The 57,671-nt window shown below is 52.8% G+C and carries 51 protein-coding genes and 3 tRNA genes (1 of these 54 running past the window's edge); 37 read left to right on the forward strand and 17 right to left on the reverse strand.

What is annotated here, in order from left to right:
- Window positions 1-4 precede the first annotated feature (4 nt).
- The 3 genes from ACLJTG_RS17615 (at window position 5) to ACLJTG_RS17625 (ending at window position 2,579) form a co-directional block, all read left to right on the forward strand.
- Window positions 5-80, forward strand: a tRNA-Ala gene (locus tag ACLJTG_RS17615).
- A gap of 42 nt (window positions 81-122) precedes the next feature.
- Window positions 123-198: transfer RNA gene (locus tag ACLJTG_RS17620), tRNA-Ala, on the forward strand.
- 191 nt (window positions 199-389) lie between these two features.
- Window positions 390-2,579, forward strand: coding sequence for a sensor domain-containing phosphodiesterase (locus tag ACLJTG_RS17625; protein WP_001112941.1), 2,190 nt, complete (start codon window positions 390-392; stop codon window positions 2,577-2,579).
- A 52-nt stretch (window positions 2,580-2,631) separates the two neighbouring features.
- Here the strand turns inward: ACLJTG_RS17625 and nupC are convergent, their stop codons facing one another.
- Window positions 2,632-3,834 carry a nucleoside permease NupC gene (nupC, locus tag ACLJTG_RS17630; protein ID WP_000376347.1) on the reverse strand — a complete coding sequence of 401 codons (1,203 nt, stop codon included), beginning with the start codon at window positions 3,832-3,834 and terminating at the stop codon, window positions 2,632-2,634.
- Window positions 3,835-4,176: 342 nt separating this feature from the next.
- Between nupC and ACLJTG_RS17635 the strand changes: the two genes are divergently transcribed.
- On the forward strand, window positions 4,177-5,418 hold the full coding sequence (locus ACLJTG_RS17635) for an Nramp family divalent metal transporter (RefSeq protein ID WP_079834492.1): 1,242 nt from the start codon (window positions 4,177-4,179) through the stop codon (window positions 5,416-5,418).
- Between the two features lie 60 nt (window positions 5,419-5,478).
- Here ACLJTG_RS17635 and ypeC read toward each other — a convergent pair whose 3' ends face one another.
- Window positions 5,479-5,805, reverse strand: a complete 327-nt coding sequence (ypeC, locus tag ACLJTG_RS17640; RefSeq protein WP_000490091.1) for a DUF2502 domain-containing protein YpeC — start codon at window positions 5,803-5,805, stop codon at window positions 5,479-5,481.
- A 113-nt stretch (window positions 5,806-5,918) separates the two neighbouring features.
- Window positions 5,919-6,917: an L-glyceraldehyde 3-phosphate reductase gene (gene mgrA / locus ACLJTG_RS17645; RefSeq protein WP_023218453.1), complete on the reverse strand. Its 999-nt coding sequence runs from the start codon at window positions 6,915-6,917 to the stop codon at window positions 5,919-5,921.
- Between the two features lie 179 nt (window positions 6,918-7,096).
- Between mgrA and ACLJTG_RS17650 the strand changes: the two genes are divergently transcribed.
- Window positions 7,097-8,749, forward strand: a complete 1,653-nt coding sequence (locus tag ACLJTG_RS17650) for a thiamine pyrophosphate-binding protein (RefSeq protein WP_198898340.1) — start codon at window positions 7,097-7,099, stop codon at window positions 8,747-8,749.
- Window positions 8,750-8,768: 19 nt separating this feature from the next.
- Here ACLJTG_RS17650 and ACLJTG_RS17655 read toward each other — a convergent pair whose 3' ends face one another.
- Complete coding sequence (locus ACLJTG_RS17655; protein ID WP_000468920.1) at window positions 8,769-10,004, reverse strand: ion channel protein; 1,236 nt, start codon at window positions 10,002-10,004, stop codon at window positions 8,769-8,771.
- Between the two features lie 203 nt (window positions 10,005-10,207).
- On the opposite strand from ACLJTG_RS17655, the gene glk reads away from it, so the two are divergent.
- Window positions 10,208-11,173, forward strand: coding sequence for a glucokinase (glk, locus tag ACLJTG_RS17660; protein WP_000170376.1), 966 nt, complete (start codon window positions 10,208-10,210; stop codon window positions 11,171-11,173).
- 722 nt (window positions 11,174-11,895) lie between these two features.
- On the forward strand, window positions 11,896-13,134 hold the full coding sequence (gene alaC, locus ACLJTG_RS17665; protein WP_000763118.1) for an alanine transaminase: 1,239 nt from the start codon (window positions 11,896-11,898) through the stop codon (window positions 13,132-13,134).
- A 49-nt stretch (window positions 13,135-13,183) separates the two neighbouring features.
- Here alaC and ypdK read toward each other — a convergent pair whose 3' ends face one another.
- Window positions 13,184-13,255, reverse strand: coding sequence for a membrane protein YpdK (gene ypdK, locus ACLJTG_RS17670; RefSeq protein WP_010723117.1), 72 nt, complete (start codon window positions 13,253-13,255; stop codon window positions 13,184-13,186).
- 402 nt (window positions 13,256-13,657) lie between these two features.
- Entirely contained in the window at window positions 13,658-14,578 is a 921-nt protein-coding gene (gene lpxP / locus ACLJTG_RS17675; protein WP_000484428.1) for a kdo(2)-lipid IV(A) palmitoleoyltransferase, read from the reverse strand.
- Between the two features lie 521 nt (window positions 14,579-15,099).
- Here lpxP and ACLJTG_RS17680 point away from each other — a divergent pair.
- Window positions 15,100-15,342, forward strand: coding sequence for a YfdY family protein (locus ACLJTG_RS17680; protein WP_000639889.1), 243 nt, complete (start codon window positions 15,100-15,102; stop codon window positions 15,340-15,342).
- 274 nt (window positions 15,343-15,616) lie between these two features.
- Here ACLJTG_RS17680 and pgtP read toward each other — a convergent pair whose 3' ends face one another.
- Complete coding sequence (gene pgtP / locus ACLJTG_RS17685) at window positions 15,617-17,008, reverse strand: phosphoglycerate transporter PgtP (RefSeq protein ID WP_000955739.1); 1,392 nt, start codon at window positions 17,006-17,008, stop codon at window positions 15,617-15,619.
- A gap of 435 nt (window positions 17,009-17,443) precedes the next feature.
- Here pgtP and pgtC point away from each other — a divergent pair, with 435 nt between their 5' ends.
- From pgtC to pgtE, 4 genes are all read left to right on the forward strand, one after another.
- Window positions 17,444-18,637 carry a phosphoglycerate transport regulator PgtC gene (pgtC, locus tag ACLJTG_RS17690; protein WP_000467983.1) on the forward strand — a complete coding sequence of 398 codons (1,194 nt, stop codon included), beginning with the start codon at window positions 17,444-17,446 and terminating at the stop codon, window positions 18,635-18,637.
- Window positions 18,634-20,640 carry a two-component system sensor histidine kinase PgtB gene (gene pgtB, locus ACLJTG_RS17695; RefSeq protein WP_023220897.1) on the forward strand — a complete coding sequence of 669 codons (2,007 nt, stop codon included), beginning with the start codon at window positions 18,634-18,636 and terminating at the stop codon, window positions 20,638-20,640. Before pgtC ends, pgtB begins: the two co-directional genes overlap by 4 nt.
- Window positions 20,630-21,877: a two-component system response regulator PgtA gene (gene pgtA / locus ACLJTG_RS17700; RefSeq protein WP_000930842.1), complete on the forward strand. Its 1,248-nt coding sequence runs from the start codon at window positions 20,630-20,632 to the stop codon at window positions 21,875-21,877. Before pgtB ends, pgtA begins: the two co-directional genes overlap by 11 nt.
- A gap of 267 nt (window positions 21,878-22,144) precedes the next feature.
- Window positions 22,145-23,083, forward strand: a complete 939-nt coding sequence (gene pgtE / locus ACLJTG_RS17705) for an omptin family outer membrane protease PgtE (RefSeq protein WP_000716009.1) — start codon at window positions 22,145-22,147, stop codon at window positions 23,081-23,083.
- 156 nt (window positions 23,084-23,239) lie between these two features.
- On the opposite strand, the gene ACLJTG_RS17710 is transcribed toward pgtE, so the two are convergent.
- Window positions 23,240-23,314 (reverse strand) — tRNA-Arg (locus ACLJTG_RS17710).
- Window positions 23,315-23,389: 75 nt separating this feature from the next.
- The gene (locus ACLJTG_RS17715) at window positions 23,390-24,331 is read right to left on the reverse strand and encodes a formate/nitrite transporter family protein (protein WP_064047219.1); all 942 of its coding nucleotides are present in this window, start codon (window positions 24,329-24,331) and stop codon (window positions 23,390-23,392) included.
- Between the two features lie 288 nt (window positions 24,332-24,619).
- On the opposite strand from ACLJTG_RS17715, the gene mlaA reads away from it, so the two are divergent.
- Complete coding sequence (gene mlaA / locus ACLJTG_RS17720) at window positions 24,620-25,375, forward strand: phospholipid-binding lipoprotein MlaA (RefSeq protein WP_000776787.1); 756 nt, start codon at window positions 24,620-24,622, stop codon at window positions 25,373-25,375.
- A gap of 60 nt (window positions 25,376-25,435) precedes the next feature.
- On the opposite strand, the gene fadL is transcribed toward mlaA, so the two are convergent.
- Complete coding sequence (gene fadL, locus ACLJTG_RS17725; RefSeq protein ID WP_001533060.1) at window positions 25,436-26,743, reverse strand: long-chain fatty acid transporter FadL; 1,308 nt, start codon at window positions 26,741-26,743, stop codon at window positions 25,436-25,438.
- A gap of 370 nt (window positions 26,744-27,113) precedes the next feature.
- On the opposite strand from fadL, the gene ACLJTG_RS17730 reads away from it, so the two are divergent.
- From ACLJTG_RS17730 to sixA, 4 genes are all read left to right on the forward strand, one after another.
- On the forward strand, window positions 27,114-27,398 hold the full coding sequence (locus ACLJTG_RS17730; protein WP_000030904.1) for a YfcZ/YiiS family protein: 285 nt from the start codon (window positions 27,114-27,116) through the stop codon (window positions 27,396-27,398).
- Window positions 27,399-27,575: 177 nt separating this feature from the next.
- The gene (gene fadI, locus ACLJTG_RS17735; RefSeq protein WP_001248130.1) at window positions 27,576-28,886 is read left to right on the forward strand and encodes an acetyl-CoA C-acyltransferase FadI; all 1,311 of its coding nucleotides are present in this window, start codon (window positions 27,576-27,578) and stop codon (window positions 28,884-28,886) included.
- On the forward strand, window positions 28,886-31,033 hold the full coding sequence (gene fadJ / locus ACLJTG_RS17740) for a fatty acid oxidation complex subunit alpha FadJ (RefSeq protein WP_000214154.1): 2,148 nt from the start codon (window positions 28,886-28,888) through the stop codon (window positions 31,031-31,033). The genes fadI and fadJ overlap by 1 nt, the downstream gene beginning before the upstream one ends.
- A gap of 208 nt (window positions 31,034-31,241) precedes the next feature.
- Window positions 31,242-31,727, forward strand: a complete 486-nt coding sequence (sixA, locus tag ACLJTG_RS17745; protein ID WP_017465508.1) for a phosphohistidine phosphatase SixA — start codon at window positions 31,242-31,244, stop codon at window positions 31,725-31,727.
- A 99-nt stretch (window positions 31,728-31,826) separates the two neighbouring features.
- On the opposite strand, the gene smrB is transcribed toward sixA, so the two are convergent.
- Window positions 31,827-32,378, reverse strand: coding sequence for an endonuclease SmrB (smrB, locus tag ACLJTG_RS17750; RefSeq protein ID WP_000730794.1), 552 nt, complete (start codon window positions 32,376-32,378; stop codon window positions 31,827-31,829).
- A 165-nt stretch (window positions 32,379-32,543) separates the two neighbouring features.
- On the opposite strand from smrB, the gene prmB reads away from it, so the two are divergent.
- Genes prmB through ACLJTG_RS17780 form a run of 6 tightly spaced genes read left to right on the forward strand, consistent with a single transcriptional unit; the run spans window position 32,544 to window position 37,090 of the window.
- Entirely contained in the window at window positions 32,544-33,476 is a 933-nt protein-coding gene (gene prmB / locus ACLJTG_RS17755) for a 50S ribosomal protein L3 N(5)-glutamine methyltransferase (RefSeq protein WP_001542329.1), read from the forward strand.
- A gap of 35 nt (window positions 33,477-33,511) precedes the next feature.
- A complete protein-coding gene (gene aroC / locus ACLJTG_RS17760; protein ID WP_000918456.1) occupies window positions 33,512-34,597 on the forward strand; it encodes a chorismate synthase in 1,086 nt (361 codons plus the stop codon).
- A gap of 3 nt (window positions 34,598-34,600) precedes the next feature.
- Entirely contained in the window at window positions 34,601-35,425 is an 825-nt protein-coding gene (mepA, locus tag ACLJTG_RS17765; RefSeq protein ID WP_023229932.1) for a penicillin-insensitive murein endopeptidase, read from the forward strand.
- Window positions 35,425-36,234, forward strand: coding sequence for a sulfite exporter TauE/SafE family protein (locus ACLJTG_RS17770; protein WP_000368599.1), 810 nt, complete (start codon window positions 35,425-35,427; stop codon window positions 36,232-36,234). The genes mepA and ACLJTG_RS17770 overlap by 1 nt, the downstream gene beginning before the upstream one ends.
- Complete coding sequence (locus ACLJTG_RS17775; protein WP_001066345.1) at window positions 36,234-36,782, forward strand: elongation factor P hydroxylase; 549 nt, start codon at window positions 36,234-36,236, stop codon at window positions 36,780-36,782. Before ACLJTG_RS17770 ends, ACLJTG_RS17775 begins: the two co-directional genes overlap by 1 nt.
- A gap of 32 nt (window positions 36,783-36,814) precedes the next feature.
- A complete protein-coding gene (locus ACLJTG_RS17780; protein ID WP_000559749.1) occupies window positions 36,815-37,090 on the forward strand; it encodes a YfcL family protein in 276 nt (91 codons plus the stop codon).
- 51 nt (window positions 37,091-37,141) lie between these two features.
- On the opposite strand, the gene mnmC is transcribed toward ACLJTG_RS17780, so the two are convergent.
- Window positions 37,142-39,142: a bifunctional tRNA (5-methylaminomethyl-2-thiouridine)(34)-methyltransferase MnmD/FAD-dependent 5-carboxymethylaminomethyl-2-thiouridine(34) oxidoreductase MnmC gene (mnmC, locus tag ACLJTG_RS17785; RefSeq protein ID WP_023261648.1), complete on the reverse strand. Its 2,001-nt coding sequence runs from the start codon at window positions 39,140-39,142 to the stop codon at window positions 37,142-37,144.
- A 159-nt stretch (window positions 39,143-39,301) separates the two neighbouring features.
- On the opposite strand from mnmC, the gene fabB reads away from it, so the two are divergent.
- Window positions 39,302-40,516, forward strand: a complete 1,215-nt coding sequence (fabB, locus tag ACLJTG_RS17790) for a beta-ketoacyl-ACP synthase I (protein ID WP_000817161.1) — start codon at window positions 39,302-39,304, stop codon at window positions 40,514-40,516.
- Window positions 40,517-40,613: 97 nt separating this feature from the next.
- Window positions 40,614-41,270 carry a CPBP family intramembrane glutamic endopeptidase gene (locus tag ACLJTG_RS17795; RefSeq protein ID WP_001142900.1) on the forward strand — a complete coding sequence of 219 codons (657 nt, stop codon included), beginning with the start codon at window positions 40,614-40,616 and terminating at the stop codon, window positions 41,268-41,270.
- A 66-nt stretch (window positions 41,271-41,336) separates the two neighbouring features.
- On the opposite strand, the gene ACLJTG_RS17800 is transcribed toward ACLJTG_RS17795, so the two are convergent.
- From ACLJTG_RS17800 to ACLJTG_RS17810, 3 genes are all read right to left on the reverse strand, one after another.
- The gene (locus ACLJTG_RS17800; protein ID WP_000847535.1) at window positions 41,337-41,855 is read right to left on the reverse strand and encodes a YbjP/YqhG family protein; all 519 of its coding nucleotides are present in this window, start codon (window positions 41,853-41,855) and stop codon (window positions 41,337-41,339) included.
- On the reverse strand, window positions 41,855-42,223 hold the full coding sequence (locus tag ACLJTG_RS17805) for an NlpC/P60 family protein (protein ID WP_000118258.1): 369 nt from the start codon (window positions 42,221-42,223) through the stop codon (window positions 41,855-41,857). Before ACLJTG_RS17805 ends, ACLJTG_RS17800 begins: the two co-directional genes overlap by 1 nt.
- Before the next feature lie 168 nt (window positions 42,224-42,391).
- Complete coding sequence (locus ACLJTG_RS17810) at window positions 42,392-42,640, reverse strand: transcriptional regulator (RefSeq protein ID WP_000433425.1); 249 nt, start codon at window positions 42,638-42,640, stop codon at window positions 42,392-42,394.
- Window positions 42,641-42,812: 172 nt separating this feature from the next.
- Between ACLJTG_RS17810 and ACLJTG_RS17815 the strand changes: the two genes are divergently transcribed.
- Complete coding sequence (locus ACLJTG_RS17815; RefSeq protein WP_001051261.1) at window positions 42,813-43,187, forward strand: hypothetical protein; 375 nt, start codon at window positions 42,813-42,815, stop codon at window positions 43,185-43,187.
- Between the two features lie 179 nt (window positions 43,188-43,366).
- Window positions 43,367-44,545, forward strand: a complete 1,179-nt coding sequence (locus ACLJTG_RS17820) for an MFS transporter (protein ID WP_000127720.1) — start codon at window positions 43,367-43,369, stop codon at window positions 44,543-44,545.
- On the opposite strand, the gene flk is transcribed toward ACLJTG_RS17820, so the two are convergent.
- Window positions 44,542-45,543 (reverse strand): flagella biosynthesis regulator Flk, encoded by a 1,002-nt coding sequence (gene flk / locus ACLJTG_RS17825; protein WP_000553397.1) that lies wholly within the window; start codon window positions 45,541-45,543, stop codon window positions 44,542-44,544. The two genes, ACLJTG_RS17820 and flk, sit on opposite strands and share 4 nt — an antisense overlap.
- Window positions 45,544-45,646: 103 nt before the next feature.
- Here flk and pdxB point away from each other — a divergent pair, with 103 nt between their 5' ends.
- The 9 genes from pdxB to purF all read left to right on the forward strand — a co-directional run bounded on the left by pdxB (window position 45,647) and on the right by purF (window position 54,803).
- On the forward strand, window positions 45,647-46,783 hold the full coding sequence (gene pdxB, locus ACLJTG_RS17830; protein ID WP_198898341.1) for a 4-phosphoerythronate dehydrogenase PdxB: 1,137 nt from the start codon (window positions 45,647-45,649) through the stop codon (window positions 46,781-46,783).
- A 67-nt stretch (window positions 46,784-46,850) separates the two neighbouring features.
- Window positions 46,851-47,864: an aspartate-semialdehyde dehydrogenase gene (locus ACLJTG_RS17835; RefSeq protein ID WP_001289141.1), complete on the forward strand. Its 1,014-nt coding sequence runs from the start codon at window positions 46,851-46,853 to the stop codon at window positions 47,862-47,864.
- A complete protein-coding gene (gene truA / locus ACLJTG_RS17840; protein ID WP_000016631.1) occupies window positions 47,864-48,676 on the forward strand; it encodes a tRNA pseudouridine(38-40) synthase TruA in 813 nt (270 codons plus the stop codon). Before ACLJTG_RS17835 ends, truA begins: the two co-directional genes overlap by 1 nt.
- 48 nt (window positions 48,677-48,724) lie before the next feature.
- Complete coding sequence (locus tag ACLJTG_RS17845) at window positions 48,725-49,384, forward strand: DedA family protein (protein WP_000364318.1); 660 nt, start codon at window positions 48,725-48,727, stop codon at window positions 49,382-49,384.
- Between the two features lie 149 nt (window positions 49,385-49,533).
- Complete coding sequence (accD, locus tag ACLJTG_RS17850) at window positions 49,534-50,448, forward strand: acetyl-CoA carboxylase, carboxyltransferase subunit beta (RefSeq protein WP_000118383.1); 915 nt, start codon at window positions 49,534-49,536, stop codon at window positions 50,446-50,448.
- 67 nt (window positions 50,449-50,515) lie between these two features.
- Window positions 50,516-51,784, forward strand: a complete 1,269-nt coding sequence (folC, locus tag ACLJTG_RS17855) for a bifunctional tetrahydrofolate synthase/dihydrofolate synthase (RefSeq protein WP_000792275.1) — start codon at window positions 50,516-50,518, stop codon at window positions 51,782-51,784.
- A complete protein-coding gene (dedD, locus tag ACLJTG_RS17860; protein ID WP_000157036.1) occupies window positions 51,774-52,448 on the forward strand; it encodes a cell division protein DedD in 675 nt (224 codons plus the stop codon). Before folC ends, dedD begins: the two co-directional genes overlap by 11 nt.
- 311 nt (window positions 52,449-52,759) lie before the next feature.
- Window positions 52,760-53,248, forward strand: a complete 489-nt coding sequence (gene cvpA / locus ACLJTG_RS17865; protein ID WP_000262102.1) for a colicin V production protein — start codon at window positions 52,760-52,762, stop codon at window positions 53,246-53,248.
- 37 nt (window positions 53,249-53,285) lie between these two features.
- The gene (purF, locus tag ACLJTG_RS17870; RefSeq protein ID WP_000334205.1) at window positions 53,286-54,803 is read left to right on the forward strand and encodes an amidophosphoribosyltransferase; all 1,518 of its coding nucleotides are present in this window, start codon (window positions 53,286-53,288) and stop codon (window positions 54,801-54,803) included.
- A 35-nt stretch (window positions 54,804-54,838) separates the two neighbouring features.
- Here purF and ACLJTG_RS17875 read toward each other — a convergent pair whose 3' ends face one another.
- Window positions 54,839-56,266 (reverse strand): sigma-54 interaction domain-containing protein, encoded by a 1,428-nt coding sequence (locus ACLJTG_RS17875; protein ID WP_000168923.1) that lies wholly within the window; start codon window positions 56,264-56,266, stop codon window positions 54,839-54,841.
- 210 nt (window positions 56,267-56,476) lie between these two features.
- On the opposite strand from ACLJTG_RS17875, the gene ACLJTG_RS17880 reads away from it, so the two are divergent.
- Window positions 56,477-57,671, forward strand: the 5' portion of a protein-coding gene (locus ACLJTG_RS17880) for a diaminopimelate decarboxylase family protein (RefSeq protein ID WP_000132306.1). Its footprint extends 203 nt past the window's final position; 1,195 of the gene's 1,398 nt are visible here — the first part of the coding sequence; it begins with the start codon at window positions 56,477-56,479; the stop codon falls past the right edge of the window.

Genomic DNA, 57,671 nt, shown 5'->3' on the forward strand with positions numbered 1-57,671 from the left:
AGTTGGGGCTATAGCTCAGCTGGGAGAGCGCTTGCATGGCATGCAAGAGGTCAGCGGTTCGATCCCGCTTAGCTCCACCAAATTTACTCCCGATAAATTTGGCGTATACGTAAAAGCACTATGGGGCTATAGCTCAGCTGGGAGAGCGCTTGCATGGCATGCAAGAGGTCAGCGGTTCGATCCCGCTTAGCTCCACCAACATTCAAACCCTCGCTGAAAAAGCGGGGGTTTTTGCTTTTTGTCACAAAATTTATGGCCTCTGATCTGCTCTTCAGGTGCGTTTGTTTGCCGCTGCTTTTGCGGTCAATATGAGCTTTTGTTAGATTGCTTCATAATGCGAATATACTTATTATTCATGCGCCTTATATAATGATGTGAGCATTAAAGCAATGCCGGATAAGTGTAACGTATTAAAAAATATAAAAATATTCTTACTGGCCTTCTGCCTGACCGTTCCGGCTATTCTGCTATCTCGTCTCATTTCTCCCCGCGCCACAATTGATTCCAGCTATATCTTTCTGGCCTGGCTACCGCTCTGCGTCATGTTTTCCGTGCTGTTCTTATTTGGCCGCCGTGGCGTCGCGCCGATGGTAGGCGGAATGATGTTGACTAATGAATGGAATTTTCATTTACCTCTGCCACAGGCGATGGTGCTGCTATTTTGCCAGACGTTTCCCGTGTTGCTGGTTTGCGCTATCGTACGCTGGCAGCTGGGCGCGCGCTGGCGCTACGGAATACCCAACCAAGGCATCTGGCTACGCGTTTTCTGGTTAGGGTTAATGACGCCGTTTGGCATAAAAATCAGTATGCATCTGGCGGGGCACTACCTGGCTTTCCCGGTGACCATCTCTACCTTCTTTGGCACCGGCACCGCTATTTTCTCGATTGTTGATTTATTGAGTCTGATTTCTGCCGCGCTTATTTTTACCCTCTTTTTCTATTATCCGCTGCGGATGATAGTCAGCCCGCACTATATTCGTATTTTCTGGCGGAGGGATGTCGCTCCTTATCTCGCCAAAGAAAAACGCCTGTTTACGCTTCTCTGGTTTGCCACTCTGGCGACGCTATTAGCGGTGCTGTGTACGCCTTTCGAGACAAAGTATATTGCTGGCTATCTGGTGCCAGTTCTGTTCATTGGATTTACCATCGGCGTGGGGAAAATCAGTTATCCGCTATTGAATTTTAGTTGGGCTCTCACTGCGCTATTTCTGCTTAGCTATAACCGCAATTTTCTGCAGGGCGTGGGCTCAGAATATTCGCTGGCATTTATCCTTTCAGTTCTCATTTCTTTTAGTATTTGTTTGTTGTACATGGCGCGGATTAATCAGCGTAGCGAATGGTTGAATCGACAGTGGCACTCGCAGGCATTGACCGATCCGTTGACGCAACTGCCTAACCTGCGTGCGCTGGAGCAGTTTCTTTTACAGGATGCCGGGCAAAGCGTGTGTTATTTACGCATGGAAAACCTGGAATTTCTGAGCCGTCATTACGGTATGCAGATGCGCGTGCATTGCGAACGCGAGGTGTTTCGCGTGTTGCAGCCGCTGCTGCTGGAAAAGGAGAAAATTTTCCATCTGCCGGGCAGTGAATTATTGCTGGTATTGACGGGACCGGAGACGGAAGCCCGCCTGCAATATATGCTCAATGTGCTTAATAACCGCAAAATTTACTGGAACAATACCGGTCTGGACATGGAATACGGCGCATCGTGGGGAACATTCGATGGTCGCCAGGAAACCTTGCAACCGCTGTTGGGGCAATTAAGCTGGCTGGCGGAGCAATCCTGCTCGCATCGTCGGGTGCTTGCACTGACCCAGAGTATTGAAGCCGCTTCCGGGCAGACGACGGAACGGGTGCTGCGGTTGCAGAAAATCCGTCAGGCGCTGGAGCGCGGCGCGCTGGTTTTGTATGCGCAACCCATTCGCGACGCGCAGGGAAAAGGGTATGACGAGATTCTGACGCGGCTTCGGTGCGACGACGGTATCATGATGCCGAATCAGTTCATTCCGCTTATCGCCCAGTTTAACCTGAGCGTACGGTTTGATATGCAGGTGATGGAAGCGCTCCTGCAATGGTTGTCCGCGCATCCTTCGGCGGAGCAGGGGGCGCGTTTCTCGGTTAATTTGATGCCGCTGACGCTGCTGCAAAAAGAGACGGCGTCGCGCATTATGCAGCTTTTTAAACGCTATGGCGTCCCGCCTGCTTCGGTCATCATCGAAATTACTGAAGAACAGGCCTTCTCTCATTCCGAAATCAGTATGCACAATATCAACCAGCTGCGTAAGTTTGGCCTAAAAATCGCCATTGATGATTTCGGCACCGGCTATGCAAACTATGAACGGCTAAAACGCCTCAAGGCGGACATCATTAAAATCGACGGTTGTTTCGTAAAAGATATTCTGACGGACTCCCTGGATGCGATGATCGTGAAATCCATCACTGATTTAGCGAAAGCGAAATCGTTGAGCGTCGTGGCTGAGTTTGTTGAAACGCCTGCGCAGCGCGATCTGCTATTGCAGCTTGGCGTACACAGTTTGCAGGGATATCTGATTGGCCGCCCGCGCCCGTTAGGCAAATAAGCGGCATAAAAAAACCGGGGATAGCTCCCCGGTTTCTACATTAAACGCAGACTTACAGTACCAGCGCCGCGATAGAGGCGGACAGTACGCTCACCAGCGTAGAACCGTAAACCAGTTTCAGACCAAAACGGGAAACCACGTTGCCTTGCTCTTCGTTCAGGCCTTTAATCGCGCCCGCAATAATACCGATGGAAGAGAAGTTCGCGAAGGACACCAGGAAGACGGAGATAATGCCTTCAGCGCGTGGAGAGAGGGTAGAGGCGATTTTCTGCAGATCCATCATCGCCACGAATTCGTTGGAAACCAGTTTGGTCGCCATGATACTTCCTACCTGCAGCGCTTCACTGGACGGTACGCCCATTACCCATGCGACCGGGTAGAAGATGTAACCCAGAATGCCCTGGAAGGAGATGCTGTAGCCGAACCAACCGGTAACCGTTGCGAACAGCGCGTTCAGCGCCGCGATCAGCGCGATGAAGCCGATCAGCATCGCCGCGACGATAATCGCCACTTTAAAACCTGCCAGAATGTACTCGCCCAGCATTTCGAAGAAACTTTGGCCTTCATGCAGGTTCGACATCTGAATATTTTCTTCGCTGGCATCAACGACATAGGGGTTGATCAGCGACAGAACGATAAAGGTGCTGAACATGTTCAGAACCAGCGCTGCGACCACATATTTAGGGTCCAGCATGGTCATATACGCGCCCACGATAGACATGGAAACGGTAGACATTGCGGTCGCCGCCATGGTGTACATGCGGTTACGGGACATTTTGCCGAGGATATCTTTATAAGCGATAAAGTTCTCAGACTGGCCGAGGATCAGCGAGCTGACGGCGTTAAAAGACTCCAGTTTGCCCATACCGTTTACTTTGGACAACAGGAAACCAATAGCGCGGATGACCACTGGCAGAACGCGGATATGCTGAAGAATACCGATCAACGCGGAAATAAAGACGATCGGGCACAATACTTTCAGGAAGAAGAACGCCAAACCTTGATCGTTCATACTGCCAAAGACGAAGTTTGTCCCTTCGTTGGCAAATCCGAGCAGTTTTTCAAACATCTCGGAGAAACCTTTTACGAAGCCAAGGCCAACATCCGAGTTCAGGAAGAACCAGGCCAGTAATACTTCGATAACAAGTAACTGAATGACGTAACGAATGCGAATTTTTTTACGGTCGCTGCTAACCAGCAGTGCGAGTACCGCAACAACGGCAAGCGCCAGGACAAAATGAAGGACGCGGTCCATATTTGCTCCAAATATGAGGCAGGTTTAATTTTCGTGCACATTCTATGCAACAGCCGTAAAGAAAACGAGATCCAACACACACTATAATAAGGACCTGTGACGAGATTCAAAATTAGTGATCTGTAATACACTTTTACTGTACTGAATATGAAAATGAAAAGTTATATCAGTGTGCTAATCTTGTAATGTTAAGCCAAACTGTTCTGATACAGGTCGTCATCGTATCGGTCTATCGTTTCACACTATCAAAGTAATCACCCGTACCCATTGAAATGCACTTGATAATCATTATCAATAAACATAGCATGAAACATAGCAAAGGCTATGTTTTTGAGGCAAAAGATGACTGACAATCGCGTAGAGAATAGCAGCGGACGGGCGGCGCGCAAGCTAAGGCTCGCATTAATGGGACCTGCGTTCATTGCCGCGATTGGTTATATCGATCCCGGTAACTTCGCGACCAATATTCAGGCCGGCGCCAGCTTTGGCTACCAGCTACTCTGGGTGGTGGTCTGGGCGAACCTGATGGCGATGCTGATTCAAATCCTCTCGGCAAAACTCGGAATCGCCACGGGCAAGAACCTGGCGGAGCAAATTCGCGACCATTATCCGCGCCCGGTAGTCTGGTTTTACTGGGTACAGGCGGAAATCATCGCGATGGCCACCGATTTAGCTGAATTTATCGGCGCGGCAATAGGTTTTAAGCTGATCCTGGGCGTCTCTTTATTACAGGGCGCGGTATTGACCGGTATCGCGACGTTTCTGATTTTAATGTTACAGCGCCGCGGTCAAAAACCGCTTGAAAAAGCCATCGGCGGTTTACTGCTTTTTGTCGCCGCTGCTTACATTGTGGAGCTGTTTTTCTCTCAGCCTGATATGGCGCAGCTCGGCAAAGGAATGGTTATCCCGGCGCTACCGAACCCGGAAGCCGTATTCTTAGCCGCCGGCGTGCTTGGCGCGACGATTATGCCGCACGTGATTTATCTGCACTCGTCATTAACACAGCATCTGCACGGCGGAACGCGGCAACAACGGTACTCAGCAACGAAATGGGATGTCGCTATTGCTATGACGATTGCCGGTTTTGTCAATCTTGCAATGATGGCGACCGCCGCGGCGGCGTTTCATTTTAGCGGCCACACCGGCATCGCCGACCTCGATCAGGCATACCTGACGCTGGAACCGTTACTAAGCCATGCGGCGGCAACGGTGTTTGGTCTTAGTCTGGTAGCTGCAGGGCTTTCCTCCACTGTGGTAGGGACTCTGGCGGGGCAGGTGGTGATGCAAGGGTTTGTCCGTTTTCACATTCCGCTGTGGGTACGGCGCACCATTACCATGCTGCCCTCATTTATTGTGATTTTGATGGGGCTGGACCCTACCCGAATTCTGGTGATGAGTCAGGTGCTGCTGAGTTTTGGTATTGCGCTGGCGCTGGTGCCGCTCCTGATTTTCACCAGTAACGCTACGCTAATGGGCGAGCTGGTGAACACGCGGCGAGTAAAACAGATTGGCTGGATAATTGTCGTGCTGGTCGTCGCCCTGAATATTTGGTTGCTGGTTGGAACGGTGATGGGGTTGTCATAAAGACAGAAAGATAGCAGGCCCGATGCGTGAACGTCATCGGGCTGTTATTCAGCAGGAGGCTTAGTGATGATGTTTGTGACCCCGGCCTCGCCCGCGATGATCGTCGCGATCGCGCCAGCCTTCCCGATAACCGCGTTCATACGCTTTACGCTTATCCCAGCCGCGATGATAGCCGTTGTCATGGCGCCACCAGCGATTTTTACGCCATTCATAATGATTGTGCCAGTAATCACGGTCGCGCCAGCGACCACCGTCCCAGTAGTTACCGTAATCATCGCGATCGCCAATCTGTAATTTTATTGAGGGCAACAGGGTGATTTCGCCCGCATTCGCGGCAAGCGGTGTAAAAGCCAGCAAGGCTGCCGCCAGAATCAGTGACCTGAACATACTTTCTCTCCTTCACGATCGAGCCGTCGCCGGCCTGTTAATGCAATATTACAAAGCAGTAAAGATTTGTTTCATCGCCTTAACTCTTAAATCATGAAGGAGAGCATTTTTTGCTAAAACCGGCCCTCCAGAATAGCGTCAATTTCTGCACATTCCGCCGCCGAAAAACGGCGATTGGCCAGCATTCCTACGGCGTCTTCGATTTGCGACGGTTTGCTGGCGCCAATCAGTACCGAGGTAACGTTATCGTTACGCAGCACCCAGGCGAGCGCCATCTGAGACAATTTTTGGCCCCGTTGCGCGGCCAGTTCATTCAACCGGCGAACTTTTTCCAGTTTGTCGGCGGTAATCTGTTCTGGTTTAAGGAAACGGCTTCCGCTCGCCGCGCGGGAATCTTCCGGAATGCCATTCAAATAACGGTCAGTGAGCTGCCCGCCCGCCAGCGGCGAGAAGGCAATACTACCGACGCCCTTTTCCTGCAACAGCGCCAGCAGCCCGTCCTCTACCCAACGCTCAAAAAGCGAATATTTAGGCTGATGAATCAGGCAAGGCGTGCCGAGATCCTCCAGAATATCGATAGCTTGTCTGGCCAGATCGGCAGGATAGTTAGAGATCCCTACGTACAACGCTTTGCCCTGGCGCACAAGGTGATCTAACGCTTTCATCGTCTCTTTAAGCGGCGTTTCGGGATCGGGACGATGGTGATAAAAGATATCGACATACTCCAGCCCCATACGTTTCAGGCTTTGATCGAGGCTGGCGATAAGGTATTTCCGTGAACCCCAGTCGCCATAAGGGCCATCCCACATGGTGTAGCCCGCTTTGGTGGAGATGATCAATTCATCACGCCACGGTAAAAAATCTTCCTGCAGAATGCGGCCAAAATTGCATTCTGCGGAGCCCGGCGGCGGCCCATAATTATTGGCGAGATCAAAGTGGGTAATGCCCAGATCGAACGCGCGTTGCAGCAGCGCCCGGCTATTTTCTACCCGTGTCGTATCGCCGAAGTTGTGCCATAACCCCAGCGAAATAGCGGGAAGTTTGACGCCGCTGCGTCCGCAGCGACGATACTCCATTGTGTGATAACGATTCTCATCGGGCTGATAAATCATGACCTTTCCCCCTGTGGCGTGAATAAATAATGTATACGGTTACACTCGCCAGGCGGTATCCGGCTTTTACTGTTTGCCGCTGTAAACATTGTTTTCCAGGCTTTCATCCCCACCGTGCTGGACAGCCATCGGCATTCCTTAATACTCAACATAATATCAACGTCAGAAGGAAAGCTGTCATGCAAAACCCCTATACCGTGGCCGACTATTTGCTGGACAGACTGGCAGGATGCGGCATTGGCCATCTTTTTGGCGTACCGGGCGATTATAACTTGCAGTTTCTTGACCATGTGATTGACCACCCGACCCTGCGTTGGGTGGGATGCGCCAATGAGCTGAACGCCGCTTATGCCGCGGACGGCTATGCGCGCATGTCGGGCGCTGGAGCGCTACTCACCACCTTTGGCGTGGGAGAACTTAGCGCTATTAACGGTATCGCGGGCAGTTACGCGGAATATGTCCCGGTCTTGCATATCGTCGGCGCGCCCTGTAGCGCTGCGCAGCAGCGTGGCGAATTGATGCACCATACCCTCGGTGACGGCGATTTTCGTCATTTTTATCGCATGAGTCAGGCGATATCCGCTGCCAGCGCAATATTAGATGAACAGAACGCCTGTTTCGAGATTGACCGCGTGTTGGGTGAAATGCTTGCCGCACGCAGGCCAGGATACATCATGTTGCCCGCCGATGTGGCGAAAAAAACGGCCATCCCGCCTACGCAGGCGCTGGCGTTGCCCGTGCATGAAGTGCAAAGCGGCATGGAGACGGCCTTTCGTTATCACGCCCGTCAGTGCCTGATGAACAGTCGGCGCATTGCGCTATTGGCCGACTTTCTTGCCGGGCGTTTTGGTTTACGACCACTGTTGCAGCGCTGGATGGCGGAAACGCCCATCGCTCATGCGACACTACTGATGGGGAAGGGGCTTTTTGATGAACAGCACCCGAACTTCGTTGGCACCTATAGCGCTGGCGCCAGCAGCAAAGAAGTGCGTCAGGCCATAGAGGACGCCGATAGGGTTATCTGCGTCGGCACCCGTTTTGTCGATACCCTTACGGCCGGATTTACCCAACAATTACCGGCGGAACGCACGCTGGAGATTCAGCCTTACGCGTCGCGCATCGGCGAAACCTGGTTCAACCTCCCGATGGCGCAGGCGGTGTCTACGCTGCGCGAACTGTGCCTGGAATGCGCTTTTGCGCCGCCGCCGACGCGTTCCGCCGGACAGCCAGTGCGGATTGATAAAGGAGAACTGACCCAGGAAAGCTTCTGGCAAACCTTACAGCAGTATCTCAAACCCGGCGATATTATCCTTGTCGACCAGGGGACTGCAGCTTTTGGCGCTGCCGCGCTGTCGCTTCCTGACGGCGCGGAAGTTGTGGTACAGCCGCTGTGGGGGTCTATCGGCTATTCCTTGCCCGCCGCGTTTGGCGCGCAAACCGCCTGTCCCGATCGGCGGGTGATTCTGATTATCGGCGATGGCGCGGCGCAGCTCACGATTCAGGAGATGGGCTCGATGTTACGCGACGGGCAGGCGCCGGTCATCCTGCTGCTCAACAATGACGGCTATACCGTAGAGCGCGCCATTCACGGCGCGGCCCAGCGGTATAACGACATCGCGAGCTGGAACTGGACGCAGATACCACCGGCGCTAAACGCGGCGCAACAGGCGGAGTGCTGGCGGGTGACGCAGGCTATCCAACTGGCAGAGGTCCTCGAACGGTTGGCGCGCCCACAACGTCTGTCATTTATTGAAGTGATGTTGCCAAAAGCCGATCTGCCGGAATTACTGCGTACCGTGACCCGGGCGCTGGAAGCCCGCAACGGGGGATAATGGCCCCCGCTGCGCCGGATTAGGGTTCGTGACGGTTGGCGGCCAGCAACGGTTTTCCCGCCAGCAATAGCCAGGCGGGGAGCATCACAATGCAGAGCAGCGGCAGCAGATTGGTATCCGGCACGACGACTGCCGCCATAAACAGACTGAGCCAGCCGTCGCGCGTCACTACCAGCACTAAGCCAAGAATCGCGCAGGAGACGGTAATCGCCGCGGGTACGGCCTCAACATGGGCATGGAGCATGAGCCCCAGCGCCGCGCCGATAAACACAGCCGGAAAAATGCGCCCGCCGCGAAAGCCGCTCGCCGCCGCGATGACCAGCGCGGCGAGTTTGACGACGGCTAAGGTAAAATAATCTCCCGCGCCCAGCGTCTGGCTAAACGCCATTTGTTGCATTTCGTCCAGGCCTTTAAACAGGGTAAGCGGCCCGCCAATGACGCCCAGAATACCCAGTATAAAACCGCCAATGCCGAGAATCAGGACCGGATTTTTCAGGCGGTGCAGCAACTCATGCAGACGCGGAAGGCACCAGACGGCGACCATCCCGGCGGCAATGGCGATCGCCGCGACGATCGCTCCGCTGGCAATGTCCACCAGCCGCATCTGCGTGTAATGGGCGATGGGTAACGAAAAATGCGGATGAAAGAACAGACTGGTGGTGAGTGACCCCGCCGCTGCCGCCATTAACGGCGCAAACAGGCGATCCCACATGGGAATATCGTTAGAGCCGCTAAGTGTTTGCGAAAAAATCAGCGCTGCGGCGACGGGCGTGCCGAACAGCGCGCCGATGGTGCCCGCTGAGGCCAGAATCGTCCAGTCTAACGCCGTGATACGCGGAAACAGGCGGGAGCCGAAAGCCGCCGCCAGCGCGATATTTATTGTCATTATCGGATGCTCTGGCCCCAAACTTACCCCACCAGCAAGGCCGATGATTAAGGCGAGAAGCAGCCCGGGTAGCGCAGATGGCGAGACCGGCATACTGATTAACGGTTCGATGGCCGGATCGGGGCCAGCGTGTCCGGGGCTGTAACGGATAATCAAACCCACCACGATCCCGGTTAGCGTGAGCATACCCACTATCCAGAACGGCGAATCATAAGCGATGCCGATGCTGGTGGGCAGTCGTTGCCAAAGAAATTGCTGAAAAACCGACGCGACTTTCATCGCAGCGATTAAAACCAGGCTTGACGCTACGCCAATAATCAGCGCGGGGAGCGACAGCAGCAGCATCGTTCGGGCACGCGGGTGGAACATAATCTCTTCCTTACACGGGGTCGTATACCTATTTTGCACAGCCTGCCCGACGGCATTGCTGCAATTGGTGCTGAAACAAGAAAGTAATTCTGTGATGAAGATCTATATTTATAGGCAGTCAGCCTGATGGCCGTTGTTGTTATGCCCCCATGAATTTACAGTGTGACAAAGACTTATTTTGACTTTAGCGGAGCAGTAGAAGAATGACAAAGTATGCTTTAGTAGGAGATGTAGGCGGCACGAATGCGCGTCTTGCCCTGTGTGATATCGCCAGTGGAGAAATCTCGCAGGCCAAAACGTATTCCGGCCTGGATTATCCCAGTCTTGAGGCCGTGGTGCGCGTTTATCTCGATGAGCATAGCGTCAGCGTGGAAGATGGTTGTATCGCCATAGCCTGCCCGATTACCGGTGACTGGGTAGCGATGACTAACCATACCTGGGCTTTTTCTATTGCGGAAATGAAAAAAAATCTCGGCTTTAGCCATCTGGAAATCATCAACGATTTCACCGCCGTGTCGATGGCGATCCCGATGCTGAAAAAAGAGCATTTAATTCAGTTCGGCGGCGGCGAACCGGTAGACGGCAAACCTATTGCGGTGTATGGCGCGGGAACCGGCTTGGGCGTGGCGCATCTGGTGCATGTGGATAAGCGTTGGATTAGCCTTCCGGGCGAAGGCGGGCATGTCGATTTTGCGCCTAATAGCGAAGAAGAAGCTATGATTCTGGAAATATTGCGCGCCGAAATTGGCCACGTTTCCGCCGAGCGCGTGCTGTCTGGCCCGGGGCTGGTGAATCTTTACCGGGCGATTGTTAAGTCCGACAACCGTCTGCCGGAGAATCTGCGCCCGAAAGATATTACCGAACGCGCCCTGGCGGATAACTGTATCGATTGTCGCCGCGCGTTGTCGCTCTTTTGCGTCATCATGGGGCGATTTGGCGGCGATCTGGCGTTAACCATGGGGACATTTGGCGGCGTTTATATCGCTGGCGGTATTGTCCCGCGCTTCCTGGAATTTTTTAAAGCGTCCGGCTTCCGTGGTGGCTTTGAAGATAAAGGCCGCTTTAAAGATTATGTACACGGTATTCCGGTCTATCTGATTGTCCATGATAATCCTGGCTTGTTAGGCTCCGGCGCGCATCTGCGCCAGACATTAGGTCATATTCTATAAGCCAGATGGCGGCATAAACGCCTTATCCGGCCTACAAAAGTGTGTCATCTGTAGGCCTGATGAGCGCAGCGTCATCAGGCAATTAAACATTCTCTTGTCAGTCTCAAACCGCGTGCCTCACGCGGTTTTTTTCATTGCCTTTCCTGTGCATGAATGCTTCAACTGACTGAATTATTTCACTTTACTTTTGCTGAGCGAAAGGTCAAACACCAGCGCGTTGAGTCATCATGTCATGGCGGTTAGTCAGGCGAAAACAGGGATTTATTTTACTATACGTATCCGGTTCGCTGCCTTATTTACGGTTTCATCGCGGCATCTTGCTGGAAAGGATCCTCATTTTCGGGGAAATGTCCCTGAAAAATATCGCAATATGACATGATCGAATACCATTATCATTAGTAAGGATTTTGGTTAAAGAGGAAAAACCACAAAATCAAAAGGGGATTATTTGAGATAAGGTTTATTGACAGGAAATTATCGTCGGCTGCACCACATTAGGTAAATTCAATGATATCAAGTTGTTAATAATATGATTTGTTTGATGCTATAACTGACATGCTTAAAAGGTAAATTTTTACGCTTGTTCCTCTTTTTTCGTCGCTAAAAAATATTTTCATTAGCCTCTCGACAGGAAGAAAATTTTCAGGCTATTTTCTAAAGGAGCCACCATCGTGGCAGCGTCGCTCGGACGGTCCGGGCGCTAACGTTAATCTGAGGATATTATGGCTGACTTCCGCCCTGAACGTCGCTTTACGCGTATCGATCGCCTTCCGCCCTATGTTTTTAACATCACCGCTGAACTCAAAATGGCTGCGCGTCGGCGCGGTGAAGATATTATTGATTTCAGTATGGGTAATCCTGATGGCGCAACCCCTCCCCACATTGTCGAAAAACTTTGCACCGTCGCGCAGCGTCCGGATACGCACGGTTATTCCACGTCTCGCGGCATACCGCGTTTACGCCGCGCGATTTCTCACTGGTATCAGGAACGTTATGATGTCGATATCGATCCGGAAACCGAAGCGATTGTGACCATCGGTTCCAAAGAGGGACTGGCGCATTTAATGCTGGCGACGCTGGATCATGGCGATACGGTACTGGTGCCGAACCCCAGTTACCCGATTCATATCTATGGCGCCGTTATCGCCGGGGCGCAGGTGCGTTCGGTTCCATTGGTAGAGGGGGTGGATTTCTTCAACGAGCTGGAGCGCGCTATTCGCGAAAGTTATCCGAAACCGAAAATGATGATTTTGGGTTTTCCGTCTAACCCTACGGCCCAATGCGTCGAACTGGAATTTTTTGAAAAAGTGGTCGCTCTGGCTAAACGTTATGATGTGCTGGTGGTGCACGATCTGGCGTATGCCGATATCGTGTACGACGGCTGGAAAGCGCCATCCATTATGCAGGTGCCCGGCGCGCGCGACGTGGCGGTCGAATTTTTCACATTGTCGAAAAGCTATAATATGGCGGGCTGGCGTATTGGGTTTATGGTGGGCAATAAAACCCTGGTCAGCGCGCTGGCGCGCATTAAAAGTTATCACGATTATGGCACCTTTACCCCGCTTCAGGTGGCGGCTATCGCCGCTCTGGAAGGCGATCAGCAGTGCGTGCGCGATATCGCCGAGCAGTATAAACGTCGTCGCGATGTGCTGGTGAAGGGGCTGCATGAGGCGGGCTGGATGGTTGAAATGCCGAAAGCCTCAATGTACGTCTGGGCGAAAATCCCGGAGCAATATGCGGCGATGGGGTCGCTTGAGTTTGCCAAGAAGCTGCTGAATGAGGCGAAGGTTTGTGTTTCTCCAGGGATAGGCTTTGGTGATTATGGCGACACCCATGTACGCTTTGCATTAATAGAGAATCGCGACCGCATTCGCCAGGCCGTCAGAGGGATTAAAGCGATGTTCCGCGCCGATGGCGTGCTGCCGTCACATCCAAAACCCGTTGAGGCGAGCACGGAGTAGAAAAGCAAACAGGAGCCCCATGGCTCCTGTTTTTCTTTGCATTGTACTTTTAAATCATCAGGGCGAAAGTACCGGCCCAAACGATGACCATAAATGAAATGCCCATAAAGAAATATTTCACGTTTCATCTCTCCGCGTACCTGTCGTACGCCTAAATGAACTTACACTTACCTGATTATAGAGAGTTGATGCCGGACAATACGAAATTGAGAATTATTCGTGTTTCGACCGCCTGCATCACCTCAGAATTCTGCGCGTCATCGCTCCAGACGGCGCTAATGTACGCCTAAAAATGAGGTGAAACAAGAGGCATTTTCTTATTTACTTTTAGTAACTTACAAGTGTCGGGAATCGGCGACAGTTTAATTTCTGACAGTGATGAATCGCTATTGAGCGACGCCGCCGACACAGTAAAAAATCGCCTGTAAACAGGAGACTTATCGCTAAAAGCAGGAATGAGTAATTTACGATATGAATATTATGACAATGCGAAATGCCAAAATAAAAGGCCTTGCGGCCTTTTTCAGATGTAGAGTGACGCTTCCCCCAACGGGCGAGTCTTGAAACGGCGATGGATCCAGAGATATTGCTCCGGGGCGCGCATGATCTCTTTCTCAATAATTTTATTCATATAGGCAGCGGCTTGATTTTCATCTGCCGGGTAACCTTCCATTTCAGGGGTAATATACAGACGATAACCCGAGTTATCGGATTTCCTTACCATTGTAACGGTCAACATGGCGGCGCCAGACAGCCTGGACAGTACATAGGTGCCGTTGGTGGTGGCGACGTTTTCAACCGCGAAAAATGGCGCAAAGGAGCTGCCTTTAGGGCCGTAGTCCTGGTCGGGAGCAAACCAAACGGCTTCCCCTTTTTTTAGCGCGCCCACAATGCCGCGCAGATTGTTTCTGCCGATCATCGCTTTATTTGAGCGCATACGACCGCGCGTCTGCACCCACTCCATGAGCGGATTGTTATGCGGACGATAGGTCGCCATCATCGGCTGGCAGAGACCCATTACCCGGCCTCCCAATTCCAGCGACATAAAATGCACGCCAACGACCATTACGCCGCGATTTTGCGCCTGCGCACGGGTAAGGTTGTCCAGCCCGTCCACATCAAACCATTTGCGAACCCGGTTATCAGGCCAGAACCAGGCCATGCCCGTTTCAAGCAGCGCCATGCCAAGAGAGTGGAAATTCTCGGCGATCAGTTTTTCCCTTTCTTCCCGGGAGAGGGTCGGAAAACAGAGTTCAATATTTTTCTGGGCGATCGACTCACGTCGCTTCAGGAAGGGGCGCGCCAGCTTACCGGTGCGGGTGCCCAGAAAACGCAAAACCGGGTAGGGAAGCTGCACCAGTAACCAGAGGACGCCAACGCCAAACCACGTCAGCCAGTAGCGCGGGTGCAAAAACGCGCGTGAAAATTTGCTTTGAGGAAACATAAAATACCTTCTGTAGATACGAAAATAATGTATCGCAGAAGAGTCATTATCCGCAGCGGTACACTCTGAAATACGCATCATCCTTCAAGTTGCGTTCGCTTATCCGAAGCACTTACTTGAGTAAGCTCATCAGGGTAACTTGAATGATTTACGTATAGTTAGGCCATCATGTACGACAATGGTTCCCGTAAGGAGTGTAAAACTAAGTCAGTACTAAACCACGAGGGCATGAACGCCAGGCAGGCTAATGTACCACCAGTTATTTACTCGCGCCCAGAAATTCTTTATCAAGAAGCGTAAATATTTCTCCCGTAGCAAAAATAAGCTAATCATTATTTTTAATGCATTGTTTTTACAGTGATAATTTTATTTCAGACGAAGGTCATTGAAAAATGATTAAAAAAATAAAATGTGAGATAAATGTTATGGAAATGACGGGCTGATAAGGTTTATCTTAAAGGAGAAGTGAGAGGGACCGTAAGGCTATATGGAAGCCTTGCCATAGACAGGAGGTATTATAGATGATCTATTTATGGACATTTCTTGCAATAAGTATACTTGCCGTGAGTGGCTATATCGGTCAGGTGATGGGGGCTTTTTCTGCGGTTTCTTCTTTTACGGGAATGGTTATCCTTGCCGCGCTGATTTATTTACTCAATGTATGGTTGCAGGATGGCGATGACATCGTTAGCGGATTATTGCTTTTTCTCGCACCGGCATGTGGGTTAATTATTCGCTTTATGGTGGGATACGGTAAGCGTTAGTCAGTACATACCCTTCATACTTCAAGTTGCTGATGCGTTGGCTACGGATTACTCGGCCCATCGATGGGCCTCGCCCTGACGGCCGTCGCACGCGACGTTCAAACCTGTTCCCGGCAGATTTGTCGTTCACCCCAGTCACATCGTTATCTATGCTCCTGGGGACTCACTCCCTTGCCGCTTTTAAGCAACTCGAATTATTTTGGGTATACACGATGTCAGCGAATAGATAGCGCCGACAATGTCGGCGCTTCTGTTCCCCGGGAAGGCTAATCGTTTATTGCGCGTCCGCAAGCTGCAGTGAGTCCTGATTATGTAACGCATTCTGGCGCTGGCGTTCCAGTTCCAGCGCGCCGCGATGGGAGAGGTAACAGAATAGAATGCAGCACACGATGCCGCCCATCAGAAGATAAAATCCGCCGTACCAGCCAAGTTTATCCACCATTACACCAAACAGGCTGGTGCCCAACGAGGCGCCGAAAATATAGCTCATGAACCCACGTAAACCGACGGCGGAACCTACGGCAAAGCTGGGGACTATCTCCATTGTCTGTACGGACGCGAGGAACTGCGGGACGTAAATCAGACAACCTACAATGGCGGCGAAAATCGTTACCATCAGCAAAGATTCACTTTTCCAGTATCCGATCAGACAGACAAAAATCAGCGCCATGCAAATCATGGCTAACGGCATTCTGCGGCCCTTAAACAGTTTATCTGACAGCCAGCCTGCCAGTAGCGTGGAGGGAATCGCCGCCCACTCGAAAAAGAGAAACGCGACGCTCATCTGTTCTTTTGAAAAGTGTTTTACTGTCAACAGATAGATAGGCAACCAGCTAATCATGCCAAACCGCACCATATAGACGAAGACATCCACCAGCGAAATATACCAGGCATTTTTATTGCGCAGCACATAAGTACAGAAGATTTGCCATGCGCTCATATTTTCCGGCGCTTTTGCCGTATTCTTCGTTTTCAGTACGACTTTTTCTTCCGGCATCATCTGTTCCAGTGAGGGAAGACCTTCTTCGCGTGGCGAACCTTTTCCCAAGACCAGAACAATTAAGGCAAAAATGACGGCGACGCAGGCCGGAACGATATAACTGGCGCTTTGCCAGTGTTCGTTGCCCAATATCGCAAAAGCCGCACCGACGATAGGCGCGACGATCCCGCCGCCAACGTTATGCGAGATATTCCAGAAGGCGCCTACGCGTCCGCGTTCCCGACGAGGGAACCAGTTTGCAATAGTAATAAACGAGGGGCCGACGCCCATGCCCTGAAAAAGGCCATTGAAGACCACCAGAGCGGCAAATATCCAGAATGCGCTACTGAATCCCAGCCCAACGTTAACAATCGCGCAGAGTACCAGACCGCACGCCATGAAGACTTTTGGGCTGGCTTTATCCGCCAGACTGCTCATTACGCCTTTACTGATTCCGTAAGCAATAAGCATACAGCTACTCAGCAGGCCGATTTGCGTAGCGCTGAGATCCAATTGCTCTTTTAAATAAGGCGTCGATAATGTGAAATTGTTTCTGACTATATAGTAAGCGAGATATCCCAGAAATACGCTTAACAATGCCTGTATACGATATCGACCATATGTGGCCTGGACTTTTTCCGGTGGGACTTTATGCGCCGATTGCCCTGTTTTTAATATTGTTAACATGGAGTCACCTGTATTTTATAGTGAGATGAACATCAGGAGGTTTTGTCGGTAGAGTGAAAGGAGTGACAATAAAATTCAAGTCGAAGAAATGTGTCAAAATTGACTCAATTGGGTGAATTTAAAGGTTATTTTTGACCCATCCTGAAGGGTGTGGTGAAACTTTAATTATTGGCATGGCCGTTTTATCGTTAGCATGTGCGGATATTAACAAATTTGCTGCCAGTGATCTGATACGCTTTATTGATGTTTTCGGGCGACGGACCCGTTATTATTCAAATAACGTTGTTCTGGATGCCAACAGAAATAAAAGGGTAAGTTTTGTCTCAATATTTTCTTTATGTGATATCGATATTTATGAACGGGATCACAAATCGACTTTTCTCATGCTGTAGTCGTTTCGCCAGAGTGGGCGCTTTTACGCTATGGCTGGCGGCAATGTTCGGTTCTTGCCAGGCGTACAGCCGCGAGCTGGTGATGGCAACGACCTTTTCACCCAGCGCGACCGCCTGGATTATCCAGCGCTGGCAGACGGAGCCGGGTTCCGTCATGATTCGTACGCTCAATCGTACCAGCGGTTCTTTAGAGCAATTACTTGATACGGCGAATGCGGAAAATGTCGATCTGATCCTGACGTCATCCCCCATGCTGTTGCAACACCTTCAGGAGCACCAAAAGCTGGCGCTATTGGATAGCGCGCCTGCCGCCAGCCAGAAGCTGGTGCCGCGTTCTATCCGCTCAACTTCAGTGGCGGTAGCGGTATCCGGATTTGGGCTATTGATCAACCGTTCAGCGCTCGCTGCGCGCCATCTTCCGCCGCCTGCCGACTGGCAGGATATGGGCCTGCCCAGTTACCAGGGCGCTCTATTAATGAGCAGTCCGTCACGCTCAGACACCAATCATTTGATGGTGGAGTCGCTGTTGCAGCAAAAAGGCTGGACGGCAGGGTGGGCGACGCTGCTGGCAATCTCGGGTAATCTGGTCACGATTTCCTCTCGCAGTTTCGGCGTAGCGGATAAAATCAAAAGCGGGCTTGGCGTTGCCGGGCCGGTCATTGATAACTATGCTAATTTGCTACTTAACGATCCTAATCTTGCTTTTACCTATTTCCCGTATTCTGCGGTGTCGCCCACTTACGTCGCGGTGTTGAAAAACAGCCGTCATGCAGACGAAGCGCGTGCTTTTATTCATTACTTATTAAGTCCGAAAGGGCAAAGGATACTGGCTGACGCGAATACCGGTAAGTATCCCGTCGCACCGCTTAGCGCCGATAATCCTCGCGCCGCGCAACAACAGCGTTTGATGGCCCAGCCGCCGTTGAACTATCGTCTGATCCTGAAGCGTCAGCAACTGGTACAACGCATGTTTGATACCGCGATCAGTTTTCGACTTGCGCAGCTTAAAGATGCATGGCGAGCGTTGCACAGCGCAGAAACGCGGCTTAAACGCCCCTTACCTGAAATCAGAGCTTTATTGACCAGCGTCCCGGTGGATGCGGCAAGCAGTGAGGATGAAACCTGGCTGGCGCAGTTTGATAATAAAAGCTTTGCCGAACAAAAAATGATGGAGTGGCAGATCTGGTTTCTGAACAATCAGCGGCTGGCGATTCACAAACTGGAAGAGCTGAAATGAAGGGGAGATTATTGCAACGGCTTCGTCAGCTCAGTATCAGCAACAGTTTACGGGGCGCATTTTTAACGGGCGCATTACTGACGCTGATTGTCAGTATGGTCAGCCTTTATTCCTGGCATGAGCAAAGTTCGCAGGTTCGCTATTCGCTTGATGAATATTTTCCTCGCATCCACTCCGCTTTTTTAATTGAGGGGAACCTGAATCTGGCCGTGGATCAACTCAATGAATTTTTGTTGGCGCCGAACACGACGGTACGTTTGCAGTTACGTACGCAGATTATTCAGCATCTGGATAAAATTGAGCGTCTCAGTCAGGGGCTTCAGCTTGCTGAGCGCCGGCAACTGGCCGTCATTTTACAGGATAGCCGGACCTTGCTGGCGGAGCTGGACAACGCCCTCTACAACATGTTTTTGGTGCGGGAGAAAGTCAGCGAGCTTTCCGCTCGCATCGACTGGCTCCATGATGATTTCACCACGGAGCTAAATTCGCTGGTACAGGATTTTACCTGGCAGCAAGGGACGCTGCTCGATCAAATTGAGGCGAATCAGGGCGACGCGGCGCAGTATTTGCAACGTTCGCGCGAGGTGCAGAACGAGCAGCAGCAGGTATATACCCTGGCGCGAATTGAAAATCAGATTGTTGATGACCTGCGCGACAGATTGAATGAGCTCAAGTCCGGCAATAATGACGGGATGCTGGTGGAGACCCATATTCGCTATCTGGAAAACCTAAAAAAAACGGCGGATGAGAATATTCGTGCGCTGGATGACTGGCCCAGTACGATCACGCTGCGGCAAACCATCGACGAACTATTGGAAATCGGGATGGTAAAAAATAAGATGCCCGATACCATGCGCGATTATGTTGCGGCGCAAAAAGCCTTACTGGACGCCAGCCGCGCCAGAGAGGCTACGCTAGGGCGCTTTCGCACGCTGCTTGAGGCGCAGTTAGGTAGTAGTCACCAGCAAATGCAGACGTTCAATCAACGCCTGGAACAGATTGTTCGCGTTAGCGGCGGGCTTATTTTAGTGGCGACGCTCCTGGCGTTGCTGCTGGCCTGGGGACTCAACCACTATTTTATCCGTTCCCGGCTGGTAAAGCGTTTTACCGCGCTTAATCAGGCTGTGGTACAGATAGGGCTGGGGAGAACCGACTCGACTATCCCGGTTTACGGGCGCGATGAGCTAGGACGGATAGCCCGTTTGCTACGTCATACGCTGGGCCAGCTCAATATGCAACGCAGGCAGCTTGAACAAGAAGTCGCCGAGCGCAAAGAGATAGAAGCCGACCTGCGCGCCATGCAGGATGAGTTGATTCAGACGGCGAAACTGGCGGTAGTCGGCCAGACCATGACCACGCTGGCGCATGAAATTAACCAGCCGCTGAATGCGCTTTCAATGTATTTATTTACGGCGGGACGCGCGATTGAACAAGGTCAGAGCGGACAGGCGAGAAATACGCTCACCAAAGCGGAAGGGCTCATTAACCGGATTGACGCCATCATCCGTTCGCTGCGGCAGTTTACCCGCCGGGCGGAGCTGGAAACGCCATTGTATCCCGTTGATCTGCGCCAAACTTTCGTGGCGGCATGGGAGTTATTGGCCATGCGCCACCAATCCCGGCAGGGAGCGCTTTCACTGCCAACCGACACCGTATGGGTTAGCGGCGATGAAGTGCGTATTCAGCAGGTTCTGGTGAATGTGCTGGCGAATGCGCTTGACGCCTGTTCGCATGATGCGGCGATCGCGGTGACATGGCAGACGCAGGGAGATGCGCTGGAGGTTTATATTGCAGATAACGGCCCTGGCTGGCCTGGGGCGCTGTTGCCCTCTTTACTCAAGCCGTTTACCACCAGTAAAGCTGTCGGGTTGGGTATTGGGCTGTCGATTAGCGTGTCGCTGATGGCGCAAATGAAGGGCGACCTGCGTCTGGCGTCGACGCTGACGCGTAACGCTTGCGTGGTGCTGCAATTCTCGGTAACGGATGTCGATGATGTTGAATGATGAATGTTCTATTTTGCTGATTGATGATGACGTTGATGTACTTGACGCCTATACCCAAATGCTTGAGCAGGCAGGCTACCGCGTGCGTGGCTTTACCCATCCTTTCGAGGCCAAAGAGTGGGTAAAAGCGGATTGGGAGGGGATCGTTTTGAGCGATGTGTGTATGCCGGGGTGTTCCGGTATCGATCTGATGACGCTGTTTCATCAGGATGACGATCAACTGCCAATCTTATTGATTACCGGACATGGCGATGTACCGATGGCGGTTGATGCGGTGAAAAAGGGCGCCTGGGATTTTCTGCAAAAACCCGTCGATCCGGGCAAGCTGTTGATATTAATTGAAGACGCGCTACGCCAGCGCCGGTCGGTCATTGCACGGCGGCAATATTGCCAGCAGACGTTACAGGTTGAACTGATTGGGCGCAGCGAGTGGATGAATCAGTTTCGACAACGGTTACAACAACTGGCGGAAACGGACATTGCCGTATGGTTTTACGGTGAGCATGGCACTGGACGTATGACTGGCGCCCGTTATCTCCATCAACTGGGGCGTAACGCGAAAGGGCCGTTTGTACGCTATGAACTTACGCCGGAGAATGCCGGGCAGTTGGAGACATTCATCGACCAGGCGCAAGGAGGCACGCTGGTGTTGAGTCATCCCGAATATCTGACACGCGAACAGCAGCACCATCTGGCGCGTTTACAAAGCCTGGAGCATCGGCCTTTTCGTTTGGTGGGCGTTGGCAGCGCTTCGCTGGTGGAGCAGGCGGCAGCTAACCAGATTGCGGCCGAGCTTTACTACTGTTTCGCCATGACCCAAATCGCCTGCCAGTCTCTTTCTCAGCGACCGGATGATATCGAGCCGTTATTTCGCCATTATCTTCGAAAAGCCTGCCTGCGACTCAATCATCCAGTGCCGGAAATAGCGGGGGAATTACTGAAAGGAATAATGCGACGCGCCTGGCCAAGCAATGTGCGCGAACTGGCTAATGCGGCAGAGCTTTTTGCTGTTGGCGTGCTGCCGCTGGCGGAAACGGTCAACCCGCAGTTGCTTCTTCAGGAGCCGAGCCCGCTTGACCGGCGCGTTGAAGAGTATGAGCGACAAATTATTACCGAAGCATTAAATATTCATCAGGGACGAATTAATGAAGTGGCGGAGTACTTGCAAATTCCCCGTAAAAAACTTTATCTGCGCATGAAAAAATATGGTCTAAGTAAAGAGCATTATAAATTCTGATATTACAGTTACTTTCAATCTGGCTGACAACAACAGCAACGATGTCGTTAGCCAGATAACGTCACATCACCGTAATGGTAAATCATTCCATTATGATTATAGATTGCTTATTATTCACCTGAGCATCAAATTCTATTTCTTAACTTCAATATAAGGTAAAAATGCGTCAAGTTCTCTGGCGTAATAAATGTACTCTTGTCCGACGATTTGACAAGATGAAAACTTCATCACCTCTCCAGATTACATCTGAATATGAGGACAAGAGAAATGAAAAAACATGCTATTGCAGTAATGATGATCGCCGTATTTTCTGAGTCGGTTTATGCGGAGTCTACCTTATTTATTCCGGACGTCTCTCCTGATAGCGTCACGACATCCCTTTCCGTGGGAGTGTTAAATGGTAAATCCAGGGAGCTGGTTTATGATACCGACACCGGGCGGAAGATTAGTCAACTGGACTGGAAAATAAAAAATGTCGCCACGTTGCAGGGGGATTTATCATGGGAACCCTATTCGTTCATGACGCTGGACGCCCGCGGCTGGACGTCTTTGGCATCGGGATCGGGTCATATGGTTGACCATGACTGGATGAGCAGTGAGCAGCCAGGCTGGACCGATCGTTCAATTCATCCGGACACCAGCGCCAACTATGCTAATGAATACGATTTGAATGTGAAAGGTTGGTTATTGCAGGGCGATAACTACAAGGCGGGCGTGACAGCGGGCTATCAGGAAACCCGTTTTAGCTGGACGGCAAGAGGCGGGTCTTATATTTATGATAATGGTCGGTATATTGGTAATTTTCCTCATGGCGTGCGCGGCATAGGTTATAGCCAGCGTTTCGAAATGCCCTATATCGGGCTGGCGGGTGATTATCGTATTAATGACTTTGAGTGTAATGTACTGTTTAAATACAGCGACTGGGTAAATGCGCATGATAATGACGAACACTACATGCGCAAACTTACCTTCCGTGAAAAAACGGAAAATTCACGATATTATGGCGCTTCTATTGACGCCGGATATTATATTACCAGTAATGCAAAAATCTTTGCTGAGTTCGCTTACAGTAAATATGAAGAAGGTAAGGGCGGTACGCAAATCATAGATAAAACCAGCGGTGATACGGCGTATTTTGGTGGCGATGCCGCAGGTATAGCTAATAATAACTATACGGTTACCGCGGGGTTGCAGTACCGCTTCTAGACCACATCAGGATGTCATCGGTCATAACCGGCCGATGACGACTTTTTGCTGAACGTATGGCATGTCCGGTGATATTGCATAGGGGCAATAAAAGCAACATGAAAGGGGAACCGCTCGAAAGGTTATGCAGCAAGAAGAGAATGTCCTGGGTATCAATGGTGTCCCCTGCAGGAATCGAACCTGCAACTAGCCCTTAGGAGGGGCTCGTTATATCCATTTAACTAAGGGGACAACGCGGCGCCAGTATAGCGTTTTTTATTCGCCGGAGTAAGTGTAGCGCCGCCTGACTGGTTAAACCGTCGCCACTCAGCGCTGTTTTTCCGCTTTTTTCCGCTCCCGTTCCAGGCGCTCGCCGCGTAGCCTCGCTTCTTCCTTACGTTTATTGCTCATATCGTTGCGGATCTGCGCGTGGCTCATTAATGCGAAAATAAAGGTGCCGCCGCAGATATTTCCGGCAAGTGTGGGAAGGGCGAAGGGCCAGAAAAAGTCGCTCCAGGGCAGCGTGCCGTTGAAAACCAAATACAAAATTTCAACGGAACCGACGACAATATGGGTGGTATCGCCCAGCGCGATAAGCCAGGTCATCAAAATAATGACCACAATTTTTGCCCCTCCTGCAGCAGGAAACATCCATACCATTGTGGCGATGATCCAGCCAGAGATAATCGCGTTGGCAAACATCTCCGTTGGGCTATTTTTCATGACCTCCATACCAATTTTGACAAAGGCGTCGCGGGTCTCTTCATCAAATATAGGCATATATTCAAATGCCCACGCAGCAACCCCGGTGCCAATAAGGTTGCCCAATAAGACTACGCCCCATAAGCGCATCAGCAGGCCAACGTTACTCAGAGTGGGATTTTGCATTACCGGCAATACGGCGGTAACGGTATTTTCAGTAAATAATTGCTGGCGGGCCATGATGACAATGATAAAACCAAAGGTATAGCCGAGATTTTCCAGTAAAAAGCCGCCGGGAACGCCTTCAAGCTGCACGTGAAAAATCCCTTTCGCCAGGAGTGATGCCCCCATAGAAAGTCCTGCGGCAATAGCTGACCAGAGCAAAGCCATCGCATCGCGTTCCATCTCTTTTTCACCATCCTGGCGAATATGTTCATGAATCGCCATGGCGCGGGAAGGAAGACGATTTTCATCCACTTCAATCTCTTTACCGCTTTGTTTTTCTTCGCTTTCAACTTCCAGGTCACTGCTGTGCCGGTTAATTTTATCGTCGTTAAGGCTATCCATGATGATCCCTGCTGATTAACACATATTAATAAAGCGTAGCGGTTTTTCATTTACCCAGGCCGGGGCATTCTCCGAAAAAATAAAAATGATCACGCTCGTTTTTATCTGTTTCGTTAGAATAGGGCCGTCACGTTGTTGCGTTACCAGGCTATGCTCAGAGCAATGAGATCGCGCATATAGACATCGTTTGACGTGCTGTTAAAATCGCTCACACCTAAACAGGCGGATACGGTAGCGTTCCGTCATGGATGGCAATCAGCGATAGCCATAATTCACAGGGAGACATCTATGAAGCTTCGCCTGTCGGCGCTGGCGCTGGGAACCACACTGCTGGTCGGGTGTGCGAGTTCCGGTACAGAACAGCAGGGGCGTTCAGACCCATTTGAAGGGTTTAACCGCACCATGTACAACTTCAACTTTAATGTGCTGGACCCGTATGTTGTTCGGCCGGTCGCGGTCGCCTGGCGTGATTATGTTCCACAGCCTGCGCGTAACGGTTTAAGTAATTTCACCGGCAACCTCGAAGAACCGGCGATCATGGTGAACTATTTCCTGCAGGGCGATCCTTATCAGGGTATGGTGCATTTCACCCGTTTCTTCCTGAACACCTTATTAGGGATGGGCGGCTTTATTGACGTCGCGGGAATGGCGAATCCTAAGCTGCAGCGCGTTGAACCGCATCGCTTTGGCAGTACGCTGGGCCATTATGGCGTGGGGTATGGGCCTTATATGCAACTTCCGTTCTACGGCAGCTTCACGCTGCGTGAAGATGGCGGGGATATGGCGGATACCTTGTATCCGGTGCTCTCGTGGTTGACCTGGCCAATGTCCATAGGAAAATGGACTATCGAAGGGATAGAAACCCGCGCGCAGTTGCTGGACTCCGATGGTTTGCTGCGCCAGTCTTCCGATCCTTATATTATGGTGCGCGAGGCGTACTTCCAGCGTCATGACTTTATCGCCAATGGCGGAAAACTCAAGCCGCAGGAAAACCCGAACGCACAGGCGATTCAGGACGAACTCAAAGAGATCGACTCGGAATAAACGGCAGTAAATAAAAAGGTGAGCGCAATGCTCACCTTTTTGATCCGTTTCAGAAAGAGATTAGAACGCGTAGTTAAAGTTAGTACCGAACAGCCAGGCTTTCCCTTCAGATTCAAACTGATAAGGGCCTTCATTAATTTTCACGCTCTGACCATGCATATAAGAGACGCCAACGTCGACAGAGGCATCTTTGTTAAAGGCGTAAGTCGTACCGGCGCTCAGCCAGAAACGGTCCTGATCCGGAATAGAGATAGAACGGTTTTGCGCTGGTACCGGGCTGTCATCGAAGGCGATACCGGTACGGAACGTCCAGTTGTCATCGTAGTAATAGGTGGTACCCAACGCAATGCGATAAGCGTCTTTAAAGCCTTCATGCTTCTCAAAGAGCGTATCACCGGCGGTCGATTTTGCCTTCAATTCCTGGAACTGACTCCAGCTGGTATAGGCCAGGCTATAGTGGATGGCCCACTGTGGCGCCACACGGTTATAACCGGACACTTCCCACATTTCCGGCAGATTCAGCGTCAGGTAGCCTGACCGTGTCGCGCCGCCGGTTGCCGTTGGGATAGGCAGGTTAAATCGGTTTATAGCGATGGGAAGATCGCTACTGTAGTTGCCTTTAAAGTCAATTTTGACTTCCGAGCGGTAGGTCAGCGCGTAGCGGTTATTTTTATCCAGTTCATAAAGGATACCGGCATTCCAGCCAAAGCCCCACTGATTACCGTTCAGGTGGGCAATCTTGGTGTCGCTGGGAATCTGACCCGCGACCGGCGCCAGCGCCGGATTCTGTGCCGCGACCAACTGGCCTAAATCGCCCGCAAAACGTTCGATTTTCGCACGTGCGTATACCGCATCAAAGCCGAGGCCGAAGCTCCAGGCCTCATTTAAGCGATAAGCGCCGCTTAAATTCAGGTTCATGGTTTCAAGATCGGTCGTACCGCCAACCGAGCCGCCGGCGTATGTGTCGTTAAACTCTGTCGCCAGACCATAGTTAGAGGTAATAGAAGCCCCCCAGCCAAACTGATCGTTAATCGGGGCGACAAAATGGACGTTCGGCACCCAGGCCGTCGGCGCGATGTTATCCGCATCTAACGTCCGACGAGATGGCGATGTCCCGCTAATATTAACATCAGGATCAATATAAACCGCGCCCGCTGAAAACGTCGGGCGGTCAAACATGGTAATTAACGCCGGGTTGCGGCTAACGTTACCCGCATCATCTGCGATTGCGCCTTCACCCGAATAGGCCCGGCCAAGGCCAGAGGAAGAAAATTCGTTTAACTGAAAGCCTGCAGACCAGGCCTGGGTGGAGATGATTGCCACTGCGACTGCGAGAGCAGACTTTGTAAACAGGGTTTTCTGGCTCATGACCATAACCTCATTGATTATTTTTATACAAACTATGTTACATGCTGTAACAGGAGCGCGAAGTGTAGGGTCTGCGGTACGACTTAGAAATCAGACCAGTGGCGAGAGTATAGGTCTGACCAGCTAGAATGTTGCAAGTATGTTTATAAGTTTTTTCAATTGTGATCTTAGAAACGAGATCTGGCTGGCAAAATCGGCGGGCTTAACGGTCACCCGATCGCGCGATTTTTGTTTTAGATCATTTTTAAGTGTGATTTCGGTCACTTAACGCGTTTCCCACCATTAACGACTGGAGAGGCGAATGCCGGGAGCGTAAAATATCCCCATCGTTTATCTGGCACCCTGGGTGCAAATACAGAGGAAATCTACAATGAGTAAATGCAGTGCTGATGAAACCCCGGTTTGCTGCTGTATGGACGTTGGAACCATCATGGACAACTCCGATTGCACCGCGTCATACAGCCGCGTATTCGCTACCCGCGCAGAGGCTGAAGAGACGCTGGCGGCGTTAACCGAAAAAGCGCGTAGCGTGGAGTCTGAACCTTGCCAAATTACGCCAACCTTTACCGAGGAATCCGAAGGCGTTCGTCTGGATATTGATTTTGTTTTCGCCTGCGAAGCAGAAACGCTGATCTTCCAGCTCGGCCTGCGTTAATCCGTTCATTCACGACGCCTCCGTCATCATCTGGCGGAGGCGTTTTCTTTTTTTGTCGTTTCCCTTCACTGTGCCTTAGCTCCCACTTTCTTTTCTCTCTGCTTGGCTAAATGTAAAAAATTGGTTAAGACTGTGATCAGGTCAGACCACTAATTTATTTTTTTACAGGGGAGTACTATGCGTCAGGCTTTACCGTTGGTCACCCGTCAGGGCGATCGCATTGCTATTGTCAGTGGGTTACGAACCCCCTTCGCTCGTCAGGCCACTGCATTTCATGGTATTCCCGCTGTTGATCTCGGCAAGATGGTGGTAGGCGAGCTGCTGGCGCGCAGTGAAATTCCAGCCGATGCCATTGAGCAACTGGTTTTTGGTCAGGTAGTACAAATGCCGGAAGCCCCCAACATTGCGCGCGAAATTGTGCTGGGTACGGGAATGAATGTTCATACCGATGCCTATAGCGTAAGCCGCGCCTGCGCCACCAGTTTTCAGGCGGTAGCGAATGTGGCGGAAAGCCTGATGGCCGGCACGATACGCGCGGGTATCGCTGGCGGCGCAGATTCGTCGTCGGTACTGCCAATAGGCGTGAGTAAAGCCCTGGCGCGGGTACTGGTTGATGTCAATAAAGCCCGGACGACCCGCCAACGGCTGACGCTTTTTTCTCGTCTGCGCTTACGCGACCTGCTGCCCGTTCCTCCCGCCGTTGCTGAGTATTCCACCGGTCTGCGCATGGGCGATACCGCCGAACAGATGGCGAAAACGTATGGTATTACGCGTGAACAGCAGGACGCGCTGGCGCATCGTTCACATCAGCGCGCCGCGCAGGCATGGGCGGAGGGCAAACTGGCGGAAGAAGTGATGACGACCTATGTGCCGCCGTATAAAAACCCCTTTGCAGAAGACAACAACATTCGCGGCACCTCCACGCTGGCGGACTACGCCAAACTGCGTCCCGCTTTTGACAGAAAACATGGCTCTGTGACCGCCGCCAATAGTACACCGCTGACCGACGGCGCTGCCGCCGTTATTCTGATGACCGAATCCCGCGCTAAAGAGCTGGGGCTGCACCCGCTTGGTTATCTGCGCAGCTACGCCTTTACCGCTATTGATGTCTGGCAGGACATGCTATTGGGGCCGGCCTGGTCAACGCCGCTGGCGCTGGAGCGGGCCGGGTTGACGATGGCCGATCTGACGCTTTTTGACATGCATGAAGCGTTTGCCGCCCAGACTCTGGCGAACTTACAACTGCTGGGCAGCGAACGATTTGCCCGTGAGGTGCTTGGTCGTGCGCAGGCGACAGGGGAGGTGGATGACGCTAAATTCAACGTGCTCGGCGGCTCAATCGCCTACGGGCATCCTTTTGCCGCAACGGGCGCACGGATGATAACCCAAACGTTGCATGAATTACGGCGTCGGGGCGGAGGTTTTGGCCTGGTCACGGCCTGCGCGGCTGGCGGTCTTGGCGCGGCGATGGTTCTGGAGGCGGAATAATGACTACCACATCAGCTTTTATGCTTAACGTGCGTCTGGATAATGTCGCGGTTGTCGCTATTGATGTCCCTGGAGAAAAGGTGAACACCCTGAAAGCGGAGTTTGCCACGCAGGTACGCGCCATCCTGAAGCAGATCCGGGAAAACAAAGCGTTGCAGGGCGTTGTTTTTATCTCAGCCAAAGCAGATAACTTTATTGCTGGCGCTGATATCAACATGATAGGTCACTGCCAAAACGCGCAGGAAGCGGAAACGCTGGCGCGTCAGGGGCAACAACTGATGGCGGAGATCCAGGCGTTGCCTGTTCCGGTTATCGCTGCCATTCATGGCGCCTGTCTGGGGGGCGGCCTTGAAATGGCGCTGGCCTGCCATCGGCGCATCTGTACCGATGACGTTAAAACCGTTCTTGGACTGCCGGAGGTACAGTTAGGGCTTTTACCGGGATCGGGCGGAACGCAGCGACTTCCACGGCTGGTGGGGGTCAGTACCGCGCTGGATATGATCCTGACAGGTAAACAGCTTCGCGCCAGACAGGCGCTTAAAGCCGGGCTGGTTGATGATGTGGTGCCGCAAACTATTTTACTGGAAGCGGCTGTCGAGCTGGCTAAAAAAGAACGTCTGGCGCAGCGGACATTACCGGTCCGGGAACGTATCCTGGCGGGGCCGTTGGGACGCGCGCTGTTATTTCGCCTGGTGCGTAAAAAGACGGCGCAAAAAACGCAGGGTAATTATCCGGCGACGGAGCGGATCATTGATGTGATTGAAACTGGACTGGCGCAGGGCAGCAGTAGCGGCTATGACGCGGAAGCGCGCGCTTTCGGCGAGCTGGCGATGACGCCTCAATCGCAGGCGCTGCGCGCTATTTTCTTTGCCAGTACCGAGGTGAAAAAAGATCCCGGTAGCGATGCGCCGCCCGGCCCGCTGAACAGCGTGGGCATCTTAGGCGGCGGGTTAATGGGCGGCGGTATCGCCTGGGTTACGGCCTGTAAAGGCGGCTTGCCAGTACGAATTAAGGATATAAATACTCAGGGGATCAATCATGCTCTGAAATACAGCTGGGATCTGCTTGAAACAAAAGTACGCCGCCGCCATATCAAAGCCAGCGAACGCGATAAACAGTTGGCGTTGATATCAGGTTCGACCGATTACCGTGGTTTCAGTCATCGTGATCTGGTCATTGAAGCGGTGTTTGAAGATCTGCCGTTAAAACAACAGATGGTGGCGGAAGTGGAACAAAATTGCGCTGCTCACACCATTTTTGCCTCCAATACTTCTTCCCTGCCGATTGGCGATATTGCGGCGAATGCGGCCAGACCGGAACAGGTGATTGGATTGCACTTTTTTAGCCCGGTCGAAAAAATGCCACTGGTTGAGGTTATTCCTCATGCGTCTACTTCCGCGCAGACCATCGCCACGACCGTTAAGCTGGCGAAAAAACAGGGTAAAACCCCGATAGTCGTCAGTGATAAAGCCGGGTTTTATGTTAACCGAATTCTTGCGCCGTATATCAATGAGGCGATTCGGATGCTGACTGAAGGCGAACGCGTCGAACATATTGACGCCGCCCTGGTAAAATTTGGTTTTCCGGTGGGACCAATCCAACTTTTGGATGAGGTGGGAATCGATACGGGCACTAAAATTATTCCTGTGCTTGAGGCGGCGTATGGAGAACGTTTTAGCGCGCCTGCAAATGTTGTTGCTTCAATTTTGAATGACGATCGCAAAGGTAGAAAAAATGGTCGCGGTTTCTATCTTTATGGCGAAAAAGGGCGTAAAAGCAAAAAACAGGTTGACCCTGCTATTTATAAGCTTATTGGCGTGCAAGGGCAGAGTCGATTGTCTGCGCAGCAGGTGGCAGAGCGCTGTGTCATGTTAATGCTTAACGAAGCGGCGCGCTGTTTCGACGAAAAAGTGATTCGCAGCGCGCGCGATGGCGATATCGGCGCCGTGTTTGGTATCGGTTTTCCGCCGTTTCTCGGTGGCCCGTTCCGCTATATGGATGCTCTCGGGCCGGGTGAAATGGTGGCGACATTACAGCGCCTGGCCGCACTTTACGGTCCTCGTTACGCGCCTTGTGAACAATTAGTGCGCATGGCGGAGCGCAGGGAGCATTTCTGGACGAATGGGGAAACTGACCAGGGAAATTGAGGTCAAAGAGAATATGAATCCGCACTGAATGCCTCCTTAGTGGCGAAATAATAATCAAGGATTGACTATACTTACGCCATTGAGGTAAAAAACAGCGTTTCATTCAGTGAATGGATAAGGCACAATGCCGGCCACCGCATTTTTGCCGCAGCCAATAGGGGCATGTGGTAAGCGTGTTGGTGAAACTGGTTAACAAAAGCGGTGCAATATGCAAGTTTTTATCATGCGTCACGGCGACGCAGCCCTTGATGCCGCCAGTGATTCGGTTCGTCCCTTGACCCCTTGTGGGTGTGACGAGTCTCGCCTGATGGCGAACTGGCTGAAAGGTCAAAAAGTGGATATCGAACGTGTTCTGGTGAGTCCGTTTCTTCGGGCCGAACAGACGTTAGATGTGGTCGGCGATTGTATGAATCTGCCGGCTCAGGTGGATGTCCTGCCGGAGCTAACGCCCTGTGGCGATGTCGGTCTGGTCAGCGCCTACCTCCAGGTGCTGGCCAATGAAGAGATCGGATCGGTGCTGGTGATTTCTCACTTACCTCTGGTCGGATACCTGGTATCTGAGCTTTGTCCGGGCGAAACGCCGCCGATGTTCACGACGTCCGCAATTGCCAACGTTACGCTTGATGAAAGCGGCAAGGGGACATTCAACTGGCAAATGAGTCCCTGCAATCTGAAAATGGCGAAAGCGATTTAATCTTTGCTGCCTGATGGCGCTTCGCTTATCAGGCCTACGACAGCGCTGGCTGTTCGTAGGCTGGATCAGGCGCTTGCGCCGCCATCCGGCAATTCCGCATCAGGGTAATTCGGGCGGTTGCCACTCTTCCACTTCAATCAACACCAGCAGCGCGGCGTCGCCGCCGTACTCTTTCGGCGCCTGATGAAAGGCCATCACATGCGGATGCTGCGCCAGCCATAACGGCGTTTGCTGTTTCAGAATATGTTTACCGTGTCCATGCATGACGCAGGCGCAAAAAATATGTTCCCGACGGCAGGCGGCAATCAGCGCCCCCAGTTCCTGCTTGGCCTGAAGCTGCGTTAAGCCGTGTAAATCCAGAAACAGTTCCGGCGAATAGTCGCCGCGGCGCATTTTTTTTAGCTCGAAATGGCTGACATCTTCACGGACATACTTTACCGGCCCTTCCGTATTGAGCAGCGGCTGGAACTCATCGGAAAAATAGTGGCTGGCGTCCGCCTGTTCCTGAATTAACCTTCGGGTAGGGACTTCCGTGATTTTCTTGCGCAGTGGCCGATGGACGATAGTATCCTGTTTAATCTTTCGGGTGCCGACCATCAGCTGACGGAACAGCGCCTGGTCCTCCTCGCTGAGCGATGTTTTCTTTTTCATTCGTGGGTCTCGTCTGATCTTTTGCCTTAGTTTACCCGACCCGGAGGATATCCGAACGGTCAAAACGGATTTTTCGTATTCTCCCGCCGCGTCAATGCTGATTTATCCCTGTCTTCGTGGCAAACTAGCCGCCGAATTTAATGCGAGCATGCCCTGGAGGAATACGTGGATAAAATTTTCGTCGATGAAGCAGTAAGTGAACTGCATACCATTCAGGACATGTTGCGCTGGGCGGTAAGCCGCTTTAGCGCGGCGAATATCTGGTATGGACACGGTACCGATAACCCGTGGGATGAAGCGGTACAACTGGTGTTGCCGTCTCTTTATCTGCCGCTGGATATTCCGGAAGATATGCGGACCGCGCGGCTGACGTCCAGCGAAAAACACCGCATTGTCGAGCGAGTGATTCGTCGCATTAACGAGCGTATCCCGGTCGCCTACCTGACCAATAAAGCCTGGTTCTGCGGCCACGAATTTTATGTCGATGAGCGCGTGCTGGTGCCGCGTTCGCCCATTGGCGAGCTGATTAATAACCACTTCGCCGGCCTTATTAGCCAACAGCCGAAATATATTCTGGATATGTGTACCGGCAGCGGCTGCATCGCCATCGCCTGTGCTTATGCTTTCCCGGACGCAGAGGTTGATGCGGTCGATATTTCGCCGGATGCGCTGGCTGTCGCCGAGCATAACATTGAAGAACACGGTCTTATCCATCACGTGACGCCAATCCGTTCCGATCTGTTCCGCGATCTGCCGAAAGTTCAGTACGATCTGATTGTCACTAACCCGCCTTATGTCGATGCGGAGGATATGTCCGATCTGCCGAACGAATATCGCCACGAACCTGAGCTGGGGCTGGCGTCCGGCACTGACGGCCTCAAATTGACCCGTCGTATCCTGGGGAATGCGCCGGATTATCTGTCCGATGACGGCGTTCTGATTTGTGAAGTCGGAAACAGCATGGTACATCTGATGGAGCAGTATCCGGATGTGCCGTTCACCTGGCTGGAGTTTGACAACGGCGGCGATGGCGTCTTTATGTTGACCAAAGCGCAGTTGCTCGCGGCCCGTGAACATTTCAATATTTATAAAGATTAAAACACGCAAACGACAACAACGATAACGGAGCCGTGATGGCAGGAAACACAATTGGACAACTCTTTCGCGTAACCACTTTCGGCGAATCACACGGGCTGGCGCTTGGGTGTATCGTCGATGGCGTGCCGCCCGGCATCCCGTTGACGGAGGCCGATCTGCAACACGATCTCGACAGACGCCGCCCCGGCACCTCGCGCTATACTACCCAGCGCCGCGAACCGGACCAGGTAAAAATTCTCTCCGGCGTGTTTGATGGCGTGACGACCGGCACCAGCATTGGCCTGCTGATTGAAAACACCGATCAGCGCTCGCAGGACTACAGCGCGATTAAAGATGTTTTTCGTCCGGGACACGCGGATTACACCTATGAGCAGAAATACGGCCTGCGCGATTACCGTGGCGGTGGACGTTCTTCCGCGCGTGAAACCGCGATGCGCGTAGCGGCAGGGGCGATTGCCAAGAAATACCTGGCGGAAAAGTTCGGCATCGAAATCCGCGGCTGCCTGACCCAGATGGGCGACATTCCGCTGGAGATTAAAGACTGGCGTCAGGTTGAGCTTAATCCGTTCTTTTGTCCCGATGCGGACAAACTTGACGCGCTGGACGAACTGATGCGCGCGCTGAAAAAAGAGGGTGACTCCATCGGCGCGAAAGTGACGGTGATGGCGAGCGGCGTGCCGGCAGGGCTTGGCGAACCGGTATTTGACCGACTGGATGCGGACATCGCCCATGCGCTGATGAGCATTAATGCGGTGAAAGGCGTGGAGATCGGCGAAGGATTTAACGTGGTGGCGCTGCGCGGCAGCCAGAATCGCGATGAAATCACGGCGCAGGGTTTTCAGAGCAACCACGCTGGCGGCATCCTCGGTGGCATCAGTAGTGGGCAACACATTGTGGCGCATATGGCGCTGAAACCTACCTCCAGCATTACCGTGCCGGGACGTACGATCAACCGGGCAGGTGAAGAAGTCGAAATGATCACCAAAGGGCGCCACGATCCGTGTGTGGGGATTCGCGCAGTGCCGATCGCAGAAGCCATGCTGGCGATCGTGCTGATGGATCACCTGCTGCGCCATCGGGCACAGAATGCGGATGTAAAGACAGAGATTCCACGCTGGTAAGAAATGAAAAAAACCGCGATTGCGCTGCTGGCATGGTTTGTCAGTAGCGCCAGCCTGGCGGCGACGCCGTGGCAGAAAATAACCCATCCTGTCCCCGGCGCCGCCCAGTCTATCGGTAGCTTTGCCAACGGATGCATCATTGGCGCCGACACGTTGCCGGTACAGTCCGATAATTATCAGGTGATGCGCACCGATCAGCGCCGTTATTTCGGCCACCCGGATCTGGTCATGTTTATCCAGCGGTTGAGTCATCAGGTGCAGCAACGGGGGCTCGGAACCGTCCTGATAGGCGACATGGGGATGCCTGCCGGAGGCCGCTTTAATGGCGGACACGCCAGTCATCAGACCGGGCTTGATGTGGATATTTTCTTGCAGTTGCCGAAAACGCGCTGGAGCCAGGCGCAGCTCTTGCGCCCGCAGGCGTTAGATCTGGTGTCCCGCGACGGTAAACATGTCGTGCCGTCGCGCTGGTCGTCGGATATCGCCAGTCTGATCAAACTGGCGGCACAAGACAATGACGTCACCCGTATTTTCGTCAATCCGGCTATTAAACAACAGCTTTGCCTCGATGCCGGAAGCGATCGTGACTGGCTACGTAAAGTACGCCCCTGGTTCCAGCATCGCGCGCATATGCACGTGCGTTTACGCTGCCCTGCCGACAGCCTGGAGTGCGAAGATCAACCTTTACCCCCGCCGGGCGATGGATGCGGCGCTGAACTGCAAAGCTGGTTCGAACCGCCAAAACCTGGCACCACAAAGCCTGAGAAGAAGACACCGCCGCCGTTGCCGCCTTCCTGCCAGGCGCTACTGGATGAGCATGTACTCTGATGGACAATTTTTATGATCTGTTTATGGTCTCCCCGCTGCTGCTGGTGGTGCTGTTTTTTGTCGCCGTACTGGCAGGATTTATCGATTCTATCGCCGGAGGCGGAGGGCTGCTCACTATCCCTGCTCTGATGGCCGCCGGGATGTCGCCGGCAAACGCGTTGGCGACCAATAAATTACAGGCGTGCGGCGGCTCCCTCTCGTCTTCGCTCTATTTTATTCGCCGTAAAGTGGTAAACCTGGCCGAGCAAAAGCTCAATATTCTGATGACGTTCATTGGCTCGATGAGCGGCGCGCTGCTGGTGCAGCACGTGCAGGCGGATATTTTGCGCCAGATCTTGCCCATCCTGGTGATTTTCATCGGCCTCTATTTTTTATTGATGCCGAAGCTGGGGGAGGAAGATCGCCAGCGCCGCCTGTATGGATTACCGTTCGCGCTGATAGCCGGGGGATGCGTCGGTTTTTACGACGGCTTTTTCGGGCCTGCCGCCGGGTCGTTTTACGCTCTGGCGTTTGTCACCTTATGTGGCTATAACCTGGCGAAATCCACGGCACATGCCAAAGTGCTTAACGCTACCTCCAACGTTGGCGGCCTGCTGTTATTTATCATCGGCGGCAAAGTGATCTGGGCGACGGGCTTCGTGATGCTGGTTGGTCAGTTTTTAGGGGCGCGAATGGGGTCGCGTCTGGTGTTGAGCAAAGGCCAAAAGCTTATCAGACCGATGATCGTTATTGTCTCGGCGGTAATGAGCGCCAGGTTACTTTATGATAGCCACGGACAGGAGATCCTCCACTGGTTGGGGATGAATTAATGAACAATACGCACCATTACGAACAGTTAATTGAGATTTTTAACGGCTGCTTTGCCGAAGAATTTAATACCCGTCTGATTAAAGGCGACGACGAACCGATCTATCTTCCTGCTGACGCGCAGGTACCGTACCACCGTATCGTCTTTGCGCATGGGTTTTACGCCAGCGCGCTGCATGAGATTTCTCACTGGTGTATCGCCGGTAAGGCGCGCCGCGAACTGGTTGACTTTGGTTACTGGTACTGCCCGGACGGACGCGACGCGCAGACCCAAAGTCAATTCGAAGACGTTGAGGTGAAGCCACAGGCTTTCGACTGGTTGTTTTGCGTGGCGGCGGGGTATCCCTTTAACGTCAGTTGCGACAATCTGGAAGGCGATATTGAACCGGATCGCGTGGCGTTTCAGCGCCGGGTTCATGCGCAGGTAATGGCGTATCTGGAGCAGGGCATTCCTGAACGTCCGGCCCGCTTCATCAAAGCGCTACAGAATTACTATCACACGCCCGAACTTAAGGCGGAACAGTTCCCGTGGCCGGAAGCGCTTAATTAAAGCCAGCGCCACGTTTACAATGAGGAAAGAAGATGATCGCGGAGTTTGAATCACGCATTCTGGCATTAATTGACGATATGGTAGAGCACGCCAGCGACGATGAGCTTTTTGCCAGTGGATACCTGCGTGGCCACCTGACGTTAGCCATTGCCGAGCTGGAGAGCGGTGATGACCACTCCGTTGAGGCGGTCTATGCCAACGTTAGCCAAAGTCTGGAAAAAGCGATCGGCGCCGGCGAACTGTCGCCGCGCGATCAGGCGTTAGTCAAAGCGATGTGGGACAATTTGTTCGACAAGGCAAAACAATAACGCCGTGGGCCGGAAGGCGACGCTTGCCGCCTTCCGCTATTGACTGACCCATTACTTCACCGCTTTTCCCTTCAATAACTTTCTCACCCATAACCGATTTGGATTTAACGCCGCCAGCGTACCGGCATCCAGTGGAATCGGCTCGTTACTCATCTGCGCCGCCAGAATTTCTGCGCATAATGGCGCTGAGCACAAACCGCGCGATCCCAGCGCGCCGAGCATAAATAAACCCGGATACACAGGCGCAGGCGCCGCCGACGTTTTGTTATCGGCTAAATCGGCGTAATGCGTCAGCGTGGCGTGGTAATCCGGGACATTGCCCACCATCGGCAGATGGTCGCGGGTGGCGCAACGCACGCCGCAACGGGCGCTGTTGCCGCTAACGTCAACCTCTGTGGCCCATTTCGCATCCGGAAAACAGTCAAGCAGACGCTGTCGGTTCTGACGCTGATCTTCTTCGCGCCAGACGGTGCTTTCATCGCCCCGGTGATAGCTGGCGCCAATACAGTGCTGCTGATTATGCGGATTTTGCGGCGTCAGATAGCCGTCGTAGCATAACACCTGACGCAACGCCGAGAGGGCGGAGGTGGTGGGAATATGACTGACCTGCCCCCCGACGGCATACACCGGCAGCGGCCGGGTCTGATCAAAACGGTTAATCTGATGGCCGTTCGCCAGAACGACGGTCTCATGGCTGGCGGTTTCACCTGACGTAAAGCGCAGTTGCCAGCGCGACTCCTGCGCAACGAGCGACGTGAGCGTATGGCGAAAGCGCGTTTGTAAACCCTGTTCGGTCGCCAGTGCGATGACTGCGCGAGTTAATTGTTCCGGGCACAGCCAGCCGCCTGCCGGATAGGTAATTCCTCCGCAGCGTGTCGTCACGCCAACCGCCTGTTCCGCCTCTTCGGCATTGAGCGCCGAGGCCAGTCCGGCGGGCAGCGCCAGGGACAGCATCTGGGCAATTTTCTGCTGGCTTTTCTCATCCCATCCGAGCTGCGTTACGCCGCACCAGTCATGATCAAAAGAGACGGGCAGGGCATCATACAGGCGACGGGCAAAGGTGAATGCGGTCGGGAAAAAGCGATTAATGGCGGCGTCATGTTTGCTAAGGAGCGGATAAAGCGCGCCCTGTCGATTACCGGAAGCGCCCTGGGCGGGCTGATCATCTGCGCAATAGAGCGTCACCTGCCAGCCGCGACGCAGTAACGCCAGTGATAACAGCGCGCTGGCAATGCCGCCGCCAATGATCGCCGTTTCACGTTTTTCGCTTCCACTGCGGTAAAACCAGGGCGCGGAAAGGGTCGGCATGAGGTGTTGTTCCATCACTCCACAAAGCATCTCGCGTTTACGCCCGAAGCCTTTGCGTTTTTGCATGGTAAAACCGGCTTCCTGCAATCCCCGACGGACGAAACCCGCCGAGGTAAACGTCGCCAGCGTTGCGCCGGGCCGCGCCAGCCGCGCCATCGCGTTAAACAGGTTTGGCGTCCACATATCCGGATTTTTCGCCGGGGCAAAACCGTCGAGGAACCAGGCGTCGACTGTTTGATTCAGCGTGGCGTCCAGTTGGTCGGTCAATTCATTAATATCGCCAAACCACAAATCCAGCGTCACCCGACCCCGATCCAGCAATAGGCGGTGGCATCCCGGGAGTGGCAGCGGCCATTGCGCCTGCAGCTGCTCTGCCCAGGGCGCGAGCTCCGGCCAGTGTTGGTGCGCCAGCGCCAGATCGTCGCGCGTTAACGGGAATTTCTCAAAACTGATGAAATGTAACCTTTGCAGCGTCGCCTGTGGGTGCGCAGAACGAAAGCTGTCAAACGCCTGCCACAGCGTCAGGAAGTTGAGTCCGGTGCCAAAACCGCTTTCCGCGACTATAAATAATGGATGTGAATGTACGGGAAATCGCTCCGCAAGACGATTGCCGCCAAGAAAAACGTAGCGTGTCTCTTCGAGTCCATTGTCATTAGAAAAATAGACATCATCAAAATCTCGGGAAACAGGTGTACCCTCAGCGTTAAATTCGAGTGTGGCGGGTTGTATGGCGTATTGTTTCACGTAAGTTACTCGTCTGACGGGCGGTATCGCGATCTTAACGATGTGTGCCTGATGGCGCAAATTTCCGTACTAAATGGCTGATCGGACTTGTTCGGCGTACAAGTGTACGCTATTGTGCCAATCGAAACTTAAAAATAGTGCGAATTACAGAGGTATTGAATGAAACGTGCAGTGATTACTGGCCTGGGCATCGTTTCCAGCATCGGTAATAACCAGCAGGAAGTCCTGGCATCTCTGCGTGAAGGACGTTCAGGGATCACTTTCTCTCAGGAGCTGAAGGACGCCGGCATGCGTAGCCAGGTATGGGGCAACGTAAAACTGGATACCACTGGCCTCATTGACCGCAAAGTCGTGCGCTTTATGAGCGACGCCTCCATTTATGCTTATCTGTCTATGGAGCAGGCAGTGGCCGACGCCGGTCTGGCGCCGGAAGTCTATCAGAATAACCCGCGTGTCGGCCTGATTGCAGGTTCCGGCGGCGGCTCCCCGAAATTCCAGGTCTTTGGCGCAGACGCCATGCGTAGTCCGCGTGGTCTGAAAGCCGTTGGCCCGTATGTGGTGACGAAAGCAATGGCATCCGGCGTTTCCGCCTGCCTCGCTACGCCGTTTAAAATTTATGGCGTGAACTACTCCATTAGTTCCGCTTGCGCGACCTCCGCACACTGTATCGGCAATGCGGTTGAACAGATCCAACTGGGCAAACAGGACATCGTTTTTGCTGGCGGCGGCGAAGAGCTGTGCTGGGAAATGGCCTGTGAGTTCGACGCGATGGGCGCACTGTCCACCAAATATAACGATACGCCTGAAAAAGCGTCCCGTACCTATGATGCGCACCGTGATGGGTTTGTCATCGCGGGCGGTGGCGGTATGGTTGTTGTCGAAGAGCTGGAGCACGCTCTGGCGCGCGGCGCGCATATCTATGCGGAAATCGTCGGCTATGGCGCAACATCCGATGGCGCAGACATGGTTGCTCCGTCTGGTGAAGGCGCAGTACGTTGCATGCAGATGGCGATGCACGGCGTAGACACGCCGATCGACTACCTGAACTCTCACGGTACCTCTACTCCGGTAGGCGACGTGAAAGAACTCGGTGCAATCCGTGAAGTGTTTGGCGATAACAGCCCGGCTATCTCCGCGACCAAAGCGATGACCGGCCACTCGCTGGGTGCGGCTGGCGTGCAGGAAGCCATCTACTCTCTGCTGATGCTGGAGCACGGTTTTATCGCGCCGAGCATCAACATCGAAGAGCTGGATGAGCAGGCTGCGGGTCTGAACATCGTGACCGAAACGACCGAGCGTGAACTGACTACCGTAATGTCTAACAGCTTCGGTTTTGGCGGCACCAACGCCACGCTGGTGATGCGTAAGTTGTAAGCCTGACTATTACGTTGTAGTATCAACAATGAAACAGGTCGCTAATGCGACCTGTTTTTTCATTCAGGGAACAACAAATTATATGGATATTATATAAATGCCAACTAATACATTAGATAAAATTAGGCATAGTTTGAGTTGTGTGGCTGTTTTATTTGGTTTGTTCGGCATTTTTGTTTTTGCCTCATTTTCGCCTTCCTATGCCTGGCTTTATTTGGGAGGTCTGGCTGCGCCTTTTATATATAGTATTGTTTTTGTCTATGCGATTGCCGCCTGGAGTATTTATTCAAAGTATTACCCGTTTTTATCATTGGGTCGCTTATCATTCGTGGAGTGTTTTGTTCCGGCGCTGGCCCTGGTGTGCCTTACCGTTCTCTACAATGCTTTTAGTGGCCCGGAACCCTGGATGGCCGAGTTATCAAGGCAATTTTTTCTTCATAAATTTCTTAACACGCTGGCGATGTGCTTTCTGGCTCCTGTGGCGGAGGAAATTATATTCAGAGGGTTTTTATTAAACAGCAGTATCGGTTGGGGTCGGTACTCAAGAGCTTCCGGTATTATTATTACTTCACTCGCTTTTGCATTTATGCATACACAATATCTCTTTGCGGTGACTTTTGTTTATCTGTTTGTTTTTTCATCGATATTATGCGTTGTTCGAATGAGAAGCCGTGGGCTAATGATACCGATAACACTTCATATTTTAAATAATGCCTGGGTTGTTTTCGGCTTACTGTTTTCAGCGACGGAATAAGAGCCTGATGAAATAGGCGCTTTAACCTCTCCGGTACGAACAAGAGACCGATGGCGATTCCCTTTTTTAATGCTTCTTATATTCCGGCGCGACTTTTGCTGACCAGGCCTCAGCCTGGGTGATGGCGCCTGCGTCATAAATCGGCTGTTCATAACCCCTGTCAGCATCCCGAACGCGGTAAATTTTCCAGCGTCCCTCTTCCCAACGGGTATAAACTTCCAGGTGGATGGGCGTTGACTCTGTGCCCAACAGAACATCCACTTTTTCTCCGCCGAGGAAAGGGTGTGCCTTCCCAACCCGTAACTGTGGAATCCACTCTGGCGCATAGTCCTGCGCATACATAAAATAATCTGCCCCCACAATCTCCTGTTCATAAAGGGACTGTATTAGCGCTAGGCGAAGAATAACCTCTTTAGCAACGTAACGTTGCATTAAGGCGGTGGTGTCGTCAGGGGGATTCACATCGTTCGTGAACGTCGTCATCCATGAGGTATAGAACTGCTTCACGGCCTGCGTACTGTCGTGATGAGGCGCAGAGCAACTACAAAGCAACAGGATAAGCGCGACAAGGGAGAACGTTTTCATTAATTCTTCCTGTAGATGGTATATGAGGGCCTGGCTGCCCGGTAGCCCGGGCCGGCCCACATATCGCGTTGTTTAAAATCTGAATACCACTCTGTGCCATCGTATATCGCCATGTGACCGCTCGGGTTTCCGCCAGCGTAAGGTTGAATAATGATGACGTCACCCTCGCGCGGCATTTCATAGGTACCAATAGCGGTGAATCCGGCGCTTCTTAACATTGGGCCATAATCTTTCGCATGATACGTATGCCCCAGCGTGATACCGCCCGCCTGAATTGCCTTTCGGGTAAATTCCGCACACCGGCCTTGAGAATGAGAACCTGCATGCGTTTTGGCATAATTAACCGCCACTCTTTTATCCCAACTCATAATGATTCCTGTTAATAAAATACGTAATAGCAATTACGTAATGCTTTAACAGTATTTGATTCGGGAAGCATGACAGATAGTGCTATTACTATTTTCAATATAATAAGTTTAAATATTTATTAATTGTTGAGATTGATAGGTTAAAGCCAATTTATTCAGCATTAACTATTATTCTGCGATATCGGCATCATTTTTTATTTGCATATCATCATAGCGCGACGGCCAGATCTCCTGCGGCGTGATGCCCAGCGCGTCCGCAATAATTCGTTCAGCTCTCGGCCAGGAACGGGTAAAGACATTGCGCAGTGAATCAGGTGATAAACCGGCCTGACGAGAAAGATCTCTGAGCGTAATACCTCTTTTTTCAAGTGCACTTTTAATATCTGCACGATGCCAGTCTTGGCTTTTTGGTTCCATTCTGTAATCCTAAGAAGATGTGTTATCGGCACCGATATTTTTAAGGTAAAAATTAGCGCGAGAAAAAGAAAGTTACTTTCTTTTTCACTCTGAGAATAGTGCCAGAAAGAAAGCAAAATTTCGCGAAAAAGAAGAAATATTTTTATTTCATCAGGGGAAAGGAAAGAAACCGATGGCAAAGGAATGGTTCACGGTTAAGGAATGTCTTGGCTTACCGGGGTTTCCGGGAAGCGAGCCTGCGGTTCGCGAACGTTTATATAAGTACAGTGAAGGGAAAGCGGGGGTCAGGCGTAAGCGTGTTAAATCAAAGGCCGAGGAGTTTCATATATCTGTTTTCCCTCTCTATGTTCATCGTTATCTGGACGACAGCGGAGAGGAACCGACGCCAGAACCCATTTCCTTACAGGAAGCGGAGCCTGAAGATATCTGGGAGATGATGTTCAGGTTACTGACGCCAGAACAGCGCAAGCAGGTGACCGGACGGTTTAAGGTGAGAGGGATGAAAGCGGTCTTTCCCTTTCTGTTTGATGACACGCCGCCACGTTGATACCCTGGCTGCAATTTCAAGGTTGACAAGTTTCGCGTCTCACAGGCAGACTTCACTCTCTACATTATCCTTCCGATAATGCGTAAGCGTTTAACGTTATCCAACGCACCTTAATCCTGACGTTCAGGTAGAGGGGGGCGTGGCCTTTCCCCGCCTTACTCTGCATTCTGGAGTAATGCATGACAGCAGTTAGCCAAAAAACAACGACCCCGTCTGCGAATTTTTCGCTGTTCCGCATCGCCTTTGCGGTTTTCCTGACCTATATGACGGTCGGCCTGCCGTTACCCGTCATCCCGCTTTTTGTTCATCACGAACTGGGCTATAGCAATACGATGGTTGGGATCGCCGTGGGCATTCAGTTTTTTGCGACGGTACTGACGCGCGGCTATGCCGGACGGCTGGCGGATCAATATGGCGCTAAACGATCGGCGTTACAGGGGATGTTTGCCTGCGGGCTGGCGGGCGCCGCCTGGCTCCTGGCCGCGCTGTTGCCGGTTTCCGCGCCGATAAAATTCGCGCTGCTTATTGTCGGGCGTTTGATCCTCGGATTTGGCGAAAGCCAGCTGCTGACCGGAACCCTGACCTGGGGACTGGGGCTGGTTGGCCCAACGCGTTCCGGTAAGGTGATGTCGTGGAACGGGATGGCGATTTACGGTGCGCTGGCGGCCGGTGCGCCGTTGGGCTTGCTGATCCATAGCCACTTTGGCTTCGCGGCGCTGGCGGGGACGACGATGGTTTTACCGCTGCTGGCCTGGGCATTCAACGGCACCGTGCGTAAAGTGCCTGCGTATACGGGGGAGCGACCTTCACTGTGGAGCGTGGTCGGGCTTATCTGGAAACCGGGCCTGGGCCTGGCATTGCAGGGCGTGGGCTTTGCCGTCATCGGTACGTTTATTTCACTTTATTTTGTCAGCAATGGCTGGACGATGGCGGGATTCACCCTGACCGCGTTTGGCGGTGCGTTTGTACTGATGCGCATATTGTTCGGTTGGATGCCGGACCGCTTTGGCGGCGTGAAGGTCGCCGTTGTCTCATTGCTGGTTGAGACGGCAGGGTTGCTGCTCTTGTGGCTGGCGCCGACGGCCTGGATAGCGCTGGTAGGCGCGGCGCTCACCGGGGCAGGGTGTTCACTGATTTTCCCGGCGCTGGGCGTGGAGGTTGTGAAACGCGTACCTGCACAGGTACGCGGTACGGCGCTCGGCGGCTACGCCGCGTTTCAGGATATCTCCTACGGCGTTACCGGCCCGCTGGCGGGCATGCTGGCCACGTCATGCGGCTATCCTTCCGTATTCCTCGCGGGAGCGATCTCCGCTGTGGTTGGCATCCTGGTGACGATATTATCGTTCCGGCGTGGTTAAGAAACCAGCCAGAAAAGCGCCAGTACAATTATTAGCGCGATAAACAACAGGCCTGGCCGCGCAGACAGATTTTTCACGGTTTCAATCATCGGCGCAAACGGGCGGTAGATGGGTTGAATAGAGAGCGGTTCCAGCTCATCAGTCTCCCGCTCTACGCGACGCAGGAAAATATGGTTAAGTAAATCCTGCACCTGGGCGGTGGTCAGCACCGTTTGCGGCTGAATTTGATAAGTGTGCTGGGCATACTCTTTGATCGCTGTGAGTTCGTCCGGCTCAAGCGGTTGTTTTAACGCAGCCTGAAGCGTATGTAGCGTAGGCGCGTGTTGTAGTGACAGCGTCTGCCGCGCCTGTAGCCATGTCGCCAGATGGGTAAACTGCTTTGCCGGAATGAGCTCGCCGCTTTTCACGCCGGAGAGTTCCAGCATTGATTGCCAGATAAGTTTGTTTGACTCGCCGGTCGCGGCTGCCAGCTTCGTCACCAACTGATTCAACGTATTATGTTCAGCAGGCAATAATGGCCGATCCGTTGCCGGACGTTGCTGCGGCTGCGGAATGGAAAGCTGCCCCTGTTGCAGGAGCGTCAGCACGTTTTTGAGTTGATCGGGCGTAAGCTGGCTAAGCGCGGTTTGACCGTATTGTTGACGGATAAAATCGCTGACGGCCTGACGATTATTCCCGACGCCAAGCAGCTCTGTTAGCTGTGAAAGCACCTGACGATTGGCATGATTTTGCTGCGCTACGCCCAGACGCTGGGTAAGATTCTGTTCAGCGGCGGGGAAGTGGCGCGACAGTAGCGGCGCGTCATTTTTTATCCCCAGATCGTGTTTCATTCCGGCCCATACTTCCGCGCTTTGCTGCTGGGTCAGTGAAATCAGGCGCGTGATCAGCCTTTCCAGTACCGTACGCTGTTGCATGGAAAGCGGCTGCTCGCTCGCAGCGGAAAGAGGATTACGCCCTTCGCCTGGAGGCTGTGCAGGGGCGCCGGAGATGGGATGCATAATTAATTATCCTTTAACCATAAATCTGAGCAATATATGCCTGGCGGCCAGATTATGGCACACTTGTCCGGTTAACTCTCGTTCTCAAACAGGTACGACAGTCGTGAAAATTCTCGTTGATGAAAATATGCCTTACGCCCGCGAATTATTTAGCCGCCTGGGTGAGGTAAAGGCAGTGCCGGGTCGCCCGATCCCCGTTGAAGAATTGAACCATGCCGATGCGTTAATGGTGCGTTCGGTCACGAAAGTGAATGAATCGCTGCTGAGCGGCACGCCGATTAACTTCGTTGGTACTGCTACGGCAGGCACCGATCATGTGGATGAGGCATGGCTGAAGCAGGCGGGCATCGGTTTTTCAGCCGCGCCCGGCTGTAATGCTATCGCCGTGGTGGAGTATGTGTTTTCCGCGCTGTTGATGCTGGCCGAACGTGACGGCTTTTCGTTACGCGATCGCACTATAGGGATTGTCGGCGTGGGTAACGTCGGAAGCCGGCTACAGACCAGGCTTGAAGCGTTGGGTATCCGCACGTTGCTGTGCGATCCGCCACGCGCCGCACGCGGGGACGAGGGTGATTTTCGTACGCTGGATGAGCTGGTGCAGGAAGCGGATGTCCTGACTTTCCATACGCCGCTCTATAAAGACGGACCGTACAAAACGCTGCATCTGGCCGATGAGACGCTGATCCGTCGACTGAAACCCGGCGCCATTCTCATTAACGCCTGCCGCGGTCCGGTGGTGGATAACGCCGCGTTGCTGGCGCGACTTAATGCCGGGCAGCCGCTGAGCGTGGTGCTTGATGTGTGGGAGGGCGAACCGGATCTTAACGTCGCGCTACTGGAAGCCGTGGATATCGGCACGTCGCATATTGCCGGTTATACGCTGGAAGGCAAAGCGCGCGGCACCACTCAGGTCTTTGAGGCGTATAGCGCGTTTATTGGCCGCGAGCAGCATGTCGCGCTGGAGACATTACTGCCTGCGCCTGAGTTTGGTCGTATTACGCTTCATGGCACGCTGGATCAACCGACGCTGAAAAGACTGGCGCATTTGGTGTATGATGTGCGCCGCGACGATGCGCCGCTGCGTAAAGTCGCTGGAATTCCGGGTGAATTTGATAAATTGCGTAAAAATTATCTTGAGCGCCGTGAATGGTCGTCTTTATACGTGATGTGTGACGACGAAACGGCAGCCGCCTTGCTGTGTAAGCTAGGTTTTAACGCTGTTCATCACCCGGCACATTAATGTCTTCTTAATGCTCCCTGTCGAATAATGCGACAGGGACGCTTATGTATTTCTGGAGTAAATCACCATGTCTGAAGGCTGGAACATTGCCATTCTGGGCGCAACGGGCGCCGTAGGCGAAGCCCTGCTTGAAACACTGGCTGAACGCCAGTTCCCGGTCGGTGAAATTTATGCGTTGGCGCGTCATGAAAGCGCGGGCGAGCACCTCCGTTTTGGTGGCAAGTCGGTCATTGTCCAGGATGCGGCGGACTTTGACTGGACGCAGGCGCAGTTGGCGTTTTTCGTTGCCGGCGCAGAGGCATCGGCTGCCTGGATAGACGACGCGACCAATGCAGGTTGCCTGGTGATAGATTCCAGCGGTCTGTTCGCGCTGGAGCCTGATGTGCCGCTGGTCGTGCCGGAAGTTAACCCGTATGTACTGGCGGATTACCGTAACCGTAACGTGATTGCGGTCGCCGATAGTCTGACCAGTCAACTGCTGGCGGCGCTCAAGCCGTTAATCGATCAGGGGGGACTGTCGCGCATCGCCGTCACCAGTATGTTATCAGCGTCCGCACAGGGGAAAAAAGCGGTCGATGCGCTGGCCGGACAGAGTGCGAAGCTGCTTAACGGCATACCGATTGATGAAGATGATTTCTTTGGCCGCCAGTTAGCGTTCAATATGCTGCCGCTGCTGCCGGATCGTGAAGGCAGCGTGCGCCAGGAACGTCGTATCGTCGATGAAGTGCGTAAAATTTTGCAGGACGATGGCGTGATGATCTCCGCCAGTGTCGTGCAGTCGCCGGTGTTCTATGGCCATGCGCAGATGGTGAGCTTTGAAGCGCTCCGTCCGCTGGCGGCGGAAGAGGCGCGCGAGGCATTTTCCCGCGGTGAAGATATCGTACTGTCAGAAGAGACGGATTACCCGACGCAGGTGGGCGACGCTTCCGGCAATCCACAGCTTTCTATTGGCTGTGTGCATAATGATTACGGTATGCCGGAACAAATTCAGTTCTGGTCAGTGGCGGACAACGTGCGTTTCGGCGGCGCGCTGATGGCCGTTAAAATTGCGGAGAAGCTGGTGCAGGAGTATCTGTACTGATGTCCGGACAGCAATCATCGCCGGTCTATAAAATTGCGCTGGGTATTGAGTACGACGGCAGCAAGTATTATGGCTGGCAGCGTCAGAATGAAGTGCGCAGCGTGCAGGAAAAGCTGGAAAAAGCGCTCTCGCAGGTGGCAAATGAACCTATTAACGTGTTCTGCGCCGGGCGTACCGATGCCGGCGTTCACGGCACCGGGCAGGTTGTCCATTTCGAAACGACCGCATTGCGCAAAGATGCGGCATGGACGCTGGGGGTAAATGCGAATTTGCCTGGTGACATTGCCGTGCGCTGGGTGAAAACTGTACCGGATGATTTTCACGCGCGATTTAGCGCTACGGCTCGCCGTTATCGCTATATCATCTACAATCATCGACTGCGTCCTGCGGTATTAGCAAAAGGCGTGACGCATTACTATGAGCCGCTGGATGCAGAGCGGATGCATCGCGCGGCGCAGTGTCTGCTTGGCGAAAATGATTTTACCTCGTTTCGCGCGGTGCAGTGCCAGTCGCGCACGCCGTGGCGTAATGTGATGCACATCAACGTTACCCGCCACGGCCCTTATGTGGTGGTCGATATCAAAGCGAATGCCTTTGTTCATCATATGGTCAGGAATATTGTCGGCAGCCTGCTGGAAGTAGGCGCTCACAACCAGCCGGAGAGCTGGATCGCAGAGCTGTTAGCGGCCAGGGACAGAACGCTGGCGGCGGCAACGGCGAAGGCGGAGGGGCTATATTTGGTTGCGGTGGATTACCCTGACCGGTTTGACCTTCCAAAACCGCCAATGGGCCCGCTATTTCTGGCGGACTAATCCGAATCGCACACCCGAAACGTGTCGGGTAGAAAGGCAAAGACAAATATGGACCTGATCTACTTTATTATTGATTTTATTCTGCACATCGATGTGCATCTGGCGGAGCTGGTCGCGGAGTACGGCGTCTGGGTGTACGCTATTTTGTTTTTGATTCTGTTTTGTGAAACCGGCCTGGTCGTCACGCCGTTCCTGCCGGGCGACTCGCTGCTGTTTGTCGCCGGGGCGCTGGCTTCGCTGGAAACCAACGATCTCAATGTGCATGTCATGGTGGCGTTAATGCTGATCGCCGCAATTGTCGGCGATGCGGTAAATTACACGATTGGTCGACTGTTCGGCGAAAAACTGTTCAGTAATCCGAATTCGAAAATTTTCCGCCGTAGTTATCTGGATAAAACCCACCAGTTTTATGAAAAACACGGCGGTAAAACTATCATTCTCGCTCGCTTCGTGCCGATCGTCAGAACCTTTGCGCCGTTTGTGGCAGGGATGGGGCACATGTCCTATCGGCATTTTGCCGCCTATAACGTCATCGGCGCGCTGCTGTGGGTGCTGCTCTTTACCTACGCCGGTTATTTCTTCGGTACGATACCGTTGATTCAGGATAACCTTAAGTTGCTGATTGTGGGGATTATCGTGGTTTCGATATTACCTGGCGTCATTGAGATTGTCCGGCATAAGCGCGCTGCGTCGCGTGCCGCAAAATAGAAAGTAACTCAGCGGTTCGACCACTTTTTTATCCAAAGTTTCGGGCTGTTATGTTTTAATGTGCAACATTCATGGTCTGTTGGGGGCAAAAATGGCATTATGCGCCCCTTATAATAAAGCTGACTAAGGTTCAGGCAGAAAGGTCACCAATGAGCTGGATTGAACGAATTAAAAGCAACATTACTCCCACCCGCAAGGCTAGCATTCCTGAAGGGGTGTGGACCAAGTGTGATAGCTGCGGTCAGGTTTTATACCGCGCTGAGCTGGAACGTAATCTTGAGGTCTGTCCTAAGTGTGACCATCATATGCGCATGTCGGCGCGCAATCGCCTGCATAGCCTGTTAGATGAAGGTTCCCTTGTGGAGTTGGGTAGCGAGCTGGAGCCAAAAGACGTGCTCAAGTTCCGCGACTCCAAAAAATATAAAGACAGACTGGCGTCCGCGCAGAAAGAAACCGGCGAGAAAGACGCGCTGGTGGTCATGAAAGGGACGCTTCACGGTATGCCGGTTGTCGCCGCCGCGTTTGAATTCGCGTTCATGGGCGGCTCAATGGGGTCTGTCGTTGGCGCACGCTTCGTTCGCGCCGTTGAACAGGCGCTGGAAGACAACTGTCCGTTAGTGTGTTTCTCTGCTTCCGGCGGCGCGCGTATGCAAGAAGCGCTGATGTCGCTGATGCAGATGGCGAAAACCTCGGCGGCGCTGGCTAAAATGCAGGAACGTGGTCTGCCCTACATTTCGGTATTGACCGATCCGACAATGGGCGGCGTTTCCGCCAGTTTTGCGATGCTGGGCGATCTCAACATCGCCGAGCCAAAAGCTCTGATTGGCTTCGCCGGCCCGCGCGTTATCGAACAGACCGTTCGCGAAAAACTGCCGCCAGGATTCCAGCGCAGTGAGTTCCTGATCGAAAAAGGCGCTATTGATATGATAGTCCGCCGCCCGGAAATGCGCCTGAAGCTGGCGAGCATTCTGGCGAAGCTGATGAATCTGCCCGCGCCGAACCCGGACGCCCCGCGTGAAGGCGTGGTGGTGCCTCCGGCGCCGGATCAGGAGTCTGAGGCCTGATAACTGAAAAGGGCAGGGCCGCAGGCTCTGCCCTTTTGCTTTTCACCGTAAAGAAGCAGCGGAAACAATGAAAAACAAATCTATACCTCAAGCTGCGTCGCCCCTGGCCTCGTGGCTTTCTTATCTGGAAAACCTGCACAGCAAGAGTATCGATTTAGGCCTTGAGCGCGTAAGCCAGGTGGCAGCGCGTCTGGACATCCTCAAGCCTGCGCCGTTCGTTTTTACCGTTGCGGGAACCAACGGCAAAGGTACGACCTGTCGCACGCTGGAGTCGGTGTTAATCGCGGCGGGATACCGTGTGGGCGTCTATAGTTCGCCTCATCTGGTACGTTACACCGAGCGCGTGCGCGTGCAGGGGAAAGAATTAGCGGAATCCGCGCATACCGCGTCCTTTGCGGAAATAGAAGCGGCACGCGGCGATATTTCATTGACCTATTTTGAATATGGCACGTTGTCGGCATTGTGGCTGTTTAAACAGGCTAACCTTGACGTGGTGATTCTGGAGGTCGGGTTGGGCGGCCGCCTGGACGCCACGAACATTGTGGATGCCGATGTAGCGGTAATTACCAGCATCGCGCTTGACCATACTGACTGGCTGGGGCCGGATCGCGAAAGTATCGGCCGCGAGAAGGCCGGGATTTTTCGCGCGGAAAAACCCGCTATCGTCGGCGAACCGGAAATGCCGGCAACCATCGCGGATGTCGCGCAGGAGACCGGCGCGCTGTTGCGGCGTCGTGGCGTTGACTGGCGTTATGAGGTGACAGCGACCCACTGGGCGTTTACCGATGGTGACGGCACGCTTGCCGGACTGCCGTTGCCGCAGGTTCCTCAGCCGAATGCCGCCACCGCTCTGGCCGCGCTGCGCGCCAGCAGGTTGAACATTGATGAGCAGGCGATTCGCGACGGTATTGCGCAGGCTACCTTGCCGGGACGTTTTCAAATCGTGAGTGAGTCGCCGCGCGTTATCTTTGATGTCGCCCATAATCCCCACGCGGCGGAATACCTGACGGGTCGTCTGAAAATGTTGCCGAAACGCGGGCGCGTGCTTGCGGTGATTGGTATGCTGCATGATAAAGATATCGCCGGCACGTTAGCCTGGTTGAAAAGCGTGGTTGACGACTGGTATTGTGCTCCGTTAGAGGGGCCGCGCGGCGCGACGGCGGAACAACTTCTGGAACATCTGGGGAAAGGGAATGTCTATGATAGCGTCGCGCAGGCATGGCAGGCCGCTATCGACGCGGCGCAGCCAGAAGATACCGTGCTGGTGTGCGGATCGTTCCACACCGTCGCACATGTTATGGAAGTGATAGACGCGGGGAGAATCGGTGGCGAGTAAGTTTCAGAATCGTTTAGTCGGCACGATTGTGTTAGTCGCGCTGGGGGTTATTGTGCTTCCCGGTCTGCTGGACGGACAGAAAAAGCATTATCAGGATGAATTTGCTGCGATTCCACTGGTACCGAAGCCTGGCGACCGTGATGAGCCGGATATGATGCCTGCCGCAACGCAGGCGCTGCCGACACAGCCGCCGGAAGGGGCGGCTGAAGAGGTGCGGGCGGGAGATGCGGCCGCGCCGTCGCTGGACCCGTCGCGCATGGCGTCTAACAATGTCGAGCTTGATCCGATACCGGTGGAGACGCCTAAACCGAAGCCGGTTGAAAAGCCGAAGCCGCAGCCTAAACCGCAACAGCCGGTTGTCGCCGCTTCCACGCCGACGCCCGCGCCGCAACCGGCTACCGACGATAAACCTGCGCCGACCGGCAAAGCCTATGTCGTACAGTTGGGTGCGCTGAAAAATGCGGATAAAGTCAACGAGATAGTCGGCAAGCTTCGTTCCGCCGGGTTCCGGGTTTATACTTCCCCCTCAACGCCGGTACAGGGTAAAATAACCCGTATTCTCGTCGGGCCGGATGCGTCGAAAGATAAGATGAAAGGATCGCTTGGCGAGCTCAAGCAGATTTCCGGGTTAAGCGGCGTGGTGATGGGATATAGCCCGAACTAAGGCGCGTTTTGCCTGAGCGCGCAGCGTTAAGGCCTACGGTGTTCACTTGGTAAATAGCCGAAGTTCTGTAGGCAGGATAAGGCGTTTACGTCGCCATCCGGCAGAAGGAATAAACCTGGTATCCTGCGCTTATCAGGCCGATGGCAGCTCTTCTGGTCGTGCCCGAAGAGATAAAAAGTGTGATGGCGTTGAATATTTTTTCAGCGCCATTTTTATTTACGCGTGGGAAGGAAATCCCTACGCAAACGTTTTCTTTTTCTGTTAGAATGCGCCCCGAACAGGACGACAGGGCGTAAAATCGTGGGACATCTATGGTCTGGATTGATTACGCCATTATCGCGGTGATTGCTTTTTCCTGTCTGGTTAGCCTGATCCGCGGCTTTGTTCGTGAAGCGTTATCGCTGGTGACGTGGGGTTGTGCTTTCTTTGTCGCCAGTCACTACTACACTTACCTGTCTGTCTGGTTTACGGGCTTTGAAGACGAACTGGTTCGTAATGGGATTGCTATCGCGGTACTGTTTATCGCGACGCTTATCGTCGGCGCTATCGTGAATTTTGTGATAGGTCAGCTAGTAGAAAAGACCGGCCTGTCGGGAACTGACCGGGTGTTGGGGATCTGTTTCGGCGCACTGCGAGGCGCGCTGATTGTCGCCGCCATTCTGTTCTTCCTTGATACCTTTACCGGCTTGTCGAAAAGCGAAGACTGGAGCAAATCGCAGCTCATCCCGCAGTTCAGCTTCATCATCAGATGGTTCTTTGACTATCTGCAAAGCTCGTCGAGTTTCTTGCCCAGGACGTAACAGGTTCTGAGATGTGGCTTAACGAGGAAAATGACGTATGTGCGGTATTGTCGGTATCGCCGGTGTTATGCCGGTCAACCAGTCGATTTATGACGCGTTAACAGTGCTCCAGCATCGTGGTCAGGATGCTGCCGGTATCATCACCATTGATGCGAATAACTGCTTCCGCTTGCGTAAGGCAAACGGGCTGGTGAACGATATTTTTGAAGCTCGCCACATGCAGCGTTTGCAGGGCAACATGGGGATCGGCCATGTACGCTACCCTACCGCAGGCAGCTCCAGCGCTTCCGAAGCGCAACCTTTTTACGTTAACTCGCCGTATGGCATCACGTTGGCCCATAATGGCAACCTGACTAATGCGCACGAGCTACGTAAAAAGCTGTTTGAAGAAAAGCGCCGTCATATCAACACCACCTCCGATTCCGAAATCCTGCTCAATATTTTCGCCAGCGAGCTCGACAACTTCCGTCACTATCCGCTGGAAGCCGACAATATTTTTGCCGCGATTGCCGCGACTAACCGTCAAATCCGCGGCGCCTATGCCTGCGTGGCGATGATTATCGGCCACGGCATGGTGGCTTTTCGCGATCCGCACGGCATTCGCCCGTTAGTGCTGGGCAAGCGTGACGTTGGCGATGGTCGTACGGAGTATATGGTCGCTTCTGAAAGCGTGGCGCTGGATACGCTGGGCTTTGAGTTTCTGCGCGATGTCGCGCCGGGCGAAGCTATCTATATTACCGAAAAGGGGCAACTGTTCACGCGCCAGTGCGCGGATAATCCGGTCAGTAATCCCTGTCTGTTCGAGTACGTTTACTTTGCTCGCCCGGACTCCTTTATCGACAAGATCTCCGTCTACAGCGCTCGTGTGAATATGGGCACCAAACTTGGCGAAAAAATCGCTCGTGAATGGGAAGATCTGGACATCGACGTCGTGATCCCTATCCCGGAAACCTCCTGCGATATCGCACTGGAAATTGCCCGTATTCTCGGCAAGCCGTACCGCCAGGGATTTGTCAAAAATCGTTACGTGGGACGTACCTTTATCATGCCGGGCCAACAGCTACGCCGTAAATCCGTGCGCCGTAAGCTCAATGCTAATCGCGCGGAATTCCGCGATAAGAACGTCCTGCTGGTGGATGATTCCATCGTGCGTGGCACCACATCAGAGCAGATCATCGAGATGGCCCGGGAAGCCGGCGCGAAGAAGGTTTATCTGGCGTCCGCCGCGCCGGAAATTCGTTTCCCCAACGTCTATGGCATTGATATGCCGACCGCCAATGAGCTGATCGCGCATGGTCGCGAGGTGGATGAGATTCGGCAGATTATCGGCGCAGACGGGCTTATCTTCCAGGATCTGAATGATCTGATCGAAGCCGTACGCGCGGAAAACCCGGATATCCAGCAGTTTGAATGTTCGGTATTTAACGGGGTATATGTCACCAAAGACGTAGACCAGCAATACCTCGACTTCCTGGATTCATTACGTAATGACGACGCCAAAGCGGTGCTGTTCCAGAACGAAATGGAAAACCTGGAAATGCATAACGAAGGCTAATGGCTTTGCCAGCGGCGCAATGCCGCTGGCCGATGTCAATTACGCACCACGCCGAAGCGAATAGCGTATTTTTGTACTTTGTACTGTAACGTGGTGCGGGATACGTTAAGGCTACGGGCCGCGGCGGCAATATTCCCCTGATGCGTATCCAGCGCGGTTTCTATTAAATGCCTTTCGTAGTTGGCAACCCGTGCCTCCAGCGACCCTTCATACTGCGGATCGGGTGACGAGGGAAGGGGATTTTCCGGCGCGGTTTCCGGTACGCCTAAATTTAACTCGTCCTGTTCAAAAATGATGTGTTTCAGCAGCCCGTCTTTTTCCTGCATGATCATGCTGCGTACAATCGCGTTTTCCAGCATCCTGACATTACCCGGCCAGGCGTGATTGAGCAGATCAGCACGTGCCGTCTCGCTTAATCCGTGAATATCCTGCGGCACGTCATTACGGTATTTATCAATAAAATAATTCGCCAGTAAGGGAATATCTTCCGGGCGGGCGCGCAGCGGCGGTAGCGTCAACATTCCGACGCTCAACCGATAAAAAAGATCTGCCCGCAGGCGTTCTTGTTGAATTAATTTGACGGGCGCTTCGTTCATGGCGGCAACGATCCTGACATCAGAGTGGAGTTGCTGTTGTCCGCCGAGCCGCCAGAAGGTTTTATCCTGCAAGAATCGCAGCAGCTTACTTTGCATTTCTATCGGCATGGCGTTCAGCTCATCAAGAAAGAGCGTTCCCCCGTTTGCCAACTCCAGATAGCCCTGGCTATTTTCCGCGCCGGTATAGGCACCGCGCACGGTGCCGAAAAGCGTACTTTCGATAAGCGTAGGCGGTAGAGCGCCGCAGTTCAGGGCGATAAATGGTTTATTCGCCCGCTTGCTGCATTGATGGATCAGGCGGGAAAATAGCTCCTTACCCGTTCCCGTCTCCCCGACAATCGTCACCGGAATATTACTGGCGGCCAGCCGTTTGGCTTTGGCGATATTACTGAGCATTTCCGGGTTTTCGGTAATAATGGCATGGTGCTTCTCATGGTGATCGGCATACAGCAGTTGGTTCAGTTCTACCACCTGCTCCTGGAGCCGCCTGACGCCAGACATATTCCTGCCGATTTCGATAACGCCGACCATGCCGCCATCGCTTGCATAGAGCGGCGCGGTGGTGTGCTGATAGTCAACGGCCTGGCCTCGCGCATTGTAATAAATTTGATAATGGCCAATGTATTCCACGCCTTTTTTTAACGATGAAAGCATCGTACTTTGCGTCTCTTTCATGCCCGGATAGACATCCAGCATATGTTTTCCCATTGCCCGTTCAATACTATAGCCGTCCAGATCCGCGCTTTCCTGATTGTAGTAAACGTATTCACCACGCTCATTAATGACGGCCAACGGCTGATGAATCAAATCGAAAAAGCGGGAAAACATCCTGAGCGCCGAGGCCAGCTCCTGATTGGTGGATGCCATATATGCATTCCTCATATCTATTGTTCATGTTGTCATTATAAAAGTGACGAATTTTCGTCGTTGTGATGAATAGCAAACTCAATGACGAAAATGAGAAAAAGCTTATTTTTATAAGTAATTGATTATTTTGATAAAAAATAGTGGCATGCCTTTTGCTTTATCCCTGTAAAGAATGCGGATTTTTACCATAAACATTAAGCAGAGGGCGTTATGACTGACTCGATTATGCAGAATTACAACCAGCTACGTGAGCAGGTAATCAACGGCGATCGCCGTTTCCAGCACAAAGACGGTCATTTGTGTTTTGAAGGGGTCGATCTGGACGCTCTGGCGCGCCAGTACCCCACGCCGTTCTATGTGTTTTCTGAGCCGGAGATTATTCGTAACATTCATGAAATCCAGCAGGCATTTGCGGCGCATAAAAATACCAAAACCTTCTTTGCGTCAAAAACCTGCTCGGTCATGGGGGTATTGAAAGCCATTCGTGACGCCGGAATTTGCGCGGAGGCAAACTCACAATATGAGGTTCGCAAGTGTCTGGAGATAGGCTTTCGCGGCGATCAGATCGTCTTCAACGGCGTGGTGAAAAAGCCTGCCGATCTGGAATATGCCATCGCTAACGATCTGTATCTTATTAATGTTGATAGCCTGTATGAGCTGGAACATATTGATGCCATCTCTCGCAAGCTGAAGAAAGTCGCCAATGTTTGCGTCCGTGTAGAGCCGAATGTTCCCTCGGCGACGCATGCGGAACTGGTTACCGCTTTCCATGCGAAGTCGGGTCTCGACCTGGAACAGGCGGAAGAAACCTGCCGCCGCATTCTGGCGATGCCTTATGTGCATTTGCGCGGCTTGCATATGCATGTGGGCGATCAGGTGCCGGAGTCAGAGCCTTTCGCAAAAGCGACTAAAGTGCTGGTGGATGAATCCCGTCGCCTGGAAGAGGTGCTTGGTATTAAATTTGATTTGATCAACGTGGGCGGCGGAATTCCGGTTCCCTATAAATATGACGACGAGAATGGCGACCCGTTAAAAGATAATATGTATGCCGGTATTACCGCCCAGGATTTTGCCGATGCGGTCATTCGCGAAGTGCATAAATGGCGTACCGATGTGGAAATATGTATTGAACCGGGACGTAAAGTGACCGGGTCGGCGGCGGTTTTACTTACGGAAGTCTCCTGCGAAAAACGTAAAACAAATTACGATCTTAACGGCAATGTGGAATGCCACGTTGAATGGAAATTTGTCGACGCTGGTTACAGCGTACTCTCTGACAGCCAGCATTTTGACTGGTTCTTTTATGTCTATAACGCCTCTCGCATGACGGCAGCGCACGACGCCTGGATAAAATTAGCCGGGCCGCTGTGTGATGGCGGAGATTATTTCCACATGGGAGTGAAAG

The organism is Salmonella sp. SAL00672, from assembly GCF_046552175.1.
Lineage (GTDB): Bacteria > Pseudomonadota > Gammaproteobacteria > Enterobacterales > Enterobacteriaceae > Salmonella > Salmonella enterica.

Coding starts and splice junctions, on each gene's coding strand:
- mepA (WP_023229932.1), top strand. CDS start 34,601: ATGAAAAAAACCGCGATTGCGCTGCTGGCATGGTTTGTCAGTAGCGCC.
- ACLJTG_RS17875 (WP_000168923.1), bottom strand. CDS start 56,266: ATGGCATCCACCAATCAGGAGCTGGCCTCGGCGCTCAGGATGTTTTCC.
- ACLJTG_RS17770 (WP_000368599.1), top strand. CDS start 35,425: ATGGACAATTTTTATGATCTGTTTATGGTCTCCCCGCTGCTGCTGGTG.
- ACLJTG_RS17820 (WP_000127720.1), top strand. CDS start 43,367: ATGACAGCAGTTAGCCAAAAAACAACGACCCCGTCTGCGAATTTTTCG.
- truA (WP_000016631.1), top strand. CDS start 47,864: ATGTCCGGACAGCAATCATCGCCGGTCTATAAAATTGCGCTGGGTATT.
- ACLJTG_RS17795 (WP_001142900.1), top strand. CDS start 40,614: ATGCCAACTAATACATTAGATAAAATTAGGCATAGTTTGAGTTGTGTG.
- pgtC (WP_000467983.1), top strand. CDS start 17,444: ATGTTCGGTTCTTGCCAGGCGTACAGCCGCGAGCTGGTGATGGCAACG.
- ACLJTG_RS17635 (WP_079834492.1), top strand. CDS start 4,177: ATGACTGACAATCGCGTAGAGAATAGCAGCGGACGGGCGGCGCGCAAG.
- ACLJTG_RS17780 (WP_000559749.1), top strand. CDS start 36,815: ATGATCGCGGAGTTTGAATCACGCATTCTGGCATTAATTGACGATATG.
- sixA (WP_017465508.1), top strand. CDS start 31,242: ATGCAAGTTTTTATCATGCGTCACGGCGACGCAGCCCTTGATGCCGCC.
- ACLJTG_RS17835 (WP_001289141.1), top strand. CDS start 46,851: ATGTCTGAAGGCTGGAACATTGCCATTCTGGGCGCAACGGGCGCCGTA.
- accD (WP_000118383.1), top strand. CDS start 49,534: ATGAGCTGGATTGAACGAATTAAAAGCAACATTACTCCCACCCGCAAG.
- ACLJTG_RS17810 (WP_000433425.1), bottom strand. CDS start 42,640: ATGGAACCAAAAAGCCAAGACTGGCATCGTGCAGATATTAAAAGTGCA.
- ACLJTG_RS17715 (WP_064047219.1), bottom strand. CDS start 24,331: ATGGATAGCCTTAACGACGATAAAATTAACCGGCACAGCAGTGACCTG.
- ACLJTG_RS17625 (WP_001112941.1), top strand. CDS start 390: ATGCCGGATAAGTGTAACGTATTAAAAAATATAAAAATATTCTTACTG.
- aroC (WP_000918456.1), top strand. CDS start 33,512: ATGGCAGGAAACACAATTGGACAACTCTTTCGCGTAACCACTTTCGGC.
- ACLJTG_RS17800 (WP_000847535.1), bottom strand. CDS start 41,855: ATGAAAACGTTCTCCCTTGTCGCGCTTATCCTGTTGCTTTGTAGTTGC.
- mgrA (WP_023218453.1), bottom strand. CDS start 6,917: ATGATTTATCAGCCCGATGAGAATCGTTATCACACAATGGAGTATCGT.
- alaC (WP_000763118.1), top strand. CDS start 11,896: ATGGCTGACTTCCGCCCTGAACGTCGCTTTACGCGTATCGATCGCCTT.
- ypeC (WP_000490091.1), bottom strand. CDS start 5,805: ATGTTCAGGTCACTGATTCTGGCGGCAGCCTTGCTGGCTTTTACACCG.
- ACLJTG_RS17815 (WP_001051261.1), top strand. CDS start 42,813: ATGGCAAAGGAATGGTTCACGGTTAAGGAATGTCTTGGCTTACCGGGG.
- glk (WP_000170376.1), top strand. CDS start 10,208: ATGACAAAGTATGCTTTAGTAGGAGATGTAGGCGGCACGAATGCGCGT.
- fadL (WP_001533060.1), bottom strand. CDS start 26,743: ATGAGCCAGAAAACCCTGTTTACAAAGTCTGCTCTCGCAGTCGCAGTG.
- ACLJTG_RS17680 (WP_000639889.1), top strand. CDS start 15,100: ATGATCTATTTATGGACATTTCTTGCAATAAGTATACTTGCCGTGAGT.
- fadJ (WP_000214154.1), top strand. CDS start 28,886: ATGACTACCACATCAGCTTTTATGCTTAACGTGCGTCTGGATAATGTC.
- ACLJTG_RS17655 (WP_000468920.1), bottom strand. CDS start 10,004: ATGTTCCACCCGCGTGCCCGAACGATGCTGCTGCTGTCGCTCCCCGCG.
- smrB (WP_000730794.1), bottom strand. CDS start 32,378: ATGAAAAAGAAAACATCGCTCAGCGAGGAGGACCAGGCGCTGTTCCGT.
- ACLJTG_RS17775 (WP_001066345.1), top strand. CDS start 36,234: ATGAACAATACGCACCATTACGAACAGTTAATTGAGATTTTTAACGGC.
- lpxP (WP_000484428.1), bottom strand. CDS start 14,578: ATGTTTCCTCAAAGCAAATTTTCACGCGCGTTTTTGCACCCGCGCTAC.
- pgtE (WP_000716009.1), top strand. CDS start 22,145: ATGAAAAAACATGCTATTGCAGTAATGATGATCGCCGTATTTTCTGAG.
- fabB (WP_000817161.1), top strand. CDS start 39,302: ATGAAACGTGCAGTGATTACTGGCCTGGGCATCGTTTCCAGCATCGGT.
- purF (WP_000334205.1), top strand. CDS start 53,286: ATGTGCGGTATTGTCGGTATCGCCGGTGTTATGCCGGTCAACCAGTCG.
- cvpA (WP_000262102.1), top strand. CDS start 52,760: ATGGTCTGGATTGATTACGCCATTATCGCGGTGATTGCTTTTTCCTGT.
- ACLJTG_RS17845 (WP_000364318.1), top strand. CDS start 48,725: ATGGACCTGATCTACTTTATTATTGATTTTATTCTGCACATCGATGTG.
- pgtP (WP_000955739.1), bottom strand. CDS start 17,008: ATGTTAACAATATTAAAAACAGGGCAATCGGCGCATAAAGTCCCACCG.
- pgtB (WP_023220897.1), top strand. CDS start 18,634: ATGAAGGGGAGATTATTGCAACGGCTTCGTCAGCTCAGTATCAGCAAC.
- flk (WP_000553397.1), bottom strand. CDS start 45,543: ATGCATCCCATCTCCGGCGCCCCTGCACAGCCTCCAGGCGAAGGGCGT.
- ACLJTG_RS17805 (WP_000118258.1), bottom strand. CDS start 42,223: ATGAGTTGGGATAAAAGAGTGGCGGTTAATTATGCCAAAACGCATGCA.
- fadI (WP_001248130.1), top strand. CDS start 27,576: ATGCGTCAGGCTTTACCGTTGGTCACCCGTCAGGGCGATCGCATTGCT.
- pgtA (WP_000930842.1), top strand. CDS start 20,630: ATGTTGAATGATGAATGTTCTATTTTGCTGATTGATGATGACGTTGAT.
- nupC (WP_000376347.1), bottom strand. CDS start 3,834: ATGGACCGCGTCCTTCATTTTGTCCTGGCGCTTGCCGTTGTTGCGGTA.
- ACLJTG_RS17730 (WP_000030904.1), top strand. CDS start 27,114: ATGAGTAAATGCAGTGCTGATGAAACCCCGGTTTGCTGCTGTATGGAC.
- mlaA (WP_000776787.1), top strand. CDS start 24,620: ATGAAGCTTCGCCTGTCGGCGCTGGCGCTGGGAACCACACTGCTGGTC.
- folC (WP_000792275.1), top strand. CDS start 50,516: ATGAAAAACAAATCTATACCTCAAGCTGCGTCGCCCCTGGCCTCGTGG.
- ACLJTG_RS17650 (WP_198898340.1), top strand. CDS start 7,097: ATGCAAAACCCCTATACCGTGGCCGACTATTTGCTGGACAGACTGGCA.